Raw genomic sequence first — 57,671 nt, 5'->3', positions numbered from 1 at the left:
TATAGAGGGCAAAATCTATTACAGTCAAGCAGAGGCCATTTAAAATTAATTGTGCAAAATTTAATTGTTGACAATACAATTGAACAGAAGTATGATTCTTTCATACACATTAAGTTGTGCAAAATATAATTTTAAAAAATTAATTAGAAGGAGCTGTTTAAAATGAAAAAAATTTTTTCACTAGAAAAAGCGGCACAAAATTTTGTAGATGCAACGGCGAAGCCCCCTTACCTTTTTGATTTAGGCCCAATAGAAGGACGAAAAACGGTTGATTCCGTCCAATCAGGGGAAGTGAACAAGCCTGAGGCTAAGATTACAGATTTAACAGTAACCAGCACGGTATCAGAAAGCATTAACGTGCGAATCGTCCGCCCTGAACACTCTTCAGGCCTGCTTCCGGTTATTCTTTACATTCATGGTGCCGGCTGGGTATTCGGAAACTCCCATACACACGACCGCCTTATCCGTGAGCTGGCTGTAAAAACAAATGCAGCGGTTGTATTTCCAGAGTACAGTCTGTCTCCGGAGGCTAAATATCCTACAGCAATTGAGGAAATATATGCCGTATTGGAATGGATGAAAGAAAATGCAGAGATGCAGCAATTTGATACAGATCGTCTTTTCATTGCCGGGGACAGTGTCGGGGGAAATATGGCTGCAGCCATAACATTGCTGGCCAAAGAGCGGAAAGGTCCAAAAATAAGCAAGCAGCTGTTATTCTACCCTGTAACAGACGCATCCTTTGATACCGAGTCCTATCAACAATTTAAAACTGGCTACTTTCTTCGAAGAGATGGAATGGAATGGTTCTGGGATCAATATACGGCAAATCCAGCAGAACGAGCGCAAATCACCGCCTCCCCGCTTCGCGCCACACCAAACCAATTAACCGGTTTGCCTCAAGCCTTAGTGATCACAGCTGAAGCTGATGTCCTCCGCGATGAGGGAGAAGCCTATGCAAATAAGCTCCGTGAGGCAGGTGTACAAGTGACCGCTGTTCGATTCCAAGGAATTATTCATGACTTTGTCATGCTGAACGAATTGGCCGAAACAGAAGCAGCCAAAGGTGCATTGCTGCTTGCAGCTTCTTGGTTACAGGCATAACCTATTTAACCCGACTTCCATAAAGTCGGGTTTTATTTTTATATTTTGCCCATTCCATATTACTGCAAAAAGGCTTTGTTAATTAATCATCATCAGATAATTTCATAAAATATATTGTCGGCAGAACTTTTCTTCTACTTGTAAAAAACTATAATTGCTTGAAGCCTTACTTCTCAAATGCTTTAAATAACTAGTACCATTTGAATCAAGCTGATTAAAGTTCTTTTGGTATATGACGGAAGTCCTTAATTTAGAAAGCTTGTCTACCGGAGGTAATTTTTCCATTTCTTCAAAACTGATAGAGAAAGGTTTATTTAAGATATACTCAGCCGCTGCATAATAATGCATAATAATAGCTTTTTGACTAATAGGTCCATTTTTGATTTGGCTAAGATCGATTCTTTCATAAAACTTTTCTAAACAAGTAAAATCCTTTGTCTGAATCGCACTGTAAAAAAAGAACATGAGATAAATTGACAATTCAGTCACCGTCAATTTATCAGGATGAATATCCGCCGCTTCCCTTTGAATCTCTACATTCCAGCTCTCTGGTTTCTTTGAAGAAAGAAGCATATTGGTCATTCTGTAGTAATACATAAACACCTGATTCTTTTGAAGCACTTGTTTCATCGTATACCCATCTGAAAATAGCCCTGCAAAATTATATGGGATAATAGTCAGAACAAAAAAGATAATACTGAATAATCCAACCAGTTCAAAGTAAAACATTTGATTGAAATATAAAGGAACAGTCAGCAGACTGAATAATGGCCCTCCTAAGCTGCCAAGAAAGACTTTTTGCGGAAAGCGAGGTTCTTCATATTGCATAAGTACATATCCTCCGGCCTCATTCCACCCTGCATTCAAATGAAAAATCAAACGGCCTTCATCATTGCGTTCCAGTACAAACGGACCAGCGGCAAACTTTAAAAAACGGGAACCTGTTGCCAATCCCAAAATCAAATGACCCAGCTCATGGATAAAGATTGTGGTTAATAAGCTTGCCCCTGTGAGCAAAAGAACAAAGAAAGTATTTGCATAGCTCCAATCAATATATGCTCCAGCTGATAAAACAGCTGACAAAATTACGATTATTGTAATTGGTTTTTTCATCTTTAATCACCTTACTTATAGTTAGATTTTAGAGATTTCGTGATGTTTAACTCTCCTTGGCCATAGACTTCGTCAGGTCCTGGATCACCTAGATCGACCGCCCCGCGATAAAATTGATTCACATATTTTTGCGGATTTGGGTTTTTGGCTTTATCCTCAGCCATTAATAAGGCAAGCGCTGCACTGACCTGAGGCGCAGCCAGACTTGTGCCAAATGATAATGTATACCCTGCGGGCAGTCCTACTGCCTGATCGATAAAATTCTGCCCCATCTTCATGGGTTTAGTCATTAACATCATATAAGTTACATTAATCTGGCCCTCAGAAAAATATGTATCTCCAAAATCTCCCGCTAGTGCAACTAAATCAATCCTGTTTCCGTAGTTAGAATAGTAGGCCAGCTCCTGGTTTTTATTTGTGCTGCTAACTGTAATAACATTTTCTAATCCTGCTTGCTGCTGTAGTAGCTGCAATAGCACAAATTGGAGTTGTTTCAGCCTGCATATCACCGCTTCCCTGAATAGCCTGCTGTGCTGTTCCTATGTATAACTATAAAAGCTATCGAAACATCCATGTTCAAATACTCATATAACCCCTGTCTGTACGAATGAATGTAAAATATAAAGAGTGTACGTAACGCTTATGACATCTTAAACGTTAAAAACGCCATTGGCTTTTTCTGTTGATTTGAATCTATAAATAAAATCCAGGCACAACTAAAACTAAGTTCACTATCCCCCCTATGGCATGCGGGAATTTTCTCCTATATACTTTTAGTAAAGAATGTAAAAAAGTGTGGTGTGATAAATGTTTAAACTCCTATTAATCGAAGATGATACGGTTCTTTTCCGGGAGATTAAAGATCGGCTGTCCGGATGGTCCTATGAGGTTCATGGCATCGCCGACTTCAGCCAGGTCATGCAGGAATTTGCAGCTTTGACTCCTGATTTAGTCATTATCGATATTCAGCTGCCAATGTTTGACGGCTTCCACTGGTGCAGGATGATCCGGGAGCATTCAAACGTGCCGATTATCTTTTTATCATCAAGGGATCACCCTACTGACATGGTGATGTCCATGCAGTTAGGTGCGGATGACTTTGTTCAAAAACCTTTTCATTTTGATGTGCTCATTGCGAAAATTCAAGCGATTCTTCGCCGGGTTTATAACTACAGTACGGATCAGGTTAAGCTAAAAACGTGGAACGGGGCGACAGTGGATTATGAGAAGAATACGGTTTCCAACGATTCTGGTTCAATCGAACTGACGAAGAATGAAATTTTCATCTTGAAACAGCTGGTTGAGCAAAAAAATAAAATCATCAGCCGGGAAAAATTGATTAAAAGCCTCTGGGATGATGAACGTTTTGTGAGTGATAATACGTTAACCGTCAATATCAATCGTTTGCGCAAGAAGCTGGACGGACTGGGCCTTGGGCACTTTATTGAAACGAAAGTAGGCCAGGGTTACATGGCTCTGGAAACGGGGCATGTACATGATTAAAAAGTTTTTATTGGAAAGGCGGAGCTGGATCTTTCTATATTTTTTTATGATTCTGTTCCTCCTCTTTGTCTCTTATATAGATTCATCCATTTCTTTATCATCCGTTCTTTATATCGTCTTTTTGTTTTCCATCGTCTTCGCCATTTTCATCTTTATCCGTTTTCAGAAAGAAACGAACTTTTATAAAAGCTTAGAAGAGTGGGAAACCAATCTGGATTTAGCCAGTATCGTTTCCGCCGAAAGGCCTTTTGAAAAAATCGTGGAAGAAAAAATGACCAGCCAAACCAAACAATTGAAAAAAAATGCTGCCCAAAACCGGATGGCTTTGGAGCAGGAAAAGGATGATTTGCTGTCTTGGATCCATGAAGTCAAAACGCCGCTGACCGCTATGCATTTAATCATAGACCGGATGGACGATGAACAGATGAAAGCACAGCTGACACATGAATGGCTGCGGATTCATTTGCTGCTTGATCAAAAGCTCCACCAAAAACGGATTCTCTTTATGGAAAATGATCTATATATTGAAAAGGTAAACATCCAGCCGATTCTTTTTAATGAAATAAAGGCCCTGCAATCCTGGTGCATACCAAAAGGGATTGGCTTTGATATCGATTTGGAAGTGCAAGAAGTCTACAGTGACGGGAAATGGCTGTCATTTATTATTAGGCAGCTCCTCACGAATGCTGTTAAATATAGCGAAGAAACAGACATTGTCATCAAGACCTATCAGCAAAATGACCAAACCGTTTTGGAAATCAAAGATTATGGACGGGGAATCGAGCCGAAAGATCTTCCCCGAATATTTGATAAAGGCTTTACTTCTACAGCCAAACATCAAGATCATGCAGCAACCGGCATGGGACTGTACCTAGCAAAAAAAGCAGCAAAGCCGCTCCTCCTTCAAATGGATGTCGCTTCAGAACCCGGGATTGGAACGTCCTTCTATCTCACTTTTCCAAAACGAAATGACTTTCACCAAATTTCCAGCATGTGACAACATTGTCACATGCTTTTATGGTTTGTTAGCTGAATCGAAGGATAACGGACGTATGAATCTTTATAATGAAAATATCGAATAAAGGAGCGTGACATAATGAAAATTTTAGAAGCAGCCAAAATATCGAAAAGCTATGGCAATAAATTTAATAAGCAAGAGGTTTTAAAAGGTCTCGATATCAGCGTTGAGGAAGGAGAATTTGTCAGCATCATGGGGGCATCCGGCTCCGGGAAAACAACCTTGCTGAATGTCCTTTCCTCCATAGATAAAGTCAGCGACGGCACCATCCATATCGACGGAAAAGAAATGACCGGAATGAAAGAAAAGCAATTAGCTGAATTTAGAAAGCATCACTTAGGATTTATTTTTCAGGAGTATAACCTTTTAGATACGCTGACCGTTAAGGAAAACATTCTTTTGCCCTTATCCATTACAAAAGTATCTAAGAAGGAAGCAGAACAGAAATTTAAAGAAGTTGCGATGGAACTCGGAATTTATGACTTAAAGGATAAATACCCGAATGAAATATCAGGAGGGCAAAAACAACGTACATCTGCAGCCCGCTCCTTTATCCATCAGCCAAGCATTATTTTCGCTGATGAACCAACCGGTGCATTGGATTCTAAATCTGCCTCTGACTTACTCAATAAACTGAGTGAATTAAATCAGAAGCGAAGGGCAACCATTATTATGGTCACTCATGATCCAGTCGCTGCCGGTTATTGCAGCAGGGTGATCTTCATTAAAGATGGGCAAATTTATACCCAATTAAATAGAGGGGACGAATCCAGACAGGCCTTTTTCCAGGATATTATGAAAACCCAGGCTGTATTAGGCGGGGTGCAAAATGAGCATTAATCACCTGATCCTGCGCAACCTGAAAAAAAATCTAAAAAACTATTATCTCTATGTATTCGCTTTGATTTTCAGTGTCTCTCTATATTTCGCTTTTGTCACACTGCAGTATGATCCAGCGATGGACGGGGCAGAAGGAACTGTAAAAGGCGCAGCTGCCATTAAAGCCGCATCCATCCTGCTTATCGCGATTGTCACTATTTTTCTCTTATATGCGAACCAGCTTTTTATCAAAAGGCGAAGTAAAGAGATTGGCTTATTTCAACTAATTGGCATGACTAAAAGCGGAATCTTCCGGATTTTGAGCGCTGAAAACTTCATCCTGTATTTCGGATCCTTACTGGTCGGAGTCTTAATCGGATTTGCCGGTTCGAAATTAGTCATGATGATTTTATTAAAACTTATGGGGATTGAAACCGTAACCTCTCTTCGATTTTCTGCAGAAGCCCTGATTCAAACCGTTATTGTTTTCGGTGCCATTTACCTTTTCATCCTCTTGATGAATTATGTATTTATTAAAAGACAAACGATTTTGTCCTTATTCAGGGTGACATCTTCAGCAGAAAGCAGAGTGAAGAAGATCAGTATGTGGGACATCGTCTTCGGAGTGCTGGGAATTGTATTGATTCTTTCAGGCTACTATATTTCTTCGAAGCTATTTGATGGGGACTTTTCACAGATGAACGAGCTTTTCATGGCGATGATTTTTATTCTTGGAGCTGTCATCATCGGAACCTATTTCTTTTATAAAGGATCCGTCACTTTTATCACGAATATCATTCGGAAAAAGAAAGACGGCTACTTGAATATTCATGAGGTATTATCCCTCTCTTCCATCATGTTCCGAATGAAATCAAATGCCTTGTTACTGACTATTATCACCACTGTATCGGCGCTTGCAATCAGCTTGTTATCGTTAAGCTATATCTCTTATTATTCAGCGGAGAAAAGTGCTAAAGAACGCATTCCCTCTCACTTTTCACTGGCATCTCCAAAAGATGCTGAAAAGTTTAGAGAGGCTCTGTATGCAAAGGGTATTGACTATCGTGAAAAAAGAATCGATTTTATCCAAGTAAATGCCAATGTTAAGCAAATCATGGAGACAAAGCTGAAAGAAGTAAATTTCGATCCAAACCTTATGACCCTTTCCGCAGTAAGTGAGAAATCCGTCAAAGACCTTAACCTTTCGAAGGATGAAGCACTATTCACCGGTTACGACGATGTACTTGGAAAAGTAATGACCCTAAAAAATACCGGAGAAATTGAATTACAGGGAAAAAAGAAGTCTATTCACCAGAAATACTTAGGGATGAAAGATGAAATTCTTCTTCCCTATACGTTAACAAATGGAGGCCTTCCGGTGGCCATTGTTGACGAAACAACGTTCCAGCGTCTCAAAGCAGACCTTGATCCCGAGATTCAGCATGAGTCTTCGACTTATATTGGGATTAATATTAAAGATGAGGGGCAGCTGAAGGAAGCCAATGCCGTTTTCCAAGAATTGAGCATAAGCGAGAAGTATGAAAATCTCTCCAGACTTGAAATCTTCAACAATCAGAAAGAGAGTATGGGACTTATCATGTTTATCGTCGGTTTTCTCGGCCTGACATTCCTAATTACTTCAGGATGTATTCTGTATTTTAAACAAATGGATGAAAGTGAAGAAGAAAAGCCGAATTATACAATATTAAGAAAACTCGGTTTTACGCAAGGCGACTTGCTAAAAGGAATCCGCGCCAAACAGCTATTCAATTTTGGAATTCCGTTGATTATCGGCCTTCTCCACAGCTACTTTGCTGTTCAATCCGGATGGTTTTTATTCGGAACAGAACTATGGGCACCGATGATCATCGTTATGGTCATCTATACTATTCTGTATTCCATCTTCGGGATGCTGTCGATTCTTTATTACAAAAAAGTAATTAAATCAGCCCTTTAATGCAAAAGCCCCAGATTACGCCTGGGGCTTTTTGTTATTGAGACCTATCACCAAACCTGAAAAAACTTACTATCTATTCTCTGCCCCTTCTACATTGAATCCTTAAAAATCTTCCTCCCTGTTTCTTACGTCATATCTTTTTAAAAATAAGGCATTCTAAACAACAAAGGGTATAACAATTTTCCTTACACAGCCAAGGAGCCATAGAAGGAGGTTCAATACGTGAAATTGTTTCAAGTAAGAAAGGGCATATTTGTTTACCATGAAAATGAATTACATAAAGTTTACGGAGTTAAACCGATGTATAAACAATCCGTTCATCTAATCAGGCTTCGGGATTTAACACAGGTTTTAACGAATGCGGCAAGCGTAGATCGTTACAAACCAAAGATCCTTGACAGCTTTATCTTTAATCATAAAGCCTACACACTGAGTAAAGACCGCAGGGCTGAAGAAGGAGATTATATATTAATTCACAATCCAATGCCTGATTCCCTTGATACGTATTCATTAAATGAAATAGAGGTCGTAGAAAAAGTGGATAAGCAAGGGGTGATTACAGGTAATTCTCATGGAATCAAGCATAATGAATATTTATTAATGGTTCCGGGACGCATAAACGGCAGCAGCCCTATCGATTATCAAAATAATGATGGTGCTGATCCTGCAAGCATGGACGGCATTGAGCTTCAGCAGACAGTTGCCCCAGACAGTGAGCTTTTGCCCGCATTAGGAGACATATATCTAAAAAAGGACGGCCATGACTTGCTTGAATCTATGGTCATCGCTTTAAAAGATGATCTGGTTTATTTAGGAGGCGGCTTGGAAATTTCGCAGGATGAGCTCATGAACACCGACAAGTGGGAATTTCGTTACAATCTGCTGGATAAGTGACTTCTTATACCCACATTCTACTGCCTGATTTTCGCTGCTGTCCATTCTTCCACTTATTATTAGGAGGCTTCTATGAGTAACAAAAATCCCGTTGGAAACAGTGTTTTTATTATTTCCTTAATCCTTACCATCATCTTTATCATTTGGGGTGTCTTTTTCACAGAGAATCTTACGAAAGTCACGAATGCCATCTATAATGATTCAATTGATTATCTTGGCTGGGTCTATCTTGGAGCAACCTTATTCTTCGTTTTCTTTTCCATTTATTTATTATTTTCGAAATATGGAGATATCCGGCTTGGCAAAAAAACAGATCGGCCGGATTTCAACACTGCCTCTTGGCTTGCCATGCTGTTCGGTGCCGGCATGGGAATCGGGATTGTCTACTGGAGCGTGGCCGAACCTGTCACCCATTATACAACCCCTCCCTACGGAAAAGCCTATACGGTAGAAGCAGCTAATACAGCCATGAAATATACCTTTTTTCATTGGGGTCTGGATCCATGGGCCATCTATACCGTAATTGGTTTAGCCCTTGCTTTTTTCCAATACAATAAGCGACTTCCGGCAGCAATTAGTTCGGCGTTCCATCCTATTCTCGGCGACCGAATATACGGCCCAATCGGAAAGACGATTGATGTTCTGTCTGTTTTTGCAACGGTCTTCGGCATAGCAACCTCTTTAGGCCTTGGGGCGATGCAGGTGACGGCAGGAATGCATAATCTGTTCGGAGTCCCAAATGCGCTATCCGTCCAGCTCCTTGTCATTGCTGTCGCAACTGTCCTGTTTATCATTTCCATCAATTCCGGCTTGGAAAAAGGAATCCAGTATTTGTCCAATACAGCGATGATTTTATCCTTTGCCATAATGCTTGTGATTTTGATAGTCGGCCCGACGATGACGATTACTAAAGTTTTCTTTAATACTACGGGTCTCTATATTAGTGATTTTATCCATATGAGTTTGCGGTTAATTCCCTTTGGCGAAGGCAGCGGCTGGATTGCCTCATGGACTTTGTTTTATTGGGCTTGGTGGATTGCCTGGGCGCCTTTCGTCGGAATGTTCATCGCCCGGGTTTCAAAAGGAAGAACAGTAAGGGAGTTTGTCATTGGTGTATTGATCGTTCCCACTCTGGGAACCTGTCTGTGGATGTCTATATTTGGCGGCTCCGCGCTGGAACTCGTACAAAAAGCAGGAAATCATGATTTGGCCGCTTTTATCACGGAAAATGTATCCCTGTCAATCTTCACTTTCTTTGATTATCTGCCATTCAGTTCTTTGCTGAGTATCTTAGGGTTTGCCGTCGTAGCGATTTATTATATAACAGTTGCCGATACCGCTACCTTTGTATTGGGTATGCTGAGTGAAGGCGGGACACTAAATCCGTCCAATAAAATCAAAGTGACATGGGGCATTATTCAATCTGCCGTAGCCGCTGTGCTGCTTGTAGCAGGCGGATTAAATGTATTGCAAACAGCCTCAATTGCTGCCGCGCTGCCCTTCGCCCTTATCATGATCATTATGTGTTTCTCCTTACAGAAAGGGTTAAAAAGTGAAGCTGACTCACAGAGAAACCATAAGAGAAGCATTCAAAAACCTTAAAGGGAAATACAAAAAATCTTCCTGTTTGATTTCATTGCTCAGGAAGATTTTTTATCATGTAATACCGCTCCTTTAAAAGATATTGATCACAGAGACAATCAGGGAACCAATGCCAGCAATAAAGCTGATTTGAGTGATAAAAGCGGCTGCACTTGCTTTGAAGGTCTGAACCTTATAATCACTTTTCATTTGGCTGTCTGCCCGCTCCATGGCATTCGATTTGCGAATCATTCGTTCTCCTATTATTTTAAAACCTTCCGTAACGAGAGATAGAAAGCCTGTTTTTATAATAACTGCAATCCCTGCAATGATAATCAGTAAAAGCCCTGTCAAGAAAGCCGTATCAGATAAATCCGCCTTCGAAAAAGGTGCAGCCCATGCAGCCAAATACCAGCTAAGCATTGTGATGAAAAATAAAGCAGCCTTCCATTTCATATTTTCAATCTCCTATCTATTATGGAAAGGAAAACGAGACCTCAAAAGGCCCCGCTTCCTTGTCATAAACATTCTTTTTACTCTGAAACTTTTTTCGCCCATTTCAGATATGGGTAACGATTTACCGGATAAACAATATCTTCAAATTTTTGTGATGTTAAGTAAGTATTTGTGTAATGGTAAATCGGGTTAAACGGCAAATCTTCCATTAAGACGGCTTCCGCCTGGTGAAGCAGTTCATAACGTTTTTCTTTGTCCTGTTCTACTTTTGCTTCTGCAATAAGGTTGTCGTACTTTTCATTTACCCAGTTTGTACGGTTATTCGGACTGTCGCCTAAGTAGTAATCCAGAATAACAACCGGATCTACCAAAACCCCAATCCAGCCCATACGAGCCATTTGGAAGTTGCCCTGTTTCGTTGTATCCAGATATGTTTTCCATTCTTGGTTCTCAAGCTTCACATCAACGCCAAGGTTCTCTTTATACATCGCCTGAACGGCTTCTGCTACCTTCTTGTTATTTTCAGCCGTATTATAGAGAATGGATACTTGCGGAAGCTCAGTCCAGCCTTCTTCTTTCATTCCTTCTGCTAACAATTGTTTCGCTTTTGCAGCATCCTCTTCGAAATAAGCTCCGCCAGTTTCCCGGAAATCACCGTTTGGCGTCTCTACACCTTGCGGTACAAATGCATACGCCGGTGTTTCGCCTGCTTTCGTAATATTTTTCGTTAATGATTCACGATCAACCGCTAACGTAAAAGCTCTTCTAATTTTTTCGTTGGTAAACGGTTCTTTTTCTACATTAAACATGTACATATAAGTACCAAAGTATGGCACTTCGTTATATTCTTTTGAATCCTTTTCTTGGTCGATGACATCTGTAGGAAGTGTCTGAATTAAATCAAGCTCGTTAGTTTTGAACATTTGATAGTAGGTTGATGCATCGTTCACCATTTTGTATGTTACTTTATTAAGATTGACGGCATTGCGGTCCCAATAGTTCTCATTTTTCTCAATGACCGCTTCACTGTCATGCTCCCATTTTGTCAATTTGAATGGCCCATTGCTCACATATGTATCAGCACCTGCAGCCCACCCTTTATTCTCTTCTACAAGTTCCTGCTTAACCGGGTAAAATGTCCACATTGTTAATAATTCATCGAAATAACCAAGCGGCGCCTCTAATTCAACGACCAGTGTTTTATTGTCTTTTGCTGTTACTCCAACCTCTTCTGCTGAGCCTTTCCCTTTGTTGTAAGCTTCTGCACCCTTAAGATAATACATGTAAAACGCAAAGGAACTGCCGGTGTCCGGATTTAAAACCCGCTTCCAAGCATATTCGAAATCTCCCGCTGTCACATTCGTTCCATCTGACCATTTGGCATCATCGCGAATGGTAAAAGTATATGTTTTTCCGTCTTCCGAGACTTCCGCTTTGCTTGCTGCTCCTAAAACTGGTTTACCCTCTTCATCTTTTGTATAAAGACCTTCAAATACATGATCCAAAACCCAGCCTGAAGTAGTATCGGTTGCCAATGCTGGATCTAAATCCGGCGGTTCACTCAATGCATTAACCGTTATTTCCTGCTTTACATCTGAACTGTTTCCTGATGATCCTTTGCTGCTGCAGCCTGCAGCCACTACCGCAGCGGTAACTAGCATGAGCATCCTGACTAGCCATTTTCTCATTAAAAATCCCCCTTAGCCTTTTAATTATTATAAAGATGACACGCAGTCCAATGATTCTCTTTTACTTCCTTCCACTCTGGCACAGCCGCGGCACAAACATCCATCGCATAAGGACATCTGGTGCGAAAGCGGCAGCCGCTTGGAGGGTTGACTGGACTTGGAGGGTCACCGTCTAACACGATTCTTTCCCTTCTTTGAGCTTCTGGATCTGCGATCGGGATAGCGGATAACAATGCTTTTGTATAAGGGTGGAGCGGGTCACGAAACAGCTCATCGCTATCAGAGAGCTCCATCATTTTCCCTAAATACATCACACCGATTCGGTCGCTTATATGCTTGACCATGCCTAAATCATGTGCAATGAATAAATACGTTAAACCTTCTTGTTCCTTTAAATCTTCCAATAGATTAATAACTTGTGCCTGGATCGATACATCGAGGGCGGATATCGGTTCATCTGCCACGATGAATTTTGGTTCGACCGCCAAGGCTCGCGCAATTCCAATTCGCTGCCTCTGCCCGCCGCTGAACTCATGCGGATAGCGCTTGGCATGCTGCGGCTGAAGACCGACTTTTTCCAAAAGTTCATAGACACGGTCTTGCCTGTGTTTTCCTTTGGCCAGTTTGTGGGCATCGATGCCTTCCGCAATAATATCGCCAATTCGCATCCTTGGGTTTAATGAGGCATGCGGATCCTGGAAAATCACCTGTATTTCCCGGTTGACCTGTTTTTTTTGCTTATTATTTAACTGGCTTATATCCAGGCCATTATAAATAATTTGGCCGGATGTCGGATCTTCCAGGCCTACTATCGTTTTGCCCAGTGTCGATTTTCCGCTCCCGCTTTCCCCGACAAGCCCGAACGTTTCCCCGCGTTTGATTTCAATAGAGATATCATCAACAGATTTAACTGTCAGTTCCTTGCCAATTGAAAAGTATTTCTTCATTTGTTCGATTCGAATGATCGTTTCGGTCATGATTACGCCCTCCCTGCTGCTAATTCTTTTAGGGCTGGTGTTCTCGAATCATTTAACCAGCATTTTGCCTCATGTCCATCGCCGATCGAAAAAGCAGGAGGCATTGCTTCGACACAGACTTCCATCGCATATTTGCATCTCGGTGCGAACGGGCAGCCCTTAGGAGGAGAAAATAAATCCGGAGGTGCTCCATCAATCGGTATTAACCTCTTTTTATCTTCTGCATCAACATCCGGGATTGACTCCAGGAGTCCCCAAGTATATGGATGCCTTGGATTCTTGAAGATTTCTTTTACCGGCGCTGTTTCAACAATCATGCCGCCATACATGACTGCAACCCGTTCGGCTGTCTCCGCAACGACGCCAAGGTCATGCGTGATCAAGATAATGGAAGTGCCGAGTTCATCTCTCAGATTCTTCATTAAATCTAATACCTGCGCTTGAATGGTCACATCCAGTGCGGTCGTAGGCTCATCGGCTACCAGCACTTGCGGGTGGCAAGCCAGCGCAATCGCAATCATAATCCGCTGGCGCATCCCCCCGCTGAATTCATGGGGATATTGATGATACCGTTCGGCTGGATTCGATATCCCAACCAGCCGAATCATTTCAATCGCTCGTTTTTTCGCTTCTTCTCCCTTTATCTTTTGGTGGGTGGTAATACTTTCTGCAATTTGCTTTCCGACTTGCATAGTAGGATTCAAGGAAGTCATCGGGTCCTGAAAGACCATGCTGATCTTCGAGCCTTTCACCTTCTGCATATTCCGTTTCGACAGCTTTAAAAGATCCCGGCCCTCTAATAGCACCTTGCCGTTCTTTATTTTTCCAGGCGGAGTCGGGATCAGACCCATGATGGTTTGTACCGTTACACTTTTCCCGCTCCCGCTTTCTCCGACTATTGCCAGGATTTCTCCTTTGTCGATATGAAAAGAAACATCACGGACCGCCTGCACTTCGCCCCCATATGTCTTAAAACCCACTTCCAAATGATTCACTTCCAGTAAGTGTTTCAAAATCTCACCTCCTATTTTATCGCTTTAGGATCAAGCGCATCCTGCAGACCGTCCCCGAAAGCATTAAACGCAAACATCGTCAGAGCAATCATGAATCCCGGGAAAAAGAGACGCCACCACTGCCCGCTTAGGATAACTCCCAAAGAATCATTCGCCATGGTTCCCCAGCTGGCAAAAGGAGCCTGAACCCCCAAACCAAGGAAGCTGAGGAATGATTCAGCAAAAATAGCATGCGGGATTGTGAAGGTTAAATTTACGATAATAATGCCTGCTGTATTGGGAATCAAATGCCTCCAAATAATTTTAGCGTGGGATGTTCCCATCTTTTGAGCCGCCAGCACATATTCCTGCGATTTCAGCTGCAGGAGCTGTCCCCGTATAATTCGGGCCATTCCCACCCAGCCCGTGACAGATAATGCAATAATAATGGACATCATTCCAGGCTCCATGATCACCATCAGCAAGATGACAATTAACAAGTAGGGGATTCCATATAGAATTTCGACGATTCGCATCAAAAAACCATCAATTCGATCACCAAGCTTGCTTCGGCCGGCCATATAACCAGAAATTCCCCCAATTGTTACACCGATGATAATGTCAATCGCTGCAGCAACAAGTCCGATTGTCAGCGATACTCTCGCCCCATACCAAGTTCTTGACCATACATCACGGCCCAGGTCATCTGATCCAAACCAATGCTCATTGCCAGGTGCCGCATTTGTATTCACCAAGTCTTGTTTGGCCGGGTCGAACGGTACCATATGCGGCCCAAAGATTGCGAAAAAGGAGATGAGAAGCAGCAAGGAGAATCCCAGCAATGCCATCTTGTTTTTTACAACATGCAGAACCGTTTCCTTCCATACGCTCATGCTTGGGCGCTGAATAGGGTCAAGCCCCCTTTTCTCCGGTGATAAGGGGCGAAAAAGGGAATTATCTACTCGTTTTGCTTCCATCCTATTCCCCTCCGCTCGTCAATTTTATTCTTGGATCAATGTAACGATAAGAAATGTCAATTAGAAACAGAGTCACCACTAGCAATGTACTGAAAAAGATTGTAGTACCCATAATGACCGGGTAGTCCCGGTTAAAAATACTATCCACAAAGTAACGGCCAATTCCCGGTATCGCAAATATTTTCTCAATAACGAACGTTCCGGTAATTAATGAGACAAATAACGGGCCGATAAAGGAAATGACCGGCAAAATTGCATTCCGGATGCCATGCCTGATCACCAGCTTCGGCTTTGACAGCCCTTTGGCATCGGCGGTTTTAATGTAATTTTGATTCATAACCTCGAGCATGCTCGATCGCATAAACCTTGCAATGACAGCAAGCGGTGTTGCCGCTAAGGCCAATGTCGGCAAAATCGAATGCTGCCAAGTTCCCCATGAAGCAACGGGGAATATCCCCCACTCAACGGCCAAATACTTGATAAGCAAAGGAGCCAGGATAAAGCTCGGGACAGATATACCGATGATTGCTATAAACATCGACAGATAATCCAATGTCTTGTTATGATTCAAAGCAGCTATAATGCCTAACAGCAGCCCGAGTATTAACGAGAGGACCATTGCCTGCATCCCAAGTAAAGCGGAAGCCGGTGCCCCTTCGGCAATAATCGAGTTGACCGATCTTGTTTCAGATTGAATCGAGAATCCTAGATCAAACGTTATCAAATCCTTCATATACAGCACGTATTGAACGGCCACGGGCTCATCGAGATTGTATTTAGCCCGAATATTCTGCAATACTTCTTCCGGAAGCACATCTGCATCTGAAGCGAACGGATCGCCAGGGATCAGCTTCATGATCAAGAAGGTCAAACTTGCTATTACCCAAATTGTAAGCAGCATGGTAAGCAGCCGTTTTACAATATACATCGATTCACCTCCATTATTTTTCGTCCGCCTTCTTTAGGCATTCACACTGCCCAGCACACCGTTTGTGGCCGTCATTGCTATAATGACGCATCCCCACATATGCTTATAGGCTGTTACGACATCATCACATGTAAAGCGAATGCTTCTTGGGCCCGTTAGTTCAACCGTAGGCAGCGTGGTCGTCATCATGGCCTGCTGCGGTCCTTTAAATTCAATATCGAAAGTTACAGACCCGGTAATCGTTTGCGGCTTAAATGATTGAATTTCTTTAACTGCCTCCTCTGCTTTTTCACGAATTTCCTTTTGGGCAGCTTCTGGGTGAAGCAGCTCTGCCGCAAAGCGGTCAATAGCCCGTTTTGTCACTGCGCCTTTTACATCAGGCAATGTTTCTTGCACCTCTTTTACATAGGCATCATCGCCGCTGATGAAAATTGCCGGTACATTATATCCTCCGGCTACCAGCGTGTTCATTTCCGTTTCACCCACAACCCTGCCATTAATTTTCATTTCATTGACACAGACTCCTGCTAATGTATGACTAATAACCGTGCGTTCGGATCCGGCTTCACGCCCATGATGCCCAACGAACATGATGCCATCAAAGCTATCGTCCAATCCTTCCAGCTGACACATGACACGGTTATTTCCTGATACAAGCCTTGCCCGCGGGTCCAGCTCTTCCACCAGAATATTGGACATATTTCCATGCCCATCTGCCACGACGGTCTCCGTGGCTCCGCCATTAAACGCTCCTTCAATCGCGGCATTCACATCAGCTGTCATCAGTTTTCTAAAACGCTGATATTCAGAATTCGTTTTTAATTGCTGGTTAGTTGCAACTCCTGAAATACCTTCCATATCTGCCGAAATAAAAATTTTCATCATTATCCCCCTTTTATTTTTAAGAATTTTCAAATAATATTTGGTAAAAAAATTGATGTTTCCTAAAAAGGAAAATGAGATTCCTCATTGACACTTAGCACAAATGCCTTCACTAAGTCCTTCGTTGCTATAAGATCTCCTAAGTCTACGAGTTCAATGGCTGAGTGTGTATAACGGGACGGAATAGACAGCACACCGGTTGGAATCCCTTTATTCGCATATGTAACAGCACCGCCATCGGTCCCAATACCTGTAAACACCTCAAGCTGATATGGTATTTGATGCTGTTTGGCCAGCTGAACAAGCAGCTGCTTCATGGTTTTTGGAACTATTAAACTCGCATCCATCACTTTGATTCCGGTCCCTCTACCCAAGCTAAGGGATTGATCCATCGTCTGCTCAAATGTATCGCTGACTGCCGTTGTATCAATCGCGATAGCCACGTCTGCATCAATATGCTCTGAGGCTGTTTTCGCTCCTCTTAAACCGACTTCTTCCTGAACAGTGAACAAACATACAAGTTCGCCCGCAAAGTCTTCCCCCGCTTCCTCCAGCACCTGAAGAATAACAGCGCACCCTGCACGATCGTCCAGAGACTTCGCTCGTATTTTAGGCTTCTCCGCCGTCCCGATTATTTGCATGTCAGTTCCCCACGTTACCGGGGTTCCTGCCTCGATGCCCATTTCCAGCACTTCTTGATCAGAATCTGCTCCAACATCTATGTATAATTGACTGTGCTTTCTCACCAGTTGGGCGTCATCAAATTTAGCAAAGTGTGCGGAAAGGGTGCCGATCACCCCATTGATATGCCCGTTTTCCCCGAGCACCTTCACTGGCTGCGCGACCAAGTTCCGGTCATCGTTACCGCCGAGTTTCTCAAATCTCAAAAATCCATTCTTCTCCACTTTTTTCACGATAAAGCCGACTTCATCCATATGGGCGGTTAATAGCATAACAGGACCGGGCTTTGATCCCTTTTTTCTGGCAATCACATTGCCAATCGGATCTATCTTCACTTCATCTGCTGTATCTGTTAGATATTCTTTTAAAAAATAACTTACTTCCTGTTCATAGCCGCTGGGGCCCTGCAGCCCCGTCAATTTCTTTACTAATTCAATCAATGGTACAGCTCCTTTCTATAGGTATTCAAACGTATTTTTATAGTTTTCCAGCTGAATGATCGTATTGATCGCTATAATTCCCTCGATGCCATCCAGCTTCAGCATGCTGTTTTTAATATCTTCCTGGCTCTGAACATTAATTTGAATGAGCAGCGGATATTCTCCTGAAGTCATCGTAATAAAACGAACCTCTTTCAGCGTACTAAGTTCTTCTTTTACTTTGGCTATCATGCCTTGCTTCGTCTTTATTTGAATGATTGCTCCTGCTTTTAAACCAAGCGCGATTGGATTTACAACTCCCACAACTTCTATAATTTCATGCTGTACCAAATTTTTATAACGAAGTCTGATTGTTTTTTCCGTCACATTCAATGCATTTGCTATTTCTGAAAAAGGCAGACGGCCATCCTTTGACAACATTCGAATAATCCCGCGGTCCAGCTCATCAATTCGATACTCCACAAATCTTCCTACTTTCGTACTTTTTGAACTAATTATTCCTCATATCGATACATATTTCAATATTAACTAATGTTTACATTATTAATTATTTAATTTAATATCGTAATTAGGAATATGGTATAGAGGGTATTATATAAGATTAATTGTCAGAAATCAATGATAATTCAGATATTTATGGAGGGGTATTAATATGAAAGCCATAACAAATGTTTCGGGCCCAGATGGGACAGGAAAGATATTAACCAATACCACGATCCTTATTAAAGACGGAAAATTCACCTCTATTGGGGCTAAAAGCATCCCTGATGGATATGAAGTAATTGATGCCGGCGGCAAATACTTCACTCCGGGATTAATTGATGTCCATACCCATTTAGGCGTACACGAGGAAGGAATCGGTAAAGAAGGCCATGATTTTAATGAAACAAGCGCGGCAGCCACTCCGCAGGTGCGTGCAATTGACGGAATAAATCCTAAGGATCAGGGTTTTGAAGACGCCAGGCGCGCCGGTGTGACAACTGTCCAGGTCATGCCTGGAAGCGCCAATGTGATTGGCGGAGAAATGTGCGTGTTAAAAACAACAGGAACTATTGTTGACGAAATGATTCTCCGCAATCCTTCTGGTTTAAAAGCGGCAACAGGAGAAAATCCGAAACGATTCCACGGTGATAAGGGAAGAATGCCGACGACCCGAATGGGGGTTGCAGCGATTCTGCGTGAAAAATTCATACAGGCTCAAGCCTATATGGAAGACCTCCATTCAGGCAAAGCTGCGAGAAACCTGGGAATGGAGCACATTGCGAAAGTATTGAACAAAGAAATACCGCTACGTGTCCATGCTCACCGAGCCGATGATATTGTCACAGTTTTACGTCTGAAAAGGGAATTCGATATTGATTTAACCATTGAGCATTGCACTGAAGGACATCAAATTGCATCATTTATCGCCGAACATGACATTCGGGTATCCACTGGGCCGACCATGTCATCCCGCTCCAAGATCGAACTTGCTGATAAAGGCTGGAACACCTTACTGGCACTTGCTGATGCATCCGTTCCATTTTCCATTACGACGGATCACCCGGTCGTTGCCATTGAACATTTAATGACAAGTGCCATTCTTGCTGTGAAATATGGATTGCCTGAGACAGATGCTCTTAAGGCTATCACGCTCAATGCAGCAAAACATTTGGGTGTGGAGGATCGCGTGGGTTCCGCTGAAGCTGGCAAAGATGCAGACTTTGTCCTATGGAGCGGCAGCCCGTTCGATTTACGAAATAAAGCGCTGCAAACCTATATAAACGGCCAATTAGTATACGGCCCTAATTCTTAAAGAGCCGCAATGAGAGTTTCCGAGACAAAAAAGATGTATATACACACTAGATAACCGGGAGGCAGAAAACTATGACAACCAACGGTATTTCAGCGGTTGATTTATTTGAATTTTCACTCTTATCGGATCCACAGTTATCCCCTGATGGAAATTGGGCTGTTTTTGTCCAAAAAAAGATTAATGAAAAAGAAAAATATGTTTCCAATCTATTCGTTTTACATATTGATTCCAAGAAAATAACCCAATTCACCCAAGGCAATTTCTCCGATACCCAGCCGAGATGGTCGCCTGATGGAACATCCATCGTCTTTGTATCTAACCGCTCCGGGAAGCAGCAAATCTGGAGAATTGCCTTTAACGGCGGCGAAGCACGTCAAATCACCGATTTCAAAAGAGGAGCTTCCCAGCCCGTTTGGTCCCCATCCGGGTCACAGCTTATTGTCACCGTGCCGCTTACTGCATCGGACACCTTGAAAGAAAAAGAAACTAAGAAGGAAGAGACAGAGGAAAAACTAAAGCCATACATTACTGAGAACCTTCAGTACAAGTCAGATGCAAAAGGCTTTTCAGACGAAACTTACGAGCACTTAGTTCTGATTGACATGGAAACTGACACAAGATCCTTACTGACAGACGGGCCATATGATCATCACTTTCCTGCCTTTTCGCCTGATGGAAAACGTGTCGCATACAGTGCCAACCGTTCGGCGGATCCTGAACAGACGTTTTTCTCGGATATCTATCAAGTCGAACTGATGACTGGCCAAACAGAAAAACTGACAGACAGTGACAAAAGGTTCCGTCTGCCAAACTACTCCCCTGATGGATGCAAACTATCTCTGTTAGGGGATGATTTAACTTATGCAGGAGCGACTCTCTCGAGAGTTTGGTCTTTAGACCTTGAAAGCCGTGCATTAACCTGTTTGACAAATGAATGGGATACGGAATGCAGCGATGTCGCCATTAATGACATGGGGACTGGGACTTCAGGCAAAGGTGCTGTCTGGAGTAAAACCAATGATGCTCTCTACTTCTTAGCCAGTGAACATGGATCGACCAGCATATATCAGGTAACGTTAGACAAGCAAATCACGACCGTTGCAGGCGGGAAACGCCAGGTGTATTCATTTAGTACAGACAGCGACCAGAAGCGGTTAATCTATGCAGTGAGTCAGCCCAACATTCCCGGCGATCTATTTGTATCGGCCATATCAGGCAGTGACGAACAGCGGTTGACAGAAGTCAACGAGGATTTGCTTCAAAAGAAGGATCTTTCCATTCCTGAAGATTTTTATTTTACAGCGAAGGACGGAACCAAGCTGCAGGGCTGGATGATGAAACCGTCCGGATTCAGGGCAGGAGAAACCTACCCGCTCGTTTTAGAAATCCACGGCGGGCCGCATGCCATGTACAGCCATGCTTTTATGCATGAGTTTCAAGTCCTTGCCGGGAAAGGATATGGTGTCCTTTTTATAAATCCAAGAGGAAGCTATGGCTATGGGCAGCAGTTTGTCGATGCCGTACGAGGAAACTATGGCGGCATTGACTATGAGGATGTTATGGCTGCGGTCGACTATGCCTTGGAAAAGTATGAGTGGATTGACCAAACACGCCTAGGTGTGACGGGCGGCAGCTATGGCGGCTTTATGACAAATTGGATTGTCGGCCAGACGAATCGGTTTAAAGCGGCGGTCACACAGCGGTCAATCAGCAATTGGATCAGCTTCTACGGCGTCAGTGATATCGGCTACTTCTTTACGGAATGGGAGCACAAAACAAACATGATGGAGAATCCTGATGAACTTTGGCGGATCTCTCCGCTGCGCTATGTAAAAAACATTCAGACACCGCTTTTGATTCTCCACAGCGAAAATGATTACCGCTGTCCAATTGAACAAGCCGAACAATTATACGTGGCACTGAAGAAGCAAAAGAAGCCAGCTCGCTTTGTACGCTTCCCAAAATCGAATCATGAACTGTCCCGGAGCGGGGAGCCCGCCTTAAGGCTTTCCCGCCTAAATGAAATGACGGACTGGTTCAATCAGTATTTAAAATAAGGGGGCCATCAAATTGAACATCTTACTTACCGGATTCGAAGCCTTTTTGGGGATGGAATCCAATCCGACAGAGATGATTGTCCGCAAGTTAGACGACGAAACAATAAGTGGGAAAAAGATAATAGGCAGAGTACTCCCCGTCGATTTCACAAAATCAGCCGGCATCCTTTTAGAACATATAAAAGAACATCAGCCAGCAGCAGTGATCTCTCTGGGCCTGGCTGCCGGCCGAAACCGGATTACTCCTGAACGGGTAGCAATTAACTGTATGGACGGTGAAGCCGACAATGCCGGCAATCAATACGATGGACAAAAGATTGCGCCAGATGGTCCTGACGCCTACTTTTCAACACTTCCGATCAAGTCTATGGAGGCAAGACTGCAGGAACATCACTTGCCAGCGGCTGTCTCGAACACCGCCGGTACCTATCTATGCAACCAAATCATGTACACAGCCCGGTATCATATCGAAACAAACGCATTGGATATACTGGCAGGATTCGTACATATACCTGCCCATCATGAATTGGCCGTGAATAATCCAAAGCTCCCCTCCTGGTCCATAAAGGACTTGGAAGAGGCTGTCCGGATTATCATTGAAGAGATTTAACTTAGAAAAAACGCATGAACCAGTCTAGGTTTAGACTAACCTAAATTAATGAGACACTATAAAACACCTTCGAAATGGTACACTTAAACAAAGTACTAATTCGGAGGTGTTTTTGCATGGGCAAAAATGTATATTCAAATGAAGTTAAGTGGGCAGTTGTGAAAGATAAAATGAGTGGTCAGTTTTCGAACCGTGAAATCATGGAGAAGTATGAGATTAAAAATGTATCTCAAATCAAAACGTGGATGAAATGGTATCGAGATAATCAGGTTCATCGATTTAATCAACCAATAGGAAAACAATATTCCTATGGTCATGGACCAGACAGTTCGAGTCCTGAAGAGAAAAAAGAACGTCAATTGAATCATTTAAAACAGGAAAATGAAATCTTAAAAAAGTATTTGGAGATCGAAAAGGAGTTGAAAAAGAAATCGTTCTCCAATTAGTTCAGAATTTACGAAAGAAATATACAGTATCAGCTATTTTATCAGCTTTAAATGTTCCTAGATCCACCTATTATCGCTGGGCAAATGCGCAACCAGTTGAGTTGTCTAAGGAAGAAGAAGCGATTATTTACCTTTGCGAAAAAACTAAATACCGATATGGTCATCGAAAAATCAAGGAGCTTTTAAAACGTGACTATCATATCAAATTGAACCGTAATACTGTTCAACGAATCATGCAGAAATATCACCTTCAATGTAAAGTAAAACAAAAGAGAAGGTGGAAATCTCAAGGAGAATCTGTCGTTGTCGCGCCAAACTTATTACAGCGAGAGTTTCACGCAAGCAAACCTAACCATAAGTGGGTAACAGATATTACCTACATTCAATATGGGCCAGACACTTTATATTTATCAACGATCATGGACTTGTTTAATAATCAAATTGTTGCCTATAAACTTTATACTCATCAACAAATTCCTTTGGTGATTGATACCTTGAATGAAGCACTAGAAAAGCGAGGAAACCCTAAAGGAGTCATCATCCATTCAGATCAAGGAAGTGTCTATTCTTCTTATGCTTATCAGAATCGGATTAAAGAAAAGAATTTAGTTGGTAGTATGTCACGCAGGGGAAACTGTTGGGACAACGCAGTGATTGAGTCTTTCCACTCCAACCTTAAATCAGAAGAATTTCAGTTTGTTAAATTCCATTCTTTGTCGCTAGAAGAAGTAAAGGAACGTGTGGATCAATTTATGAGTTATTATAACGAAGAGCGTATCCAAGAAAAATTAGGCTACCACACACCAATAGAGTTTGGTGATATGGCAGCCTAAGAAGGTGTTTTATTACTGTCTCAAATGAATAGGTCAGTCTAGTTCATGCGCTTTTTATTTTTCACTTATAGTTTTGAATAATCTCGATAAATAGCTGTATGGCTTCCGAAAAGACCCCCTCATCCAAGTCAAATTTAGGGTGATGATGCGGGTACATCGATTTCTCCCCGTTCATCCCTACAAAGATGAACGCACCAGGTTTTTTCTGCAAATAATAGGAAAAATCTTCGGAAACCATTACCGGTTCGACATGTTCAAATACCTCTTGGCCAAATGCTTTCGAAATGACCGATTCGATAAAGGCTGCTTCATTCGGATCATTTACTAATGGCGGTGTTCCAACGATAAAGTCCACTTTCCCTTTGGCACTGAATGCACTGCAGATTCCCTCTGTCAGTTTGACCATTTGGCTTTTAATGAGGCTGAATGCTTCCGGCGATAAGGTTCGGATAGTGCCAATGATCTTCGCAGACTCCGGAATAATGTTATAGGTCGAGCCCGATTCAATTTTCCCTACTGATATCACACTGGGATCCATCGGATTCACGTTCCTGCTTACAATGCTTTGCAGGGATTGGATAACATGTGTCGCAATATAAATCGGATCAACTGTTTCATGCGGCATGGAGCCATGTCCGCCATACCCTTGAATGGTGATCTCAAAGTCTTCAACCGATGCCATCATTGGACCCGGACACAATCCTATTTTCCCTTTCGTCATTCCCTGCCATAAATGAAGTCCGAAAATAGCATCCACTGTATCTAAAACTCCCTGTCCGATCAGCTGGTTAGCGCCGCTCGGTGAAATTTCCTCGGATGATTGAAAAATAAGAAGGATATTCGGTTCTATTGCCTGTCTGTTTTCTGAGAGCCACTCAGCAACTGCCAAAAGAACCGCTGTATGTCCATCATGGCCGCATGTATGTGAAACTCCAGGTTTTTTAGATAGATAGGATTTATCGCCCTCTTCCATGATTGGCAAGGCATCCATATCCGCTCTCAAGGCAATCGTTTTATCTCCTTTTGTTCCCTTCACATAACCTACAAGACTTGGAGGCTGAAAATCTATTAGTTCAATATTCAATGTTTCAAGCCGCTGTCGGACGAATGCAGATGTTTCATATTCCTCACCGGACAGCTCCGGATATTGGTGAAAATGCCGGCGGTCTTTAATTGCCTGTGTTACTAGCTGTTCATTTATCATAGGTAAACTCCTTACTGTCACTTTTCGTTATGAATTAATAATAATACATTTATATTAATTTTTATACATATATTCTTTTGTTAGACAGCCAAAAAAACGGCTGCATCATTTCCAGCCGTTTTTTATCCTATGTCTTTTCATTGCTGCACCCACTTAAATAACCGGTCTCATCGTTTCTTTTAGCACGGAAACAGAATGATTGAATTGCTCTTTTTCCTGATCATTCAGCTGAATCTCCACTAATTCCTGAATACCGGCACGATTGATTTTTGCCGGTACTCCGATATATACATCATGTTGCCCATATTCACCGTTTAGATAAGCAGATACAGTCAGGATACAGTTTTCATTATTAAGGATTGCTTTTGTAATCCGAACAAGGGACATCCCGATTCCATAATATGTTGCGCCTTTTCGTTCAATAATATGGTACGCTGCATCTCGGACGTTAACGAAAATGTCATCCAGACACTCTTTGTTAACCTCTCCCTGTCTTGCTAACACCCTGTCGATCGGCTCAATTCCAATCATGGCATGGCTCCAAACGGGGAGTTCCGTATCCCCATGTTCCCCAATAATGGCCGCATGTACATTTCTTGTATCTATATGAAAGTACTTTCCAAGTGCAGACCTCAGCCTGGCAGAATCTAATACTGTCCCAGAGCCAATCACACGCTCTTTTGGCAATCCTGATTCTTTCCATGTGACATACGTTAAAATATCCACAGGATTTGTCGCGACTAAGAAAATTCCATTGAATCCACTTTCCATAATATTTCGGACAATCTGTTTAAATATTCTTGTGTTTTTTTCCACTAGTTCTAATCGGGTTTCACCTGGCTTTTGTGCCAAACCTGCAGTAATCACAACTAAGTCCGCACTTTCACAATCCTGATAGGATCCGCTCCACACATTTATGGGTGAAGGGGCGAACGGCATTCCATGATTAAGGTCCATCGCTTCCCCTTCTGATTTTGCTTCATTTACATCAATGAGGACTAATTCTTCCGCTACCCCCTGGTTAATCAATGAATACGCATAACTGCAGCCTACCGCGCCTGTTCCAACTACCACAACTCGATTTACTTTTTCTTTATTCATAATAGATAAAGCTCCCTTCGAATGATGCATTTTAACTTCTAAGGATTTCAATTATTACGAGTCAATCTTGGACCTATTAAGAAACATTGATTCAACAGAGAAATACCGCAAAATTATTTTCCGAATTTTCACTTACCCTGTAACAACGTAAGTATAACACCTTATTTGTGAATATTTTCACATAAATAGTGAATAAAAGATGAACCTTTTCCTTTACCACATAAAAAAGCAGCCAAGCACGTCATTAACATGTTCTCTGGCTGCTTAGTAGGGTAAGCCCCCAGCGCCTTGCTGTATTTCTACAGTAGGTTTCCAGACACTCCCCTCCGAACCGTACGTACTCCTCTCAGAGTATACGGCTCTCCACTTACAAATATCTATCTTCTAGTTTTATGAATTTCGTTATGACAATCCTTACACACAACTAATGTTTTCCTCTGTTTTGCAATCATCATCATTTCCCAATACGTTTTGCCTTTTAAGTTCTTCACCTTATTAACATGGTGAATTTCAAACTTCGTATCGGGAGAATTATCTCCACAGAGTTCACATTCTCTTGCACTAAGTCTTTGTTCTAAATCTGTTTTACCTTGATATACATAAAGGTTAGGTTTTATATCAATATCCTTTTTGTGACTCACTTTTCTTTTTGTGAAACCGTCTTTATAGAAGAAAGCTATTTTCTCACCATGTTTCGTTTGATACTTAACTCCCCAGTATTTGCCTTGTTTGTACTTTGTTTTCATTTTGGCAACTGTGGACTTGTATTTGTTGGCGAGTGTTTTAAGACAGCTATATTCCATGACGTATTTTAACTGCCACATTTTCTTGGATACATTTTCTGCTAGGGAATAGTAGTTGTATAATCCTCTTAATTCGGCATTGTAAGTTTGTACAATTTCTAAGTCTGAGAGACCTAATAATCTTGGTCTGTGAAGCATATCCCATTGCTTCGCATCGATATCTTTGACCATTTTTCTATCTACGATGACCCTTTCAATAGTTCCCTTAGGAATTCTTAACTGGATATAACCACGGTAACTTCTTTTTGCAACATTGTTTTTATCCTTTGTAACTGTTAGGTCATGGCTAACCATTATGTCATATCCTAAGAACCTTGCAGGCTTAGAACTGTGTGTGATAAGGGTCTTTTCTTCTGACATTTCTAGTTCAAGTTTTTCGCTTAAGAATTTACCAATCATATTTTTTATACATTGGCAATCTTCCTTGCTTCCATTTACTCCGATTAGGAAATCGTCTGCGTACCTTACATACTTTAGACTTTTATATCCTTGATTTTCGGGTTCGTAGTAGGGGAGATTAAGCAGTATCTTCTTATTCTCTTTGTATTCTTGTGTCATGGCTTCTCTTTTTTCTCCGTCAGTTGTCCCATCAATTTTCTTTTTGAGCCTCTGATTCCTCATATCATATTTGCGATATTCGGTATTTCGCTTTCGCTTTTTTGGCTCTCCTTGGTCAAACTCTTGTTTTAGTTCCTTTGTAACATAGTTATCAAATTCGTTAAGGTAAATGTTCGCTAGAATCGGACTGACAATTCCACCTTGTGGCGTTCCACTATACGTTTTGTTATATCTCCAATCTTCGAGATACCCTGCTCTAAGAAATTTCCAAATGAGCCGTATGAAGCGTTCGTCACTTATTTTCTTACGAAGTATATTTATGAGTGCATGATGGTTTATGTTATCAAAAAATCCTTTTATGTCTCCTTCAATGAACCAATTTACCCCTGTGAATGTATTTCGGATTTGAACAAGAGCCGTGTGACAACTGTGTTTTTCTCTAAAACCATGAGAGAACTCCGAGAACGTTGGTTCATATATTGCTTCTAACATCATCCTACAAACTTCTTGAACAATTCTGTCTGTGAAGGTCGGGATACCAAGCGGTCTAGTTTTACCGTTTTTCTTTGGGATATTTACTCTTCTTACTGGTTTTGGTTGGTATGTCTCATCCTTTAATGAAGAGATAATGGATTCTATCTTTTCATCCCCAAAACCATCTGCCGTTTCTTCATCTATTCCTTTTGTTGCACTACCTTTATTTTTGTATATCTTTGCATAGGCTTTGATATAGAACTCTTTGTTGTATAGATTTCTGTACAATCTGTCATAACGGTAATCTTCTTTACTAGCTTGTTTGGATAGATTGTATAACACAACGTCTGAATTTTGCATAGAGCATTTCGCTCCTTTCGTCATTGTTTATACCTTGCAAGCTGTCCTCCTTCGCCATGTGATAGGCTTTCCCTATCTCAGACTACTACGAGGACTCCGTTACCATATTGGATATTCAGTACCTTTGTACATAGCCATTATTGGCATTCCAACTTAGGTAATCCCCATTTAGTATGTTGCATACAGGCTCGATAAGTTCTCGGAAGGAACGTTCATCCTTTACCCACATCTGTGGGTGCGTCCATCCTATTAAATCAGAAACTAGGTCAGCGTATCAATTTAGTACACTTTCCCATGCTTTATCGCATCCATATAGTACGTAAAGCAGGATGGATTCTAGGTTACAGACGGTTTCCTAGAAGGTCGAGCATTGCCCCACTCGGACTGTTCTTCAAGCAGTATAGCCTTCTTCCTTATACTTATCCATTATACCTCGCCACTCAGTCTTAACCTTTCCGTCTAGGCTAACTCGTGACTTATCCCGACATGCTACACTCCCTCTTCGGTTTCCCTCCAAGATAAGTCGGTTGGTATATTAACCGTTTCTGTAGTTAATTCACCGCCTAATGGTGAAATATGCAACACCCTTATGGGCGCACAATCGACTGCTTGAAATCCAATTTTCTCGTTTGTTTCACCTAACCATACTTCTGTTTTTCCATTTCTTATCCCCTCTTAAAACGACAGAATTCTCCTATAATTATACACAAATAGACATAATCATTAAAAAAGATTACTCAGACTTTCCAATTAAATTAGCTTTTTTATTTTCCATAAACCATGATGTCTGCCCTGCACCGCTTATTTCTCAATCCCATTTTATAAATGAGAAATAGATAAGGTGCTTGTTCATCTATTCACTAGTTAGTATTATTTTTGCGACTGAACAAAATAGTACAATAAGATTTTTAAAATCTTACCTATCCGCATAGCAAGGTATAGTCATAGTAAACTTACTTAATAGACGATAAATAAAAATAGTAAAATAATTGTGGCATTCATTGACAAAAATAATAATACCTTTACAATAATTCTTATAAGCAAAAAATAACTATAGATAGATTATCAGTATGGACTGAACAAACTATCTATGGTTTTTTTAATTTCATTATAGGAGGAATTACATATGTCACTAATTGGAAAAGAAGTACAGCCATTCACAGCACAAGCATACAGAAACGGTGATTTCATCGAAGTTACTGAACAAAATTTAAAAGGTCAGTGGAGCATTGTCTGCTTCTACCCTGCAGATTTCACTTTTGTGTGCCCGACTGAGCTTGAAGACCTTCAAGAACAATACCCAGCACTTCAAGAACTTGGTGTAGAAGTATTCTCTGTTTCAAGAGACTCACACTTCACACACAAAGCATGGCATGATACATCCGATGCAATCGGAAAAATCACTTATACCATGATTGGTGACCCTGCCCATGTTCTTTCTCGCAACTTTGATGTATTTATTGAAGAATTAGGTCAAGCAGACCGCGGTACTTTCATCATCGATCCTGATGGCATTATCCAAGCAATTGAAATTAATGCAGACGGAATCGGCCGTGATGCAAGCACACTAATCAACAAAATCAAAGCAGCTCAATATGTTCGCAACAATCCTGGCGAAGTTTGCCCAGCAAAATGGAAGGAAGGCTCTGAAACACTTAAGCCAAGCCTTGACCTTGTAGGGAAAATTTAAGGAGTGCTATAAATGATACTTGATGCAGATTTAAAAGCACAATTAAATCAATATCTTCAACTGCTGGAAAACGACATCGTACTGAAAGTCAGTGCAGGTTCCGATAAGGTCTCAAGTGATATGCTGGCTCTTACTGATGAGCTCGCCGCTATGTCCTCTAAAATCAAAATAGAGCAGGCAGCCCTTCAGAGAACGCCAAGCTTCAGTGTCAATCGTGTCGGCGAAGATGCAGGCATTACATTTGCCGGTATTCCTTTAGGACATGAATTCACTTCACTTGTGTTAGCACTGCTTCAAGTAAGCGGAAGAGCTCCAAAGATTGACCAAAGTGTCATGAATCGGATCAAAGCCATTGAAGGCGAATACCGTTTTGAAACATATGTCAGCCTAAGCTGCCATAACTGTCCAGATGTGGTACAAGCACTTAACATCATGAGCGTTCTGAACCCAGGCATCACTCATACAATGATTGACGGTGCAGCCTTCAAAGAAGAAGTCGAAAGCAAAGACATTTTGGCAGTTCCAACTGTTTTCCTAAATGGGGAAACTTTCGGAAGCGGCCGTATGACATTGGAAGAAATTCTTGCGAAAATGGGCAACGTCCAAGATGCTTCCGAGCTTTCTGATAAAGATCCATATGATGTCCTTGTTGTCGGCGGCGGCCCATCCGGTGCCAGTGCCGCGATTTATGCCGCACGTAAAGGCATTCGCACAGGCATAGTCGCTGAACGCTTCGGCGGTCAGATTTTGGACACACTCGGCATCGAAAACTTCATTGGCACTAAATACACAGAAGGCCCTAAGCTTGCCGCAAGCCTTGAGGCTCATGTCAAAGAATACGACATCGATGTCATGAACACGCAGCGTGCTGCCCGTCTGGAAAAGAAAGACCTTGTGGAAATCGAGTTGGAAAGCGGGGCTGTTCTTAAAAGTAAAACAGTCATCCTTTCAACCGGTGCACGCTGGCGTAACATCGGCGTTCCGGGAGAAGCCGAATTTAAAAACAAAGGGGTAGCCTACTGCCCTCACTGTGACGGTCCATTATTTGAAGGCAAAGACGTAGCAGTCATCGGCGGCGGTAACTCCGGTGTTGAAGCTGCAATTGACTTGGCTGGAATTGTGAAGCATGTCACAGTTATTGAATTCTCAGCAGAACTCAAAGCCGATACTGTCCTGCAAGAACGCCTTTTCAGCCTTCCTAATGTAACGGTCATTAAGAACGCCCAAACAAAGGAAATTACCGGTACAGACAAAGTAAACGGTATTACCTACATTAACCGTGAAACAGGAGCCGAACACCATATAGCATTACAAGGCGTATTCATCCAGATCGGTCTTGTTCCTAATACCGAATGGTTAGGTGACACGCTCGAGCGCACAAGAATGGGTGAAATCGTTGTAGACAAACGCGGTGCTACTACTATTCCTGGAGTATTTGCTGCAGGCGACTGCACAGACAGCGCTTATAAGCAAATCATCATTTCCATGGGATCAGGCGCTACTGCCGCACTTGGTGCATTTGACTACCTCATTCGAAATTAATCTAGTAGAATACTACATGTAAAAGCCACTTTACTTCGGGTAAAGTGGCTTTTTTGTACTGGATTTTAAGATCATTAATCGCAAAAGCTTTTATAACATTAACAAATACCGCTACATATTAGGTAATCAAGTTCTTATAGTTCATTCTGTAGCATAAGCTGGAAACATTACTGAACTGGTCCCATAAATTCAGTAATAATAAGAATATGTTCCTTCAGTTTGACTTTCTTTAGATGCTCTACTTTTTCTGCTCCGCCTAAACCTAATAGAGGTGTATAGCCGAAGCATTCATCATACTCTGTTTCTTTATATTTTTCTATTGCTTCTGGATAAGGAAGCCAATCTAACCCCTTCTGTCTAAACGCCTCTTCCTCTAAAAATCTAAGAAACAAGGAATATTTTGAAGCTACCACTTTTGTTTTACCTTTTCGATAGTTAATCATTACAAGATAGGACTCTTGGTTTTCATCCTTTTCAAAAAGTATAACATCACCCATGGATGTACTGAAAATAGGTATTGTTCCTTTGCTTCTTAAATAAGAGTCATTTACTAAAGAGCTAAATTCATCCGGGTTAATTATTTTTAAATACCCATTCATAAATGTACCATACCCATATGTTTTCCATGCTTGGATAGGCTACACTTAGTTGGACAGAAAAATTAAGGTCAAGTAGACTACACATAATACATTTGAGGAGAATCTACATGACCAAAAGAGAACGCCGTACATTTACTGAAGATTTTAAGAAACAGATGGTGCAATTGTACCAACATGGAAAACCTAGAAAAGATATAATTCGAGAGTATGATCTCACCCCTTCTTCACTTGATAAGTGGGTCAAACAGAGTGAAACATCTGGTTCATTTAAAGAAAAGGACCAGATGTCAGATGAACAGAAAGAACTGTTTGAACTTCGAAAGAGAAATAAGCAATTGGAAATGGAGAATGATATTTTAAAGCAAGCCGGGCTGATACTAGGACGAAAGTAAATGTGATCAAGAATAACCAGCACAAATACTCGATATCAGCAATGTGCAAAGTCCTGCAGATCCCAAGAAGCACTTATTACTACGAATCGAAAGAAAGGCCTTCGGAAGACGACATTACGTCTCACATCATTGGAATTTTCCAAAACAGCCGTCAGAATTACGGTACCCGTAAAATCAAAGTGGAATTAGAAAAGAGCGGACATCAGGTTTCCAGGCGGCGCATCGGAAGAATTATGGCTGAACAAGGGCTAGTCTCATCCTACACAGTCGCACAGTTTAAGCCGTATGCCAAAAGCTGTAACGAATCGGAAACTAAGAACGAACTAAACCGGGAATTTAACCAGGAAGAAGAATTAACAGTGGTAGTAAGCGATTTATCGTATGTAAGAGTCAATCAAAAATGGCATTACCTATGTGTCTTTGTCGATCTCTTTAATAGGGAAATCGTCGGTTCGAGCACGGGGCCAAATAAGGACGCTGCCTTGGTTTATAAGGCTTTCTCCTCTATACAGCAGGATCTTCGTACGATTCAGTATTTCCACACTGATAGAGGCAGTGAGTTTAAGAATAGCATCATTGATGAAGCGCTCAAGGCCTTCAACATCAAAAGATCATTAAGTATGAAGGGCTGCCCTTATGATAATGCAGTAGCAGAGGCGACGTTTAAAATCATCAAAACAGAATTCGTCAGAGCGAGACAGTTTGCCAGTTTAGAAGAGTTGACAAGGGAATTTCAGGACTACGTTCATTGGTTTAACAACATTCGAATTCATGGTACGTTAGGCTATGTGAGTCCCGTTACGTACAAACTTGAACATCTTAAGAAAACTGTCTAGTTTTGTGTAGACAATCCACTATGAGCCACTAGGCGGATCCAACACAAAAAAGAAACCTTGAAAGGCACTTTGCCACTCAAGGTTTGAAAGTGTTTTGTTCCCTATCTCAAAAGGGGGGTAGTCCTTTAATGTAAAACAGGTGCTTTATCATCTACTTTTCTTCAAATTTTTTCATCCTCTCTATTAAGTCTAAATCAAATTGCTCATTATTCTGATTTACATATTTATATTCAAAATATTCAATTCTATCTGAAGGACCAAATTCACTCTCATGCCAATTTGTGTAATCAAAACGAATATTTAGTTTACCCGATGAATTAAGTAATAATGACACGGAAAACCAAGGTTCTTGGCCATTATCAATAAAAACCTGTTGCAGTTTAACTGTTAATTCAAACAATTTATTAAGCTCTTCATCATAGACACTCTCATCTATAGGAAACATATTTGGGATATCATGAGAATAAACTGGTTCATTACTGTCAATAGGTGTAAAAAAGAAGAATACCCCTCCCTCTTTATCCTTCACTTCCCCATTAAAATAAAGATTGCTCCATTCAATTGGAATTATATTGTTAACTTGTTGAGCTATCTGGTTATATAATTCATTTAGTTTAATTTCAAAGCTCATATTCTCAACCTCCTGATTTATTTTGTATAACTAACCTTACTTGTCGTTTTCCTTCAATTTGATATTTTATTGTAAATGAATCTGGTCGCATTGAGTTATTGGAATAAATTGGTTTAATATTAACTGAGACTTTCTTTGGAGGCACCTCTTTTAATGCATTTGCCCATTCAGTCTCCATATTATACCAAACCCCGCCTCTTCTATTAATCTGACTATTTTGTGGTACAAGATTGTCTATATCTCCAGGACCATTAAATTGTGCACCTATTAAATGACCACCGTCATCATCTGGTAATCTATCTTTATCTCCTACATTTGCTTGTGCATATTTGTTTCTGTCAGCCTTTTTTAATGTAAGTTCAGGAGCATCCACATTTACAATACGTCCAAGTTCATCGGTGGTATATTTATAGTTATCATTGGTTACGTACTTAGTATTTGGGAGTAATTTTTTCTTACCATTTTCACCTTTTATTATGTGCTTACCAAAATCAATTTCTTTAACTTCATTGAATATATTACCATTACCCGTACCCTATGTTGTAATCTTAAAAGCTAAAAATAAAAAAATCAGCCATTTTACCACCCTATTAAACTACTTCTTTTTCTTGTACTATCGGCAATTTATAGGTTGTTTTATGTTTCATCATGCCATAAACAATGTTCACAAGCCTTCTCATTATACAAACCAATGCTTGTCCCTTTGTTTTACCTTCTTTCAGCTTTCGTTGGTAATAAGCATGACACTGGGTTCCTTGGCAGTTTACTTCCTTTTGCCACTTGCACTTGTTGCACTGCCAAGTTGTAAAATAAAGCGTGCAGCGCCCGATTTCCCTGTTTGCTTTTTTGTTCCTTGCCTTTCCCACCAGAGCCAAAGTAAACAGGCGCAATCCCCGCAAATCGTGCTAATTTGTTGGCATTAGGAAAACGTCTTACGTCACCAATTTCTGCAATTAATGCCGATGCCGTCACAAGTTCTATTCCCGGCATCGTCTCTAATTGATAATCTAGTAGATTTACTACCTGTTTTAATTCTCTTTCGATGTATTTCATTTCCTTCTTTTTAAACTCAATCTCCCGTACAATACTTCTTACTAAAAAGTTTCGCATTTCTTGATACTCTTTCATTGTTTGTCCATCTTCTTTCACAAGCCTTAATATTTCACTCGCTTTCTTTACTGAACATGTATTGTTGCTAACATCTAATAAAAAAGCTGTTAATCGCTTTATATTCGTCCCCTCCAAACAAGAGGGTGACGGATATTTCTCCCAAAACGCTAATGCTGTTTTCCCATCTAATTCTGAGAAAAACTTTTTATAGCTTGGATAATGATTGTTTAATTGAATATGTAATTGATTTTTCAAAGCAGCTTGTGCTTTTACTAATGCATTTCTTCTCGAAACCAGTTGTTGTATCGACCAAAATAAATCGTTTGGCTTTGCATCTGGCAGTTGATTAAATTTGTTTACCAGTATGCGTGCTACACATTCCGCATCCCAACTATCATTTTTTTGTATCATCACTTGGCTCTTTCGCTCTAAAAATGATAAAGCTGGATTTACTTCTTTCACAACTCGTTCATGGTCTACTAAATATTTCGCTAACGCTCTTCCATAACCACCAACATCTTCTAAACCAAATACAACAGTTATCCCATCACACACATATGTCTCTACTTCTAATAAAAACTTCGAAAATGCAGATGGTTTATTCTCAAATTGTATTTCTCCTAGTTTCTCTTGCCAACAATTAATAATAACAGCCGTATGCTGCTCTTTATGTAAATCTACTCCTACATACAAATAGTTCTGCCTATGATGCATAACTCATCCCTCTATTCAATAATTTAGTCATGTATAAAAATGTCGGCAACCTTAGTTCGAGCGTTCATCTTCCGATAAACGCATAGGTACGCAAGCCTATCCATTTTCATAACTTCATAAGTACATATAGTAAAATGAGCGTTTTTTTAAGTACGACTGTTATAAAATTGCTGAATGTTTACCGTTTGTTTGTATTTGCCCGTATGTATATACCCCTCGATAAAAACTTTCTCGGTCTAACATGCGTTTCACTTGCACTTTCGTAAACAGCTTTCCTTTCTCAGTACGATAACCTTCCCTATTCAGTCGTTCTGCCAATTGAGTTAGCGACCAATGTTTAAAAAAGTGTCTTAATTCAAATAGTCTACGTACAACTACCGCTTTCTCCACATCTACTTCTAACACTTTTTGCCCTTTCTTTACTCTATAACCAAACATCACACCGCCCCCCGCATATCCACCTTGTTCCGCTTTCTTCTTTCTCCCTCTACTTAGTTTTAATGCAATTTCAAGACGTTGGTATTGGTCTAATAGCTCTAACATGCCATTTACTAAAAAGTCATTCGGCTCATGTGCATATATACTGTAATTTGGTTGTTCAATCGCTTTCACATCAACCTTATATTTCTTTAACTCTCGTTGTATTAACACTTTTGCCATATCAGAGCGCCATAACCGAGATGTATTGAGTACAATAACTTGGCTCACTTGATGATATGCCATATCCGACAATAGCTCTTGTAAACCTTCACGTTCAACTGTTAATCCATCTTCATCAACAGTCGCTCCGCTTAATCCTCTATCTTCATACAATATGAAGTAGTTCTAAATTATTTTCGTTACAGTAACGTTCAATCTCTTCTACTTGATACGCTAAACTATACCCATCACGTACTTGTCCTTCCGTTGAAACTCGTACGTAACCAACTACTTTCTCTCCCATCATAAATCCCCTCCCGTTACAGTAATTTGAGTCCCTGTAACGTTTGCCCGTTTTTTTGCGGATAACGTGTTCGTATCGTAAATCCGTTAAAACGTACTTTACGATGACTTCAAAACATAATACAACCCTTTATTTTTTCTTCTACTCTCGTTATACACTTTACAAATCCATTACAATCTATAAAAACTTTAATACTTCGTGCACTTATAAAATTATAATGTGTCTACCTATTTCTATCCTAAAAGCAAAAAAGCACTTGTTGCCTTTAGTTGACAATCAAGTGCTTTAAGTTCATATGTTTTTAAGTAGCATTAAATTTGTAAGTTTTGTAGTAACAGTATGACACCTTTTATATATCATGACAACTACTACGTTAAAACTTACGAGTTTGTACGAGTTCGTTAGTTTTATGTCCATTCCATGTCTTTATATTCGTCGCACAGTAAAATGTCATCTCGCCTAAGCTCGTACTTCGTTTTCTATTCTATCATTGCACACAGTACTCTATGATGGTACAACCATCATGGAGTATGTATTTTCAAACAGCCTATTATTTTTTCTGTCTTTTATTTAGTTAAATAGGATTATTCGGAAATTCACTATAATACTTATCGATTAACGCTTTATAATTTTCATCATTTGGTACTTCGCCTAAGTATTTATTTTTCCAAATAATCATTTGGTCACTAAAACTATATTCCGTATCAAACCAATTTGTATAATCATAATGTAACTTAAATTTCCCACTACTCTCTAGGGACATTGTAAAAGAATACCAAAGTTCCTGCTCATTATCTTTAAAAACCTTTCTAAGTTCCTTACTCAATTTATATAAAACATCTTCTTTTCTCTCAAATTCATCTTCATCAATTTGATATTTGAAAGGAATTTCTACACTATATTTATATTGCTTATTTTCAAGTGTATTATAAAAAAAGTAAGTTCCTCCCCCATTTTCTGATATTTGAGCATAAAAATAAAATTTATTCCAATCTTCTGGAATCATTTCATTAACTGTTTCAGCTATCTCTCTATATAATCTATTCATTTCCTTTTCCATACTCAACCTCCTGCTCTATTTTCAATGGTTTTCTTAAATATTCCTTTACCTTCAATTTCATAAACTACTTTATATGAATCTGGTCTTAATGAAGTCCCAACAAAAACTGGCTTAATTTTTACAGATACTTTTTTTGGTGGAATCTCTTTCAGAGCGTTTGCCCACTCAGTCTCCATCTTGTACCACTCTCCACCAGAGCGATTAATTTGCCTATTCTGAGCAAGCAAATTATCAATATCTCCCGAACCACGAAACTGAGTTCCTATCAAGTGTCAACCATCATCATCAACCAATCTATCTTCTCGACCTGCTGCCACTTGCATTCCCGGGTTTCGCGTTCCTTTTTGAAGTATTAACTCTTCCGCATTTACATCTACTATTCTACCAAGTTCATCTGTTGTATATTTATAATTCTCCTCAGTAATATAACGTACGTTTGGTGCAAGTTCTTTCCTTCCATTCTTCCCTTTAATGATGTGTTCCCCAAAATTTTCTCCTGTTATTTCAGTTATCTCACTATTCTTACCCGTACCCTTAGGTATCCCCCCAACTCCCTTCCCCTCAACCTTCCCAGGAGAGGATGGAACTATCGAATCCATCCGATTTTCGATTGTGTACCTGTTCCATACATTAATGGGCGCTTGATTGGCCGTACTTAGCTGGAAGGGCGGATTGGGCATTAAGGTTCGTCTAAAGAAGTGAGTGACATCTTGGACGTATTGTTGGCCGCCATTTTTTATATGGCTCGGCCATGCGGCGTTTTCTTTCTTGATTCCGCCCAAGCCTTGGACGGATTCTGTTGGCTTTTTGGAGATGGCTGGGCCGGTTCCACTGGCTTTATTGATACTTTTTTCTACTTTTAACAGCTTGAGGTATTTGGCTTGGCCGGCGTATGGGATGAAGGAAGTGGCTGCACTTCATCTACTCCATAATGGTACTACCATCATAAGCTATGAATTTCAGTAAAGCATAAATAACTCATAAAAAAACAAAAAACACTTGTTACCTAATAGGCAATCAAGTGCTTTATAGTTTCAATAATAATACGGCTTGTCAATCAAACCTTAAAGTTTATTATTTTGTATCTCATCAAACCACTCATCAGCAATCTGACTAGCCGTTTTAGTTTCATGATTAGTGTAAACTAAATCATACTTGTATTCAGCTTTGAATTTGCCACTCTTAACATCATATATTAACTTCATTTCTGTAGGCATATCTTTTTCATAAGACAAACATAATTCTTTAATTTTTTCAATATCTTCATTTAGATATCTAATACCATAAACTGGCGTTCCGAAGATACATTGTATCTTTCATCCCCATTCGCCAATGCATCATTCACTTTATGAGGCTTCACATACTTATTATTAATTAAATAAAAAAACTTGCTCGCAATAATACTTTCCTCACATGAAGCGTAAACATATACTTTATCCGCTCTTTCTTCAATATACTCCATACATATGGATATCATATCAGCTTGCAATTCACTAAATCTATCTTCAAAAGTATTCATCTAGGTTTCACTCCTTAGCTTAGTTTAAAAGGACTTCAGAGAACGACTCACCATCAATTTGTATTTTACTAGGAATTTTTCCGGCCTCACATTATCCCTAGAGTATATTACTTGTAGATTAATTGTTACTTCTTTTGGAGGGGTTTCCTTTAAAGCTGCAGCCCATTCATCTTCAATTTTCTTATATTGCTTCAAATTAACATCAGATAGTTGCGAAACCAAATTATCAATTTTAGGTGAGCCTCCAAACCTATCACCTGCCAAATGTCCCGCGTGATCCTGACCTTTCACTTTACCTGGTGTATTTTTACTGTGTGACAATCTATCTGTTCTCAATGTTAATTGTAAATTTTCTGTTTCAAATTTTACAATCCTGCCTGCACTATCTGTTTCATAGAAGTAGTTATACTCTCCAGTTTTATACCAAATATTAGATTTTAATCGATTTTTCCTTCCGTTTGTATACTGTTCTCCTCTTCCCACTAATGTTTTAATATCACTTTCTCCAGCTAAACGATTACCCGTACCCTTAGTGGCACCCTCAGCTCCCTTCCCCTCAACCTTCCCAGGAGAGGCTGAAACAATCGAATCCATCCGATTTTCGATTGTGGATCTGTTCATTATATTGATAGGTGCTTGATTCGCCGTACTTAGCTGGAAGGGCGGATTAGGCATTAAGGTTTGTCTAAAGAAATGGGTAACATCTTGGATGTATTGTTGGCCGCCATTTTTTATATGGCTCGGCCATGCAGCGTTTTCTTTCTTGATTCCGCCCACTCCTTGGACAGATTCTGTTGATTTTTTGGAAATGGCTGAGCGGGTTCCGCTGGCTTTATTGATCCCTTTTCCGGCTTTTAACAGCTTAAGGTATTTGGCTTGGCCGGCGTATGGGATGAAGGAAGTGGCTGCACTTCCCGATGCGTACATGATTCCTTCTTTTTCAGCGGTGTCTGATATGGACTGAGCCATTGATTCAAGGATAATGGCCGGATCTTCTATGGCCAATTCAAGCATTTCCTTGGCACTCTCAATTCTTTTGTCTGAAGCTTTTTTTAGAAAAGGCGGTTCTATCACATCTGGAATCATGCTCGATAAGGAAATGATCCTAGTGTCAATAATAAGCATACTGCTGCCTTTTAGTATCTCCCAAGCCGCTACACCAAACCCTTTTACAAAATTCCAGGCTCCCTCCGCTGTGACAGAAACTACTTCACTTGCCCCTTCAGAGAAATTCGTATAGCGATCTTGGACCGCCGCGGCTTTGTTTGCATATTCGTCATCTGTGTTTTCAAACTTTTTTACTTTTGACTCATAGAGGTCCCATAACTCCTCCATTTTATGTTTAAATCTGGACTGAGTAGATTCCATGTCGTTTCGCCTAATTACCGTATTATTTTCACAAACCAAGTATTAAAAATGCCTGCTTTGAAGGTACACCCTTTATGAGTTATGAATTTCATATATTAATTTTTTATATTGAAAGGTATATATTCCATACAAAAAGCACCTGCTGCCTATAAGACAACCAAGTGCTTTATTGTTTATTTTTTTTCAAACTCCTTCATTCTCTCTATTAACTCTAAATCTAGCTGTTCTTTGTTTTGGCTTATATATTTATATTCAAAATACTTAATTCTATCTGTTGGACCAAATTCACTTTCATGCCAATTTGTATAATCAAAATGTACGTTTAATTTACCTGTATCATTTAATATTAATGTCACTGAAAACCAAGGATCTTGGTCATTATCAGTAAAAACTTTTTGGAGTTCAACAGTAAGTTGAAATAATTTATGTAGCTCTTTATTATAAGCCCTCTTATCTACACTATATAATTTTGGAATATAATGTGAAAAAATGTGTTGTTCCTCACCTTTTGGCGTAAAAAAGAAGAAAACTCCTCCTTCTCCTTCCTTAACTTCACCATTAAAATAGAAATTATCCCATTCAGTTGGAATCATATCATTAACCTGTTGTGCAATTTCTTTATATAACTCGTTTAATTCTGTTTCAAAACTCATCAATATCAGCCTCCTGATTTATTTGCAATCTCGCGAATCACTGGAAATTGGCCTTCAATTTCATATTCGACCATAAAGGAATCTGGTCGCATTGAATTATTAGAATAGATCGGTTCAATACTAACAGAGACTTTCTTAGGCGGTACCTCTTTCAATGCATTGGCCCATTCAGTCTCCATTTCGTACCAAACTCCACCCCTCCTATTAATTTGACTATTTTGTGGTACAAGATTATCAATATCAGGAGGACCATTAAATTGTGCTCCTATTAAATGTCCGCCATCATCATCTGGTAATCTGTCTTTTCCCCCTACATTTGCCTGAGCGTATTTATTTCTATTAGCCTTTTTCAATACAAGTTCGGGAGCATCTACATTTACAATACGTCCAAGTTCATCGGTGGTATATTTATAGTTATCATTGGTTACGTACTTAGTATTTGGAAGTAGTTGTTTCTTACCATTTTCACCTTTTATTATGTGCTTTCCAAAATCAATTTCTTTAACTTCGTTGACTATAGTACCATTACCCGTACCCTTAGGAGTCCCCCCAGCTCCCTTCCCCTCAATCTTCCCAGGAGAGGCCGGAACAATCGAATCCATCCGATTTTCGATTGTGGATCTGTTCATTATATTGATGGGTGCCTGATTCGCCGTACTTAGCTGAAAGGGCCGATTGGGCATTAAGGTTCGTCTAAAGAAGTGGGTGACATCCTGGATGTATTGTTGGCTGCCATTTTTTATATTGCTTGGCCATGCGGCATTTTCTTTCTTGATTCCGCCCACTCCTGGAACGGATTCTGTTGGTTTTTTGGAGATGGCTGGGCGGGTTCCGCTGGCTTTATTGATACTTTTTTCCACTTTTAACAGCTTGAGGTATTTGGCTTGGCCGGCGTATGGGATGAAGGAAGTCGCTACACTTCCCGATGCGTACATGATTCCTTCTTTTTCAGCGGTATCTGATATAGATTGAGCCATCGATTCAAGGATGATAACCGGATCTTCTATAATCAGTTCGAGCGTTTCCGCAGCACTCTCTATCCTTTTATCGGAAGCTTTTTTTAGAAAATCCGGTTCTATACTATCTGGAATCAGGTCTGATACGGCAATGATGCCAGCATCGATAACAAGCGTAACAACGCCTTTCAGTATCTCCAGAATTGTATCCTCTACCCCATCTCTAAAATCCCTGATTCCATCAGTCGTTACAGAAATCACATCGCTTGCCTTTTCATAAAAATTCATATAGCGATCTTGGACTGCCGCGGCTTTGTTTGCATATTCGTCATCTGTGTTTTCAAACTTTTTTACTTTTGACTCATAGAGGTCCCACAGCTCCTCCATTTTATGGTTAAGCCTGGATTGAGCGGATTCCATGTCGTTTCGAAGGCTTGCCAGCTTCTGTTGATTAGATCTGCTTCGCTCTTTTTCTTCCGGATCTGCATCGTCAAACAGACTAGACAGAAGGCTTGGGGACCGATTGGCTTCCAAGATTCCACGGGTAAGGCTGTTCGTTACTGTCCATTCAATCTGTGAGAGATTACCCCAAATATCATTCCGGTCGACTCTCATCATGCCATTCCTGGAAATAGGAGTGATATAGGCAGTGGTATCAGCCACATAGCTTTCAAACAATGTGAATAAATCCTCGATTTGAGTCTGATAGCTTTGGATATTTTTCTTGGATTGCTGCACGAGATCGTCCCAGGCTTCCAGGCTCTTTCCTGCATTCCTCTCTGCGTAGACCGCTATTGTGTTGAGGGAACTCTGCATCTGATGCAGGGCATGCCTATATGTATGAAGCTGTTCAATGATCTGGTCCAGCGTTCCATAGTTGATTTGGATGTCCCGTTTCATGACTGCCCGCTCCGAATCGCCCTGCCCACTTCTTCGTCTGCCTTTTTCATTTCTTCCAAGATTCCTTTACCGGCTGCATGGACGTCATCCGTGTTTTTTACTAAATCCTGATTGATATCATTATTCATATAGTCCAGAATCGCATCCACTTTTTCTATGAAATCCGAATTGAAGTTTTTCAGCTGATTTCTAGTACCCGTGCGAAAGGTGTCTGTGTAACTGCTAAACTCGTCGATACTGGATTGCAGGGTTTGTAAAGTGGCCTGCAGCTCGCGGATATCCATCTTGATATGTGCGTTCCCCAATTTCAAACTCCTCTCTGCTAGTTTCTCATCTAAAATGAACGGATTCAATGGCGGCAATGAGCCGATTCAGTTCAGTGATCATTTCTTCCGTTTTTTCACGCATCTCCTCTTCCACAGAAGCATTTTCTAAGTCCATTTGCTCGAAATTTTTCTGTATCCCATATTTGGCATCTTCCAAAGAGGAGATCATATTGGATGCTAAGCGATAACAAAAACCGGACGTATAGTTTGCCATTATCTTTCACCCGCTTTTTCCATTTCCAGATGAAGGGATTGCATGTCCTGTGCGGAAAATTCGATGGACGTCATATTTTTTTCTACAATCAGCTCTTCTTTCATAAGCAGCTCAAACGCTTCTTCCATTTCATCTTTAAAACCCGTATGGATCACATTTGTAATCAAGGGCTCTGTAAAATAGAGGATGGCATCCTTCTTCATTTCCCCTACAGGGTACACCACACCGCCGTACGGAAAAAACGTTTGATAGCCTGTTGGCACTGTAAAACGTTTGGTGATGACAATTTTGGCCGGTGAGGAAGTTTGCTGTTCCGGAAGAAAGTAAAGCGGGTTCAGCTTCACCACTGACCCTAACGGCAGCACTTCTCTCATAATTTCAATGCAGGAAGTAACGAAAGGGAAGAAAAGAGTTTCATGTAAACAATAATGGGTCCGTTTAAACTGAACTACATGTTCATCATTCTCTTTTCTATAATAAATCGCTTCCCCATTTGTGCTTTTTATATCGCAGGAAGAGAACGCTTGCTTGAAAGCAAAATAAAGTTCCTGAAATACGAGCTCATCCTCCAGGTATAAATCAGCGAACTCCTGGATTGCCGCACGGTATCTGCCTTTTGATTCATCTGATAAGGAGTCCATGATTTGAGCTATTTTTTGCATAGCCAGTGCCTTTAACTGAGTCTTATGATTCAAACCGTTCCCTCCCTCTCATGTTAAATTTTTACATACATATATATTATAAACGAATGAATTGGAAATGATATGGTTAAAAACATTTAAATACCAAAGTCTCACTGATATTTCTAAATTGAAATATTTAATTTTTCCTTAAAGACGGACACCGTGTCTCCTTGAACTTCATCCCTTGCTGTTCCCTATGCAATAATGAAAATCAGGAGAAATACTTATCGAAAATTTTGGAATTGATGGTTTTCTGCCAAACAAAATAAAATTTTTCAAAAGACTAAATAAGTGAATAATAAATCACCTTTGTAATTTCAAATTCACACTACTATATAAACCTAAATACGAAAAGGGGGAAACCGTGTTTAAGTGGTTTCCCCTAAAAATAATAGATTAATCTCAAAAATGGTAAAAGCAGGTACATCCTGTGGATTTGCGCCATCCTCACTTCCTCCTATGGATACAGGTATTGCAATTTCTGTTTCAAGAAAGTTTGCATTAAGCGTTCCCTTCCCCCTTTTACTCCGTCATTCCAAAGGCATTCATATTTACTTTCATAATAGCCATGTTAACATTCCTCAAAAAATAATATATAATGGTTAATCGCAAATTTTTCACGAAAAATGAATATTTCCAAACACGTTGTAATTTAATTTAAAAAATCTATATATAATAAGTTTTAATGTACTCCATCGACTAACTGATTGATTGAGTTTAATTTGGAAGAAAGCTCAATAAACCACGCTTCATCCCGCGTTGATAATGCCAAGTCTATTAGAAATAGAATTTGTTCCTTGTTTACCGCCTTAGAAAGTGGCAGTTTCCTAACATTTTTACTTAAAATCGGAATTGTTTTGCCAAGCGTTTCACGATTGTCACTCGTAGCAACCGTTACTTTAACAACTCCATCCAGAATACTCTGTGACTCAATATAACCAATTATTAATTCCCCATCCACTGATTTTCCCTTAATCCAATCACCTGTTTTCAAAACGGAATTACCATTCGTCAACATCCTTTTTCACCTTCTTAAGTTATTTTTGTATTTTATGAATGTAATCAGGAAAGAACCTTTTTTAAACTGCGGTCAGCGAAGATATATACCCAGATAAATCTGTAATGTTTTTTATTACATTTAATAAAAAGAAGTCTACGGCCATCAGTCACAGCCGCTATTTTGTTCTTGATTTACAAGATCGACAACTTCTTTAATTGTATAGTTCTTTAAATATTCACCCAAATGTTCTTCCGCACCTAAGAAAATTGTAAATAATACTCTTTTCATATTCGCTCCCACAATACACTTTTCATTTGAATCAGGACACTTAGGCTGCAAAGCACCTTCAGAAGTTATCATATATATATCCCAAAGATTAACTTCACTCAGCTCTAGAGTAAAAATAAATCCGCCGCCGGTTCCTTCTTTTGATTTTATAAATCCATGTTTTTTTAGCAAGCTTAGCACTTTACGAATACGTACTGGGTGGACACCAGCACTCTCTGAGATACCATCACTTGTTGACATACGGTCCGGCTGCAACGCAAGATAAGTTAAACTATGAATGGCAAGTGTAAAATCACTATTCATGGCCTGCCTCCTTAGAATCAGCACAGCTAATCACTTTTGCTTTACATATAGCTTCTGCATCTTTTTTTAAATCAATTAACATAGTGTAATAATAAATATTACAGTTTATTTTGTCAAGTAGCTATTAGAAGTGTTGTATCAACTAGGCGTCCTGTAAAGCTTTACTAATCATGTTCCCTTCCTTGTACTGCTTCATGGAACTAGGGAGGAAAATGAATGCAATTCGTGATGGACTGGGCTGGAGATCTAAACAATCCCTTCTTTGCTTACACTGATGAGGATCCAAAATATCAACCTACAAAATATGTTGGCGTTAGTCCAGAAAGTAATCCAAAGCAAATACATTGATAACGGAAACAGTCCGCCTAACGTTGCCCCAAATTCAGAGCAATTACACGACCTAATTAACAAATTTTATCAAGAGTACAACAACCAGTTGGCTTTTTGGTTATAGTATAGGTGCGCTTCCATTATTAACCTAGCCTTAATTACTGTTTATACTATCCTTCGGTATAAATAGCAATTAAAACTTTTGCCTATCATCACCGATATTGCTGATGTAATTATCTCGCAATTTAAGAGAATATATGAAAGAGGAAAACAAAGAAATCACTTTAGGACTCTATTGACAAATCAGAGTTTGAGAAGGGATATTGACAGGTACTCCTAGGCAAAGAGTACAAACCCTTTGTCCTCATTCATTTTATATAATATCCAAAGGTATTTTTCTTGTTGGTTTCGGAAATACCTCGTCAAGTCTGTTCAGATCTTCTATGGTCAATTCAATAGTAGCAGCTTGAGCATTGGCTAAAACATGTTCTTCCTTAACGGCTTTTGGGATAGCTATTACGTTGTTCGAACGAATGGTCCACGCAAGAGCAATTTGTAATGGCTGCATATTGTATTTTTCTGCAATCTCCATGATGGTTGGATCGCTTAGTAATTGTCTTCTTAGGCTCCCTCCCTGGGCCAGGGGACTATAGGCCATAATCGGCATGTTCTGTTCATGATGCCATGGCAGGAGATCATAATCAATTCCTCTAGAACCTAGATGATATAACACTTGATTTGTCACACATTTTTTTCCGTTAGCGGTATCCCACAACTCTGTCATATCATCCGTATCAAAATTAGAAACTCCCCATCTTACTATTTTACCATCCTTGCGCAGTCTCTCCATTCCTTCAATCGTTTCTGCCAAAGGAACACGGCCTCTCCAGTGTAAAAGATACAAATCAAGATGATCTGTTCCCAGTCGTTTAAGACTATTTTCACATGCGCTTTCAATCAAATCTAATCCGGAATGATGAGGATATACTTTCGATACTAAAAAAACTTTATCTCTGCGCCCCTTGATTGCCTCACCAACTAAACGTTCGGAATCGCCATTTCCATACATTTCAGCCGTATCGATTAGCTTCATGCCCAGGTCAATTCCAAGCTGCAAAGCTTTGATTTCTTTGTTTTTCGATTGAGGATTTTCACCCATGTACCATGTTCCTTGACCAATGCTTGGAAGGAAGGTTCCATCAGGTAAAGTTACTACACGTTTTTCAAGTGAATGCTTAATTTTCAAAACTTTTTCATGGTCACGCAAACTCATTTTCATCATTCCTTTCATATTTAACTTGATTTTCTTGAAATCATTACCATTTATGAAAAAATTACATTATTATTTGAAAAATAAATGTGGCTATACATTGTTGTAGTATAGCCACAAAAATAACATTATAACGCTCACTTACACCAAGTGAGCCCCGCCATCAATAAGAAGAACAGTACCAGTTGTAAAACCATTTTTCACTAAGTACACGTAGGCCTCAGCAATGTCTTCAGGCTGTGCCACGCGATTAACAGGTAGCTGCTGTGCAATTTTGCTGTATAAATTTTGTCTTTGCTCGTCAGGCATCCCTCCGTAAAGTGGTGTGTCTACAATACCAGGTGAAACAACATTTACCCGTATAGGGGCCAGGTCTACGGAAAGCCCCCTAACCAATCCATCGATTGCTGAATTGATCGAAGCAAGTGTAGTTGCCCCCTGTGGCGGACGGATTCCATAAACACCAGAGGTCAATGTGATGGAACTGTTATCATTTAAGTATGGAATAGCAGCACGAACGGTTAAATATTGCCCCCAATACTTGCTATCAAACGCTTCTCTAACATCCGCAACAGGTAAGTCACTAAAATGTCCCATTGCACCTTCACCTGCCGTAACGACAAGGTGATCAAAATTTCCTACCACTTTAAAAAAATCAGCTAGCTTTTCTTCACTGCGAAAATCAATATTGTATGCTTCCACATTACCACCAAGTACATTCTTTGCCTCCGATAGTTTTGCATCAGAACGACTTGCAATAATGACTTGAGCAGATTCATCAAGAAATGCCTTTGCTGCAGATAATCCGATACCAGAAGTACCTCCTATTACGACCACACGTTTTCCTTTTAATGACATTGTATGAACCCTCCTTAAAAAATTCTTTTTAGGTTGTATCTGAAAACAATATTACATACTACTTTTAGTGAATTTAATATAAATCAACGCTTCATTATTTTATTTTGCTAATAGTTTTAGCGCTTCACGATTGAATGCCGGGATATCATCTGGAAAACGGCTAGTCACAATATTATTGCTTACCACAACTTCTTCATCTTTGTAGTTAGCCCCTGCATTTTTTAGATCATTACGAATAGATTTGAAACCAGTTATGTCGATGCCTTTTAATAGGTCTGTATCGATCAATACTTGTGGTCCATGACAAATCGCTAAAACAGGTTTGCCTTCTTGGATAAATTCTTTTGAGAATTGACCAAAGCGGTCATCTTCACGTAATAAATCAGGGGAGAAACCGCCCGGAATAAGCAAAGCATCGAAGTCTGCAGGATTAACTTCATCTATGGCTTTATCAATTTTTACCGTTGCGCCTTTTTTACCAGTTACTTCATTTCCTGCATGTTTATCAATTGTAAACACTTGATGACCAGCTTCTTTGAATGCTTCTGCAGGTTCTGTAAATTCAACATCCTCAAATAAATTGGTGATAAGTGCAGCAATTTTTTTACCCAAAATTAAAAACCTCCTTGAATTCCAAAAATGCTTATATTAATGGAAGCGGCGGGTTCGAAATTAACTTCCGAACCCACTCTATCCAACTAATTCTTTTATCTGAATAACTCATCTTCATTAAAACGTTCTGGCGGTATAATGAAGAGTGCTTTTTACTCACTATTTTTCCTTTTCAAAAAGAAAAAAATTGTTGATAGCACATCATACATTCATATGTTTACCTTGGCTGTCAAAAATTTCAGCGATCTGTGCAAGTTCTAGCAATAAGAATGATATCTCCATACTTTTGTATGCTCAGATATAGATTCCCTCGTTTTAAAGAGTCTGCATTACATATGCTTTGAAATTATTTCTGTCAAAGCGTCTTTTGGATAGAACCCGATAACCTTATCTACAGCCACTCCATCTTTGAAAAGAATCAACGTTGGAATGCTCATAACACCAAATTCCCCTACTGTTCCTGCGTTTTCATCTACATTTAGTTTGATAATTCTAACTTTGTCACCCATTTCACCATCGATTTCCTCCAATACAGGTGCAATCATTTTACAAGGACCACACCACGGTGCCCAAAAATCCACTAAAACTAATCCCTCTTTAATTTCAGTGCTAAATGTATGATCAGTTACGTGTGAGATAGCCATTTTTATACCCTCCAATTCATTGCTATAATTTTAATAAAAGTATTTTAATGTTTAAGAAAATACAAACTTACCCCATTTTAATGTACTAAAAAAATTACAGTTTATTTTCATGGAACATACTGTAATAAAATAGTTTACAGATTACGAAGCAATGATCTGGTAAATGTCCCTAACAAATTAAACTATTTTAAAAGCCATTTTTCAAATTAATTGCTTCCTGTTCAAAAGGATTACTGTAATTTTAATATTTACAGTTTATGAAGTCAAGAAAAATCAACTCGCTTCCCTCTCAAAGTATACACCGATGAAAAGCACTCATCGCATTTTGCATTTTTCACCTGAAGGAAGCAAATTTTTTTTATGTTGTTTATGATAATGAACGAAAGTATCTGATTTTTCTAATGCCTTCTATTTCATCTGCGACGATATTTTTGCAGTTGTTCTATTTCCGAAGATCTGGTTGAGGAGGGGATTAGTGATCTTAGGTTTGAAAACGACTAAGGTAAAAATAAACTATTTTAAATGAAAGAAATGAAGGTATCATTAGATATAACTGTCTCCATTGTCTCAATAGAAGTTTATGGGTAAATTTTATGTTTAAAAGAAATACCCCGTCCTATTTTTGATTTAAGGTGCATGAAATAGAGGGACAGCAACGCACTTGATAGTCGAGAGCGATTCACTGACGATTCATCAACATGCAAGCGCATCCGACACAAAAGGTCACTTTTTATTTAAAGTTGAGGACCATTATCGCACTCTTAAATGGCTTTCAAGTCATAGAATGGTTCTCTTTTTTTAATGTTTCATTATAAACCAAGAGAGACTAGCCGGTATATTGCTCGCTATTAAATTATTCAATGGCATCACCTCTATAACTACTTTACGATTCCAGAGTTTCATGAAATTCTGGGAATGTACTGTTGTTTAACAAAGAAACTAAGTCCTGGATCTCAGCAATAAAATACTTATTTAACAACTTTTCTGATGGTTATTTTTTTAGATAATATCAATAATGACAATTACGCTTTAAATCGATAAGGATATGGGGAATAGGCTTGCCGTTTAGGTAACTTTTAAATACAGATTTTCAATAATAAGTCTTCTTCGCCAAAGAAGAAGTCTTTCGCTCATTTTATTTGGTTCTGTTTTTTAACCAGCTGTCAAATTCGACTGCGACTAGGCGTTCACCTGTTAATCCTTCAGATTGCTTGGAAGCAAGATAAACGATAGGTTTTGCCATGATTTCCGGCTTCAAAAGCAGAGAGTTGCCTTCAAGCTCCCATCTCACTTCATCAGGTATCATTCCGGTTACGGTGGCCCCGCCAGGAAGCAGCATATTTACCGTCACTCCAAATTCACGCAGGTCTTCAGCCATGATAAATGACAGGGACTCGGTTGCGGCACGAGAAGGGCCGTATGGGACAAATCCTTTTCGTCTCATGGTTTCATAATTCATTGATATATTGATGATTTTCCCTCTTCCCTGCTCGACCATCAGAGGAGCGAACCCCCGGGAGGTTAGGAAATAACCGGTCACATTTGTATCGATTAGATTTCGAAATCCTTCAGGAGAGACCTGATGGAAAGGCTGTGGTTCTGTAAGGAATTTTGGGTTTACAGTCCTCATGCCTATCCCGGCATTGTTCACGAGGACATCGATTTTACCCCATTCTGTTTTTACCCAGTTCACTGCATCTTGTACCGATTTCTCTGACCTGACATCCAATGGAAGTTCAAAAACATTCGAATACTTATCTTGAAGGTTTTTTACAGCTTCCGTCGTTTTTGCTCCCGGACGGGATGCCACTGCAACTGTTGCTCCTTCATTAAGAAGTGCTTCTGCCATGGCATATCCTAAACCACTTGATCCTCCTGTAACAACGGCATGTACGCCAATTAATTCTTTAGACATTTTTCGACCTCATTTGGGTTAAATTTACATTTCCGAAAGGATTATGATAGTATGTACAATTTTTATATATAAGATCCCCGTGAAAAATTTTATGTACTCGGAAGCGACTAAGTTTTTCCAAACTCATTCTTACTTTCTTTGCTAATAAATCCCCACCTAATAATCCCTTATCTTAAAAAAACTGGAATGGTTAAAGATCAGGAAAATCTCAACCTCTAATTTACTCCTTTTTTTCATAGAAATAAATTCCTTTCAAACTCAAGGATATAACCTTATTATATCTAAAATTCCTCTGAAAATAAAAAAGATGACCCTGTAAGTGTTTATAACCTCGGGGTCAGCCTGATTTATTGATAAATGGATTGGATAATTTTATTTATTAAACCTTCCGCATCTTTTACTTCTACACAGAAAGAACAAAATCGTTAACCGACTTAAACTTACGTCCCAAGTGAGCAACATTCACTTAGGACTTTTCCTCACTTCAAGCACGGTGCCACCACAATGCGGACATTCTGCTTTAACCTTTACACCTTTCTTTTTATCCATCATAAATTTGGGCACATCAAAATCAGGAACATACGGGGGCAGCTATAATTTGTTTCCATTGGGTTAGGTTAGAAATATCAATCTGAGAATGGGACAGGCATCATTTATACATTTTATGCCTGAATTTTTTTGAAAAAATAACGAATAACGAGTTTGCCCCACACACAAAGTGGTCCTTGGATAAGCAATTCATGGTTATCATATGTCTACTGATCGTGAGGATGACTGTATAAAAGTCGTTATTAAACCATTATCCTATTTTCTTATTAGTTTAAATGGATGAATTGAAAGTTAGCATAATTGCGAACCCTAAGCGAAATGTTGAATGGACCTCCATACTGTGTATAGAAGTAGTCTTTTTGTCTGTTATTATTTAGATTATTGGATAATTCAGCTCGTAACTTGGGTAGCAATAGTATGGTGGTCTAAGTGCTATTTTAGACATTGGCCAGGAATCCTCCATATAGACCATCTTTACTTTTTCATTTGAATAGTTTACTAGCAATAGCTTTACTTCTGGATTAAATTCATATCTCATAATGGTAGCCCCCTTCCATTAAGAATGTGTGGATTCTCCTCCATCAACATGAAGAACTTGACCAGTAACAAAACGAGAATCATCAGAAGCAAGATAGACAAAGGTTGGTGCGAGTTCAAAAGGATGGGCAACTCGTTCCATTGGATTGAATGCCCCATATACAGCGACTTGGTCTGACGAGAAACTTGCTGAAATAAGCGGGGTCCAAATTCGGCCGGGGGCGACGGCATTGACTCGGATCCCTTGTTTCACGACATTTTTAGCCAAGGCACGTGTCCAACCAACTATTGCGCCTTTTGTGGCCGTATAATCAATCATTTGCTGCTCACCTACATACGTCACTACTGAAGAAGTGCCAATGATGGAGCTGCCTGGTTTTAAATGAGGAAGCGCTGCTCTTGTTGTGTAAAAATGAGAGTATATATTAACTTTGAAGGTGTCATCAAATTGCTCATCTGTAATGTCAAGCAGACTTAGCTGTTGGAATTGGATACCAACGTGGTTACAAAGAATATCAAGACGTCCAAACGTATTTACTGTTTGTTCTACAATGGAGATACACTGTTGTTTGTCTCGCAAGTCACCAGGCATTAGAAAACAACGTTGACCGAGTTGTTCAATCCTCGTTTTTGTTCTATTTGCATCCTCATGTTCATCTAAGTATGAAATAGCAATATCTGCGCCTTCTTTAGCAAACGCAATTGCTACTGCTGCACCAATACCGCTGTCACCCCCTGTAATAAGTGCTACTTTTCCTGTTAACTTTTCACTCCCTTTATAGTTCGGGTTTTCGATAATTGGAAGGGGTACCATTAATTTTTCCACTCCGGGATGGCGCAGCTGGCGCTGTTCAGGTAAACTTATCGGAATTTCTTCGTAACGTGTAATTTTCCCATAGTTAGGGTACATGGGATAAGGCTGAGTTTTCATGTTTGCTTTAAACATTTGTTGCATTTGCTTTATTTGGTCTAATTGATGGCTTTGATCCTTTTGATCCATGGAAACCTCCTATAGTCATAATTTTCTTCTATAGAATGTATATGTTGTTCACTACAAATAAAGTAAAAAAAGTGTGAAAATAGTTGTTTGCTTTCAACACAGAAGCGTATTCTTCCTCAAAAGAGACACCTTTTTTCTTTATTGAATTGATTTTAAAAAGATGGGCAAAATAATTCTCATCTCTCCGCCACCTGTTCTCTAAGCTAATTTGTGTAGTGCCTTGAAAGCCGTTTCCTAGCCCTGTCTCAAGCATATAATTTGATTTTGGTGTATAACGGAACATAATATAGAGATATCCCAAATTATCAATATTATTTTCTTAGATTAATGAAGATCAGAAAGGGGCGGGCAGCGTTGAATCGGAAATCAAATATGATGAATGACGAACAGGCAGTTGAAATTTTCAAGGCTCTGTCAAATCAAATAAGAGTAAACATTCTGCAAATGTTAAAAGAACCTGATAATAATTTTCCCCCGCGGGCCCATGTCATCAAAGAAAAAGACTTTGCTGGCGGGGTTTGTGTTAGTGATATTCGCAGCAAAGTAGGACTATCACAGCCAACAACCTCTCAGTATTTGTCTATCCTATTGCAAAGCGGACTGGTGGAAATGAAACGAATCGGACAATGGACTTATTATCGACGCAATGAGGAAACCATTAAACAGTTTGAAAAGTATATAGGCTTTAAAATATAACCTTTTAAGGAGGACCAAGAGTGGGTTTGCAAAATCATCACGCCTATAACAGCATGTATCAGAAAGACAAAATGACACTCGGATTCACCCTCCCGACTGCCAGGATGTCTAAAAATCCAATTATGGAGAATCAGCTGGAGCTTGCTCGTAAGATTGAGGAATATGGCTTTGCTTCATTATGGCTCCGTGATATTACGATGCAGAATTTGAATATTGAGGATAACGGCCAAAAGTACGATTTATGGATTTATTTGACGTATCTTGCTGCCTATACGAAGCATATTGCGTTAGTGACAGGAAGTGTAGTTCTCCCTTTGCGTCACCCCGTCAGGGTAGCCAAGGAAGCTGCATCAATCGATCAATTGTTTCCAGGTCGATTGATTATGGGAGTGGCATCAGGGGACAGAGAAAAAGACTTTACAGCTTTAGGGATATCTAAGCAAGAAAGCGGTCCGTTATTTAAAGAAAATTTCGAAATTCTCGACCGGCTGTTAAAAGAGGATCAGCCGACAATCCACAGCCACGCCGGGCTGATCGATGGTACAGATATGAGGTTAATCCCAAAGCCTGTATCTTCGATTCCGACCATGGTGACTGGATTTAGCAATCAGTCTATCGATTGGATAGCCAGGAATGGGGATGGGTGGCTTCAATACCCCAGAAGCATTATTCAACAGGCGCAGCTTATCCAGGATTATCGTGCTTTAACTGAAGTTTATGCTCCAGGAGATTTTAAACCCTTTTCTCAAAGCTTGTTCATCAATTTATTGGAAAACCCCGATGAAATGCCTGTCCCCATACCATTAGGCTTTTCCGTGGGAAGAAACCGTTTAGTTGATCTACTTCATCAATTTCAAGCAATTGGTGTCAACCATTTGGCGTTTGTTCTGTATTTTTCCAAGCGCCCGCCAGAGGAAGTTATCCAGGAACTTGGAGAATTTGTTTTACCCTACTTTCCAACCCATAAAGATACAGGGTTGCTTTAAAAATTAAATTGGATAAAAGGAGGAAGAATTATGCCAAAGAAAATAGAACTTTCAGTACTGGATCCCTCCCCAATTGTCGAGGGAGGATCTGCCGAACTTTCCCTTCAAAATACGCTTGATCTAGCAAAGAAAACAGAGCAATGGGAATATAAACGGTTTTGGCTTGCTGAACATCATAATTGGGCGGGCATGGCGAGTTCAGCATCCCCGATCGTAATTGGACGAGTAGCCTCTGTCACGGAAAAAATGCGTATTGGCTCAGGGGCAATGCTACTTTCCCATTATTCTCCTCTTTCCGTGGCTGAGCAATTTGGAACATTGGAAACCTTTTTCCCTGGCCGGATCGACCTTGGATTGGGGCGGGCACCTGGCACCGACCAACATACAGCAAATGTATTGCGGCAGCGGGTTGCTGGTGAACCTGAATTTGATGCCCGGCTTCAGGAGCTTATCGCATATCTTTATGGCACAGGAACAGCCGCTAAGAATGGTTCATTTAGGGTTCACGCCATTCCCGGAGAAAAAACAAATGTGCCAATTTGGTTGTTAGGTTCAGGGTTTTATAGTGCACAATTGGCTGGAATACTTGGGTTACCATTCTCTTTCGCAGGACATTTTGCTCCAGGTAACATGATGGAGGCCATAAAACTGTACCGGAATTATTTTCGTCCGTCTCAATTTTTGGAGGAGCCTTATGTACTGTTAGCCGTTCAAGTGGTGGCTGCTGATGAGAAACAGGAGGCACAAAGGCTTGCCACTTCGATGTATCAAAAATTTCTTTTGTTAACCCGCGGACAGCCTTCGCCCATTTTGCCTCCTGTTGATAATATGGACGAGCTTTGGAACGATAATGAACGCAGGGCAGTTGAAGAACAGCTTTTCACTTCCATCATCGGGGACCCTGCAGATGTGAAGCAGCAGCTCCATGAGTTAATAGAAAAGACTGACGCTGATGAAATTATGGCTCATACAGAGATTTTTGATCATACGGCACGGCTGCGCTCTTATGAAATTTTGGCTCAGGCGGCCGTATATTAAACAGTGTCTAGTCTAATAAAGGATGTAATTTCTGCAGATGTTAAACAGTTATATTAATGTGACTTAGATTGAAGCAGTAAAAAAAGACAAAGAAAACAACCTGTAAATTCTTTTATAGGATTGAAACGAAATTTTTAAAGAAAGAAGATGAGCATATGCCTGAAAATGATACAAAACAAATTACGGATATTCCATTCTCGGTCCTGGATCTCTCTCCGATTGCAGATGGAAGTACGCCGGCAGATTCTTTTCGCAATACTTTGGAGCTGGCCCGGCTCGCTGAAAAGCTGGGGTATAACCGATATTGGCTCGCTGAGCATCATAATATGCCATTTATCGCCAGCTCTGCAACATCGGTAGTCATTTCTCATGTTGCAGCAGGTACATCAAAAATCCGGGTAGGTTCAGGCGGCATTATGCTGCCGAATCATGCACCTCTTGTTATTGCTGAACAATTTGGCACTCTGGAATCATTATATCCGGGACGTATTGATCTTGGCTTGGGCCGTGCACCAGGCACTGATCAGCTTACCGCACGTGCATTAAGACGTGACTTGAGAAGTTCAGGAGAAGATTTCCCTGAGCAGCTGGCTGAGCTCCGGAATTACTTTGACCCTTCCCTGGCACAAGGATATAGTCATGTTAAAGCAATTCCGGGTGAGGGGTTAAACATACCTATTTGGCTGTTAGGTTCAAGCGGATACAGTGCCCAGCTTGCAGGAGAGCTTGGACTGCCGTTTGCATTTGCGAGCCATTTCTCGCCGCATAACACACTGCCGGCGATACAGCTGTATCGCCGTTCGTTTAAGCCTTCTAAAGTACTGGACAAGCCGCATGCAATGGTAGGGCTAAACATTATTGCGGCCGACACAGATCAAGAAGCTGAGCTGCTCGCTACAACATTGCGGCAGCAGTTCTTGAATTTGATGCGCGGGAAGGAAGTTCCATTGCAGCCGCCAGTGGATAATATTAATGATATAGCGAGCGATTATGAATTAGCTGCACTAGAGAATCAATTAGGAACTTCGATTGTCGGCAGTCCTCAAACCGTAAAAGAAAAGCTGGAAAAGTTTTTGGATGAAAGTCAAGCCGATGAAATCATGGCAATCGCCCAGGTTTACGATCATAAGGCCCGCCTTCATTCCTATGAAATATTGGCAGAAATTACTCAGCTAAAATAGGTCAAAACTGCGCGATCCCTACGGCAAGCTTTTAATGTTTCACAGTGAATTTTTTGTATAGAATATAAAAAAGTGCC

At 40.1% G+C, this 57,671-nt stretch carries 51 protein-coding genes and 5 pseudogenes; 20 read left to right on the top strand and 36 right to left on the bottom strand.

The window, feature by feature from the left end; translation table 11 throughout:
• Positions 1 to 162 precede the first annotated feature (162 nt).
• Positions 163 to 1,104 carry an alpha/beta hydrolase gene (locus BQ4305_RS12795; protein WP_110928159.1) on the top strand — a complete coding sequence of 314 codons (942 nt, stop codon included), beginning with the start codon at positions 163 to 165 and terminating at the stop codon, positions 1,102 to 1,104.
• A gap of 102 nt (positions 1,105 to 1,206) precedes the next feature.
• Here the strand turns inward: BQ4305_RS12795 and BQ4305_RS12790 are convergent, their stop codons facing one another.
• Both BQ4305_RS12790 and BQ4305_RS21890 read right to left on the bottom strand, forming a co-directional pair.
• On the bottom strand, positions 1,207 to 2,217 hold the full coding sequence (locus BQ4305_RS12790; RefSeq protein ID WP_110928158.1) for a site-2 protease family protein: 1,011 nt from the start codon (positions 2,215 to 2,217) through the stop codon (positions 1,207 to 1,209).
• An 11-nt stretch (positions 2,218 to 2,228) separates the two neighbouring features.
• Positions 2,229 to 2,696, bottom strand: coding sequence for a S8 family serine peptidase (locus BQ4305_RS21890; protein WP_234396982.1), 468 nt, complete (start codon positions 2,694 to 2,696; stop codon positions 2,229 to 2,231).
• A gap of 328 nt (positions 2,697 to 3,024) precedes the next feature.
• On the opposite strand from BQ4305_RS21890, the gene BQ4305_RS12775 reads away from it, so the two are divergent.
• From BQ4305_RS12775 to BQ4305_RS12750, 6 genes are all read left to right on the top strand, one after another.
• Positions 3,025 to 3,720, top strand: coding sequence for a response regulator transcription factor (locus BQ4305_RS12775; protein ID WP_110928155.1), 696 nt, complete (start codon positions 3,025 to 3,027; stop codon positions 3,718 to 3,720).
• Positions 3,713 to 4,717 carry a sensor histidine kinase gene (locus BQ4305_RS12770; protein WP_110928154.1) on the top strand — a complete coding sequence of 335 codons (1,005 nt, stop codon included), beginning with the start codon at positions 3,713 to 3,715 and terminating at the stop codon, positions 4,715 to 4,717. Before BQ4305_RS12775 ends, BQ4305_RS12770 begins: the two co-directional genes overlap by 8 nt.
• A 99-nt stretch (positions 4,718 to 4,816) precedes the next feature.
• The gene (locus BQ4305_RS12765) at positions 4,817 to 5,578 is read left to right on the top strand and encodes an ABC transporter ATP-binding protein (RefSeq protein ID WP_110928153.1); all 762 of its coding nucleotides are present in this window, start codon (positions 4,817 to 4,819) and stop codon (positions 5,576 to 5,578) included.
• Positions 5,568 to 7,514 (top strand): FtsX-like permease family protein, encoded by a 1,947-nt coding sequence (locus BQ4305_RS12760; RefSeq protein ID WP_110928152.1) that lies wholly within the window; start codon positions 5,568 to 5,570, stop codon positions 7,512 to 7,514. The genes BQ4305_RS12765 and BQ4305_RS12760 overlap by 11 nt, the downstream gene beginning before the upstream one ends.
• Positions 7,515 to 7,736: 222 nt before the next feature.
• Positions 7,737 to 8,408, top strand: coding sequence for a hypothetical protein (locus tag BQ4305_RS12755; protein WP_110928151.1), 672 nt, complete (start codon positions 7,737 to 7,739; stop codon positions 8,406 to 8,408).
• Between the two features lie 72 nt (positions 8,409 to 8,480).
• On the top strand, positions 8,481 to 10,010 hold the full coding sequence (locus tag BQ4305_RS12750) for a glycine betaine uptake BCCT transporter (RefSeq protein ID WP_110928150.1): 1,530 nt from the start codon (positions 8,481 to 8,483) through the stop codon (positions 10,008 to 10,010).
• Positions 10,011 to 10,082: 72 nt separating this feature from the next.
• Here BQ4305_RS12750 and BQ4305_RS12745 read toward each other — a convergent pair whose 3' ends face one another.
• The 9 genes from BQ4305_RS12745 to BQ4305_RS12705 form a co-directional block, all read right to left on the bottom strand.
• Positions 10,083 to 10,445 (bottom strand): DUF3899 domain-containing protein, encoded by a 363-nt coding sequence (locus BQ4305_RS12745; protein WP_110928149.1) that lies wholly within the window; start codon positions 10,443 to 10,445, stop codon positions 10,083 to 10,085.
• A 77-nt stretch (positions 10,446 to 10,522) separates the two neighbouring features.
• Positions 10,523 to 12,133, bottom strand: coding sequence for a peptide ABC transporter substrate-binding protein (locus BQ4305_RS12740; protein WP_110928148.1), 1,611 nt, complete (start codon positions 12,131 to 12,133; stop codon positions 10,523 to 10,525).
• A 20-nt stretch (positions 12,134 to 12,153) separates the two neighbouring features.
• Positions 12,154 to 13,110 (bottom strand): ABC transporter ATP-binding protein, encoded by a 957-nt coding sequence (locus BQ4305_RS12735; RefSeq protein WP_110928147.1) that lies wholly within the window; start codon positions 13,108 to 13,110, stop codon positions 12,154 to 12,156.
• A 2-nt stretch (positions 13,111 to 13,112) separates the two neighbouring features.
• The gene (locus BQ4305_RS12730; protein ID WP_110928146.1) at positions 13,113 to 14,123 is read right to left on the bottom strand and encodes an ABC transporter ATP-binding protein; all 1,011 of its coding nucleotides are present in this window, start codon (positions 14,121 to 14,123) and stop codon (positions 13,113 to 13,115) included.
• Between the two features lie 11 nt (positions 14,124 to 14,134).
• A complete protein-coding gene (locus tag BQ4305_RS12725; RefSeq protein ID WP_110928145.1) occupies positions 14,135 to 15,079 on the bottom strand; it encodes an ABC transporter permease in 945 nt (314 codons plus the stop codon).
• A gap of 1 nt (position 15,080) precedes the next feature.
• The gene (locus tag BQ4305_RS12720; RefSeq protein WP_110928144.1) at positions 15,081 to 16,007 is read right to left on the bottom strand and encodes an ABC transporter permease; all 927 of its coding nucleotides are present in this window, start codon (positions 16,005 to 16,007) and stop codon (positions 15,081 to 15,083) included.
• 33 nt (positions 16,008 to 16,040) lie between these two features.
• Positions 16,041 to 16,892, bottom strand: coding sequence for a M55 family metallopeptidase (locus tag BQ4305_RS12715; RefSeq protein WP_234396954.1), 852 nt, complete (start codon positions 16,890 to 16,892; stop codon positions 16,041 to 16,043).
• A 59-nt stretch (positions 16,893 to 16,951) separates the two neighbouring features.
• Positions 16,952 to 18,010 (bottom strand): M42 family metallopeptidase, encoded by a 1,059-nt coding sequence (locus BQ4305_RS12710; protein ID WP_110928142.1) that lies wholly within the window; start codon positions 18,008 to 18,010, stop codon positions 16,952 to 16,954.
• A gap of 15 nt (positions 18,011 to 18,025) precedes the next feature.
• The gene (locus BQ4305_RS12705) at positions 18,026 to 18,472 is read right to left on the bottom strand and encodes an Lrp/AsnC family transcriptional regulator (protein WP_110928141.1); all 447 of its coding nucleotides are present in this window, start codon (positions 18,470 to 18,472) and stop codon (positions 18,026 to 18,028) included.
• A gap of 190 nt (positions 18,473 to 18,662) precedes the next feature.
• On the opposite strand from BQ4305_RS12705, the gene BQ4305_RS12700 reads away from it, so the two are divergent.
• The 4 genes from BQ4305_RS12700 to BQ4305_RS12685 all read left to right on the top strand — a co-directional run bounded on the left by BQ4305_RS12700 (position 18,663) and on the right by BQ4305_RS12685 (position 23,751).
• On the top strand, positions 18,663 to 19,805 hold the full coding sequence (locus tag BQ4305_RS12700) for an amidohydrolase (protein ID WP_110928140.1): 1,143 nt from the start codon (positions 18,663 to 18,665) through the stop codon (positions 19,803 to 19,805).
• A 71-nt stretch (positions 19,806 to 19,876) separates the two neighbouring features.
• Positions 19,877 to 21,862, top strand: a complete 1,986-nt coding sequence (locus BQ4305_RS12695) for a S9 family peptidase (protein WP_110928139.1) — start codon at positions 19,877 to 19,879, stop codon at positions 21,860 to 21,862.
• A 13-nt stretch (positions 21,863 to 21,875) separates the two neighbouring features.
• Complete coding sequence (locus tag BQ4305_RS12690) at positions 21,876 to 22,472, top strand: pyroglutamyl-peptidase I (protein WP_324611582.1); 597 nt, start codon at positions 21,876 to 21,878, stop codon at positions 22,470 to 22,472.
• Positions 22,473 to 22,588: 116 nt separating this feature from the next.
• A protein-coding gene (locus BQ4305_RS12685) for an IS3 family transposase (protein ID WP_110926156.1) occupies positions 22,589 to 23,751 on the top strand; the annotation gives its coding sequence in 2 pieces (ribosomal slippage) (positions 22,589 to 22,865 and positions 22,865 to 23,751; 1,164 coding nt in all).
• A gap of 61 nt (positions 23,752 to 23,812) precedes the next feature.
• Here the strand turns inward: BQ4305_RS12685 and BQ4305_RS12680 are convergent.
• The 3 genes from BQ4305_RS12680 to ltrA form a co-directional block, all read right to left on the bottom strand.
• A complete protein-coding gene (locus BQ4305_RS12680) occupies positions 23,813 to 24,955 on the bottom strand; it encodes a M20 metallopeptidase family protein (protein ID WP_110928137.1) in 1,143 nt (380 codons plus the stop codon).
• A 153-nt stretch (positions 24,956 to 25,108) separates the two neighbouring features.
• Positions 25,109 to 26,056 (bottom strand): L-lactate dehydrogenase, encoded by a 948-nt coding sequence (locus BQ4305_RS12675; protein ID WP_110928136.1) that lies wholly within the window; start codon positions 26,054 to 26,056, stop codon positions 25,109 to 25,111.
• 377 nt (positions 26,057 to 26,433) lie between these two features.
• Positions 26,434 to 28,251: a group II intron reverse transcriptase/maturase gene (gene ltrA, locus BQ4305_RS12665; protein ID WP_110928790.1), complete on the bottom strand. Its 1,818-nt coding sequence runs from the start codon at positions 28,249 to 28,251 to the stop codon at positions 26,434 to 26,436.
• Positions 28,252 to 29,377: 1,126 nt separating this feature from the next.
• Between ltrA and ahpC the strand changes: the two genes are divergently transcribed.
• Entirely contained in the window at positions 29,378 to 29,941 is a 564-nt protein-coding gene (gene ahpC, locus BQ4305_RS12660) for an alkyl hydroperoxide reductase subunit C (protein WP_110928135.1), read from the top strand.
• Between the two features lie 12 nt (positions 29,942 to 29,953).
• A complete protein-coding gene (ahpF, locus tag BQ4305_RS12655; RefSeq protein WP_110928134.1) occupies positions 29,954 to 31,483 on the top strand; it encodes an alkyl hydroperoxide reductase subunit F in 1,530 nt (509 codons plus the stop codon).
• Between the two features lie 167 nt (positions 31,484 to 31,650).
• Here the strand turns inward: ahpF and BQ4305_RS12650 are convergent, their stop codons facing one another.
• On the bottom strand, positions 31,651 to 32,082 hold the full coding sequence (locus tag BQ4305_RS12650) for a T6SS immunity protein Tdi1 domain-containing protein (protein WP_234396953.1): 432 nt from the start codon (positions 32,080 to 32,082) through the stop codon (positions 31,651 to 31,653).
• Positions 32,083 to 32,189: 107 nt separating this feature from the next.
• Here BQ4305_RS12650 and BQ4305_RS12645 point away from each other — a divergent pair.
• Positions 32,190 to 33,310, top strand: a protein-coding gene (locus tag BQ4305_RS12645; RefSeq protein ID WP_110928133.1) for an IS3 family transposase whose coding sequence is annotated in 2 segments (ribosomal slippage) — positions 32,190 to 32,439 and positions 32,439 to 33,310 — 1,122 coding nt in all. Because the reading frame shifts where the segments join, the coding sequence is not laid out codon by codon here.
• Positions 33,311 to 33,461: 151 nt separating this feature from the next.
• Here the strand turns inward: BQ4305_RS12645 and BQ4305_RS12640 are convergent.
• From BQ4305_RS12640 to BQ4305_RS12570, 15 genes and pseudogenes are all read right to left on the bottom strand, one after another.
• On the bottom strand, positions 33,462 to 33,941 hold the full coding sequence (locus BQ4305_RS12640) for an immunity protein YezG family protein (RefSeq protein WP_110928132.1): 480 nt from the start codon (positions 33,939 to 33,941) through the stop codon (positions 33,462 to 33,464).
• 4 nt (positions 33,942 to 33,945) lie between these two features.
• Positions 33,946 to 34,416 (bottom strand): DNA/RNA non-specific endonuclease, encoded by a 471-nt coding sequence (locus BQ4305_RS12635; RefSeq protein WP_267888119.1) that lies wholly within the window; start codon positions 34,414 to 34,416, stop codon positions 33,946 to 33,948.
• Positions 34,417 to 34,531: 115 nt separating this feature from the next.
• Positions 34,532 to 35,765: pseudogene (locus BQ4305_RS12630) on the bottom strand (IS110 family RNA-guided transposase).
• A gap of 159 nt (positions 35,766 to 35,924) precedes the next feature.
• Positions 35,925 to 36,708 (bottom strand): annotated as a pseudogene (locus tag BQ4305_RS12625) (recombinase family protein).
• 574 nt (positions 36,709 to 37,282) lie between these two features.
• The gene (locus tag BQ4305_RS12620) at positions 37,283 to 37,768 is read right to left on the bottom strand and encodes an antitoxin YezG family protein (protein WP_000410099.1); all 486 of its coding nucleotides are present in this window, start codon (positions 37,766 to 37,768) and stop codon (positions 37,283 to 37,285) included.
• Between the two features lie 2 nt (positions 37,769 to 37,770).
• Positions 37,771 to 38,367, bottom strand: a pseudogene (locus BQ4305_RS12615) (DNA/RNA non-specific endonuclease).
• 465 nt (positions 38,368 to 38,832) lie between these two features.
• A pseudogene (locus tag BQ4305_RS12610) lies at positions 38,833 to 39,287 on the bottom strand (DUF600 domain-containing protein).
• 24 nt (positions 39,288 to 39,311) lie between these two features.
• On the bottom strand, positions 39,312 to 40,655 hold the full coding sequence (locus tag BQ4305_RS12605; protein WP_234396952.1) for a DNA/RNA non-specific endonuclease: 1,344 nt from the start codon (positions 40,653 to 40,655) through the stop codon (positions 39,312 to 39,314).
• Between the two features lie 173 nt (positions 40,656 to 40,828).
• On the bottom strand, positions 40,829 to 41,308 hold the full coding sequence (locus BQ4305_RS12600) for an immunity protein YezG family protein (RefSeq protein ID WP_110928130.1): 480 nt from the start codon (positions 41,306 to 41,308) through the stop codon (positions 40,829 to 40,831).
• Between the two features lie 5 nt (positions 41,309 to 41,313).
• Positions 41,314 to 43,164: a DNA/RNA non-specific endonuclease gene (locus BQ4305_RS21885; RefSeq protein WP_234396951.1), complete on the bottom strand. Its 1,851-nt coding sequence runs from the start codon at positions 43,162 to 43,164 to the stop codon at positions 41,314 to 41,316.
• On the bottom strand, positions 43,161 to 43,469 hold the full coding sequence (locus BQ4305_RS12590; RefSeq protein ID WP_110928129.1) for a hypothetical protein: 309 nt from the start codon (positions 43,467 to 43,469) through the stop codon (positions 43,161 to 43,163). The genes BQ4305_RS21885 and BQ4305_RS12590 overlap by 4 nt, the downstream gene beginning before the upstream one ends.
• Positions 43,470 to 43,494: 25 nt before the next feature.
• Positions 43,495 to 43,704 (bottom strand): hypothetical protein, encoded by a 210-nt coding sequence (locus tag BQ4305_RS12585; RefSeq protein ID WP_110928128.1) that lies wholly within the window; start codon positions 43,702 to 43,704, stop codon positions 43,495 to 43,497.
• The gene (locus BQ4305_RS12580; RefSeq protein WP_110928127.1) at positions 43,704 to 44,399 is read right to left on the bottom strand and encodes a DUF4176 domain-containing protein; all 696 of its coding nucleotides are present in this window, start codon (positions 44,397 to 44,399) and stop codon (positions 43,704 to 43,706) included. The genes BQ4305_RS12585 and BQ4305_RS12580 overlap by 1 nt, the downstream gene beginning before the upstream one ends.
• 670 nt (positions 44,400 to 45,069) lie before the next feature.
• Entirely contained in the window at positions 45,070 to 45,405 is a 336-nt protein-coding gene (locus BQ4305_RS12575) for an IDEAL domain-containing protein (protein WP_110928126.1), read from the bottom strand.
• Between the two features lie 144 nt (positions 45,406 to 45,549).
• On the bottom strand, positions 45,550 to 45,978 hold the full coding sequence (locus BQ4305_RS12570) for an RrF2 family transcriptional regulator (protein WP_110928125.1): 429 nt from the start codon (positions 45,976 to 45,978) through the stop codon (positions 45,550 to 45,552).
• Positions 45,979 to 46,194: 216 nt separating this feature from the next.
• On the opposite strand from BQ4305_RS12570, the gene BQ4305_RS22010 reads away from it, so the two are divergent.
• Positions 46,195 to 46,326 carry a hypothetical protein gene (locus BQ4305_RS22010; protein WP_267888108.1) on the top strand — a complete coding sequence of 44 codons (132 nt, stop codon included), beginning with the start codon at positions 46,195 to 46,197 and terminating at the stop codon, positions 46,324 to 46,326.
• Between the two features lie 355 nt (positions 46,327 to 46,681).
• Here BQ4305_RS22010 and BQ4305_RS12565 read toward each other — a convergent pair whose 3' ends face one another.
• The 5 genes from BQ4305_RS12565 to BQ4305_RS12545 all read right to left on the bottom strand — a co-directional run bounded on the left by BQ4305_RS12565 (position 46,682) and on the right by BQ4305_RS12545 (position 51,607).
• Complete coding sequence (locus tag BQ4305_RS12565) at positions 46,682 to 47,581, bottom strand: aldo/keto reductase (RefSeq protein WP_110928124.1); 900 nt, start codon at positions 47,579 to 47,581, stop codon at positions 46,682 to 46,684.
• 138 nt (positions 47,582 to 47,719) lie between these two features.
• Positions 47,720 to 48,436 (bottom strand): SDR family oxidoreductase, encoded by a 717-nt coding sequence (locus BQ4305_RS12560; RefSeq protein ID WP_110928123.1) that lies wholly within the window; start codon positions 48,434 to 48,436, stop codon positions 47,720 to 47,722.
• Between the two features lie 99 nt (positions 48,437 to 48,535).
• Positions 48,536 to 49,048, bottom strand: coding sequence for a type 1 glutamine amidotransferase domain-containing protein (locus tag BQ4305_RS12555; RefSeq protein ID WP_110928122.1), 513 nt, complete (start codon positions 49,046 to 49,048; stop codon positions 48,536 to 48,538).
• A 329-nt stretch (positions 49,049 to 49,377) separates the two neighbouring features.
• Positions 49,378 to 49,692: a thioredoxin gene (trxA, locus tag BQ4305_RS12550; RefSeq protein WP_110928121.1), complete on the bottom strand. Its 315-nt coding sequence runs from the start codon at positions 49,690 to 49,692 to the stop codon at positions 49,378 to 49,380.
• A 1,135-nt stretch (positions 49,693 to 50,827) separates the two neighbouring features.
• On the bottom strand, positions 50,828 to 51,607 hold the full coding sequence (locus BQ4305_RS12545) for an SDR family NAD(P)-dependent oxidoreductase (RefSeq protein ID WP_110928120.1): 780 nt from the start codon (positions 51,605 to 51,607) through the stop codon (positions 50,828 to 50,830).
• 571 nt (positions 51,608 to 52,178) lie between these two features.
• Between BQ4305_RS12545 and BQ4305_RS21880 the strand changes: the two are divergent.
• Positions 52,179 to 52,439, top strand: a pseudogene (locus BQ4305_RS21880) (hypothetical protein); the annotation flags it as partial.
• Positions 52,440 to 52,712: 273 nt separating this feature from the next.
• Here the strand turns inward: BQ4305_RS21880 and BQ4305_RS12540 are convergent.
• Complete coding sequence (locus BQ4305_RS12540) at positions 52,713 to 53,693, bottom strand: SDR family oxidoreductase (protein WP_110928119.1); 981 nt, start codon at positions 53,691 to 53,693, stop codon at positions 52,713 to 52,715.
• A gap of 372 nt (positions 53,694 to 54,065) precedes the next feature.
• On the opposite strand from BQ4305_RS12540, the gene BQ4305_RS12530 reads away from it, so the two are divergent.
• The 4 genes from BQ4305_RS12530 to BQ4305_RS12515 all read left to right on the top strand — a co-directional run bounded on the left by BQ4305_RS12530 (position 54,066) and on the right by BQ4305_RS12515 (position 57,594).
• Complete coding sequence (locus BQ4305_RS12530; protein WP_110928787.1) at positions 54,066 to 54,389, top strand: ArsR/SmtB family transcription factor; 324 nt, start codon at positions 54,066 to 54,068, stop codon at positions 54,387 to 54,389.
• A 20-nt stretch (positions 54,390 to 54,409) separates the two neighbouring features.
• Positions 54,410 to 55,375, top strand: a complete 966-nt coding sequence (locus BQ4305_RS12525; RefSeq protein WP_110928117.1) for a TIGR03571 family LLM class oxidoreductase — start codon at positions 54,410 to 54,412, stop codon at positions 55,373 to 55,375.
• Between the two features lie 30 nt (positions 55,376 to 55,405).
• On the top strand, positions 55,406 to 56,413 hold the full coding sequence (locus BQ4305_RS12520; RefSeq protein WP_110928116.1) for an LLM class flavin-dependent oxidoreductase: 1,008 nt from the start codon (positions 55,406 to 55,408) through the stop codon (positions 56,411 to 56,413).
• A gap of 155 nt (positions 56,414 to 56,568) precedes the next feature.
• Positions 56,569 to 57,594 carry an LLM class flavin-dependent oxidoreductase gene (locus BQ4305_RS12515; RefSeq protein ID WP_110928115.1) on the top strand — a complete coding sequence of 342 codons (1,026 nt, stop codon included), beginning with the start codon at positions 56,569 to 56,571 and terminating at the stop codon, positions 57,592 to 57,594.
• Positions 57,595 to 57,671 lie beyond the last annotated feature (77 nt).

Origin of the sequence: Bacillus massiliglaciei (genome assembly GCF_900098925.1) — a bacterium.
Lineage (GTDB): Bacteria > Bacillota > Bacilli > Bacillales > DSM-1321 > Peribacillus > Peribacillus massiliglaciei.
The sequence above is the reverse complement of the archived record's forward strand: the minus strand, read 5'-3'. Positions and strand labels throughout refer to the sequence as shown.

What these genes read in the sequence shown, in the direction of transcription:
- BQ4305_RS12760 (WP_110928152.1), top strand. Translation starts at nt 5,568, where the DNA reads ATGAGCATTAATCACCTGATCCTGCGCAACCTGAAAAAAAATCTAAAA.
- BQ4305_RS12795 (WP_110928159.1), top strand. Translation starts at nt 163, where the DNA reads ATGAAAAAAATTTTTTCACTAGAAAAAGCGGCACAAAATTTTGTAGAT.
- trxA (WP_110928121.1), bottom strand. Translation starts at nt 49,692, where the DNA reads ATGGCTATCTCACACGTAACTGATCATACATTTAGCACTGAAATTAAA.
- BQ4305_RS12680 (WP_110928137.1), bottom strand. Translation starts at nt 24,955, where the DNA reads ATGATAAATGAACAGCTAGTAACACAGGCAATTAAAGACCGCCGGCAT.
- BQ4305_RS12750 (WP_110928150.1), top strand. Translation starts at nt 8,481, where the DNA reads ATGAGTAACAAAAATCCCGTTGGAAACAGTGTTTTTATTATTTCCTTA.
- BQ4305_RS12605 (WP_234396952.1), bottom strand. Translation starts at nt 40,655, where the DNA reads ATGGAATCTACTCAGTCCAGATTTAAACATAAAATGGAGGAGTTATGG.
- BQ4305_RS12735 (WP_110928147.1), bottom strand. Translation starts at nt 13,110, where the DNA reads ATGACCGAAACGATCATTCGAATCGAACAAATGAAGAAATACTTTTCA.
- BQ4305_RS12565 (WP_110928124.1), bottom strand. Translation starts at nt 47,581, where the DNA reads ATGAGTTTGCGTGACCATGAAAAAGTTTTGAAAATTAAGCATTCACTT.
- BQ4305_RS12620 (WP_000410099.1), bottom strand. Translation starts at nt 37,768, where the DNA reads ATGGAAAAGGAAATGAATAGATTATATAGAGAGATAGCTGAAACAGTT.
- ltrA (WP_110928790.1), bottom strand. Translation starts at nt 28,251, where the DNA reads ATGCAAAATTCAGACGTTGTGTTATACAATCTATCCAAACAAGCTAGT.
- BQ4305_RS12600 (WP_110928130.1), bottom strand. Translation starts at nt 41,308, where the DNA reads ATGAGTTTTGAAACAGAATTAAACGAGTTATATAAAGAAATTGCACAA.
- BQ4305_RS12725 (WP_110928145.1), bottom strand. Translation starts at nt 15,079, where the DNA reads ATGGAAGCAAAACGAGTAGATAATTCCCTTTTTCGCCCCTTATCACCG.
- BQ4305_RS21885 (WP_234396951.1), bottom strand. Translation starts at nt 43,164, where the DNA reads ATGAAACGGGACATCCAAATCAACTATGGAACGCTGGACCAGATCATT.
- BQ4305_RS12790 (WP_110928158.1), bottom strand. Translation starts at nt 2,217, where the DNA reads ATGAAAAAACCAATTACAATAATCGTAATTTTGTCAGCTGTTTTATCA.
- BQ4305_RS12575 (WP_110928126.1), bottom strand. Translation starts at nt 45,405, where the DNA reads ATGTTGACGAATGGTAATTCCGTTTTGAAAACAGGTGATTGGATTAAG.
- BQ4305_RS12640 (WP_110928132.1), bottom strand. Translation starts at nt 33,941, where the DNA reads ATGAGCTTTGAAATTAAACTAAATGAATTATATAACCAGATAGCTCAA.
- BQ4305_RS12765 (WP_110928153.1), top strand. Translation starts at nt 4,817, where the DNA reads ATGAAAATTTTAGAAGCAGCCAAAATATCGAAAAGCTATGGCAATAAA.
- BQ4305_RS12560 (WP_110928123.1), bottom strand. Translation starts at nt 48,436, where the DNA reads ATGTCATTAAAAGGAAAACGTGTGGTCGTAATAGGAGGTACTTCTGGT.
- BQ4305_RS12585 (WP_110928128.1), bottom strand. Translation starts at nt 43,704, where the DNA reads ATGGCAAACTATACGTCCGGTTTTTGTTATCGCTTAGCATCCAATATG.
- ahpF (WP_110928134.1), top strand. Translation starts at nt 29,954, where the DNA reads ATGATACTTGATGCAGATTTAAAAGCACAATTAAATCAATATCTTCAA.
- BQ4305_RS22010 (WP_267888108.1), top strand. Translation starts at nt 46,195, where the DNA reads ATGCAATTCGTGATGGACTGGGCTGGAGATCTAAACAATCCCTTCTTT.
- BQ4305_RS12570 (WP_110928125.1), bottom strand. Translation starts at nt 45,978, where the DNA reads ATGAATAGTGATTTTACACTTGCCATTCATAGTTTAACTTATCTTGCG.
- BQ4305_RS12530 (WP_110928787.1), top strand. Translation starts at nt 54,066, where the DNA reads ATGATGAATGACGAACAGGCAGTTGAAATTTTCAAGGCTCTGTCAAAT.
- BQ4305_RS12650 (WP_234396953.1), bottom strand. Translation starts at nt 32,082, where the DNA reads ATGAATGGGTATTTAAAAATAATTAACCCGGATGAATTTAGCTCTTTA.
- BQ4305_RS12720 (WP_110928144.1), bottom strand. Translation starts at nt 16,007, where the DNA reads ATGTATATTGTAAAACGGCTGCTTACCATGCTGCTTACAATTTGGGTA.
- BQ4305_RS12740 (WP_110928148.1), bottom strand. Translation starts at nt 12,133, where the DNA reads ATGAGAAAATGGCTAGTCAGGATGCTCATGCTAGTTACCGCTGCGGTA.
- BQ4305_RS12770 (WP_110928154.1), top strand. Translation starts at nt 3,713, where the DNA reads ATGATTAAAAAGTTTTTATTGGAAAGGCGGAGCTGGATCTTTCTATAT.
- ahpC (WP_110928135.1), top strand. Translation starts at nt 29,378, where the DNA reads ATGTCACTAATTGGAAAAGAAGTACAGCCATTCACAGCACAAGCATAC.
- BQ4305_RS12545 (WP_110928120.1), bottom strand. Translation starts at nt 51,607, where the DNA reads ATGTCTAAAGAATTAATTGGCGTACATGCCGTTGTTACAGGAGGATCA.
- BQ4305_RS12520 (WP_110928116.1), top strand. Translation starts at nt 55,406, where the DNA reads ATGCCAAAGAAAATAGAACTTTCAGTACTGGATCCCTCCCCAATTGTC.
- BQ4305_RS12695 (WP_110928139.1), top strand. Translation starts at nt 19,877, where the DNA reads ATGACAACCAACGGTATTTCAGCGGTTGATTTATTTGAATTTTCACTC.
- BQ4305_RS12775 (WP_110928155.1), top strand. Translation starts at nt 3,025, where the DNA reads ATGTTTAAACTCCTATTAATCGAAGATGATACGGTTCTTTTCCGGGAG.
- BQ4305_RS12540 (WP_110928119.1), bottom strand. Translation starts at nt 53,693, where the DNA reads ATGGATCAAAAGGATCAAAGCCATCAATTAGACCAAATAAAGCAAATG.
- BQ4305_RS12700 (WP_110928140.1), top strand. Translation starts at nt 18,663, where the DNA reads ATGAAAGCCATAACAAATGTTTCGGGCCCAGATGGGACAGGAAAGATA.
- BQ4305_RS12675 (WP_110928136.1), bottom strand. Translation starts at nt 26,056, where the DNA reads ATGAATAAAGAAAAAGTAAATCGAGTTGTGGTAGTTGGAACAGGCGCG.
- BQ4305_RS12745 (WP_110928149.1), bottom strand. Translation starts at nt 10,445, where the DNA reads ATGAAATGGAAGGCTGCTTTATTTTTCATCACAATGCTTAGCTGGTAT.
- BQ4305_RS12515 (WP_110928115.1), top strand. Translation starts at nt 56,569, where the DNA reads ATGCCTGAAAATGATACAAAACAAATTACGGATATTCCATTCTCGGTC.
- BQ4305_RS12715 (WP_234396954.1), bottom strand. Translation starts at nt 16,892, where the DNA reads ATGATGAAAATTTTTATTTCGGCAGATATGGAAGGTATTTCAGGAGTT.